50 protein-coding genes and 1 pseudogene (2 of these 51 running past the window's edge) are annotated in these 56780 nt (G+C 71.2%); 30 read left to right on the top strand and 21 right to left on the bottom strand.

All coding sequences use genetic code 11. From position 1 onward, the window contains the following. A protein-coding gene (gene tal, locus AAW13_RS16750; RefSeq protein ID WP_046733466.1) for a transaldolase crosses the window boundary here: on the bottom strand, positions 1 to 351 show its 5' portion. It extends 768 nt beyond the left edge of the window; the window shows 351 of its 1119 coding nt (coding positions 1–351); its start codon is at positions 349 to 351; the stop codon falls past the left edge of the window. Positions 352 to 384: 33 nt separating this feature from the next. Next, entirely contained in the window at positions 385 to 2472 is a 2088-nt protein-coding gene (gene tkt / locus AAW13_RS16755; protein ID WP_046733467.1) for a transketolase, read from the bottom strand. Positions 2473 to 2851: 379 nt separating this feature from the next. Between tkt and AAW13_RS16765 the strand changes: the two genes are divergently transcribed. The 3 genes from AAW13_RS16765 (at position 2852) to AAW13_RS16775 (ending at position 5471) form a co-directional block, all read left to right on the top strand. Beyond that, positions 2852 to 3805: a heme o synthase gene (locus AAW13_RS16765; RefSeq protein WP_071659576.1), complete on the top strand. Its 954-nt coding sequence runs from the start codon at positions 2852 to 2854 to the stop codon at positions 3803 to 3805. A 75-nt stretch (positions 3806 to 3880) separates the two neighbouring features. Beyond that, complete coding sequence (locus tag AAW13_RS16770; RefSeq protein WP_046733469.1) at positions 3881 to 4210, top strand: hypothetical protein; 330 nt, start codon at positions 3881 to 3883, stop codon at positions 4208 to 4210. Positions 4211 to 4364: 154 nt separating this feature from the next. Next, the gene (locus AAW13_RS16775) at positions 4365 to 5471 is read left to right on the top strand and encodes an amidohydrolase family protein (protein ID WP_046733470.1); all 1107 of its coding nucleotides are present in this window, start codon (positions 4365 to 4367) and stop codon (positions 5469 to 5471) included. Between the two features lie 47 nt (positions 5472 to 5518). Here AAW13_RS16775 and AAW13_RS16780 read toward each other — a convergent pair whose 3' ends face one another. Continuing rightward, positions 5519 to 6541, bottom strand: coding sequence for a COX15/CtaA family protein (locus tag AAW13_RS16780; protein ID WP_046733471.1), 1023 nt, complete (start codon positions 6539 to 6541; stop codon positions 5519 to 5521). 53 nt (positions 6542 to 6594) lie between these two features. Beyond that, complete coding sequence (locus tag AAW13_RS16785; RefSeq protein WP_046733472.1) at positions 6595 to 9348, bottom strand: NB-ARC domain-containing protein; 2754 nt, start codon at positions 9346 to 9348, stop codon at positions 6595 to 6597. 259 nt (positions 9349 to 9607) lie between these two features. Between AAW13_RS16785 and AAW13_RS16790 the strand changes: the two genes are divergently transcribed. Continuing rightward, positions 9608 to 10753: a glycosyltransferase family 4 protein gene (locus AAW13_RS16790; RefSeq protein WP_052768729.1), complete on the top strand. Its 1146-nt coding sequence runs from the start codon at positions 9608 to 9610 to the stop codon at positions 10751 to 10753. Positions 10754 to 10801: 48 nt separating this feature from the next. Here AAW13_RS16790 and AAW13_RS16795 read toward each other — a convergent pair whose 3' ends face one another. From AAW13_RS16795 to AAW13_RS16805, 3 genes are all read right to left on the bottom strand, one after another. Beyond that, positions 10802 to 12835, bottom strand: coding sequence for a glycogen debranching N-terminal domain-containing protein (locus AAW13_RS16795; RefSeq protein ID WP_167391715.1), 2034 nt, complete (start codon positions 12833 to 12835; stop codon positions 10802 to 10804). Between the two features lie 200 nt (positions 12836 to 13035). Beyond that, positions 13036 to 13806: an ABC transporter permease gene (locus tag AAW13_RS16800; RefSeq protein ID WP_046733475.1), complete on the bottom strand. Its 771-nt coding sequence runs from the start codon at positions 13804 to 13806 to the stop codon at positions 13036 to 13038. Further along, complete coding sequence (locus AAW13_RS16805; RefSeq protein WP_046733476.1) at positions 13803 to 14726, bottom strand: ABC transporter ATP-binding protein; 924 nt, start codon at positions 14724 to 14726, stop codon at positions 13803 to 13805. The genes AAW13_RS16800 and AAW13_RS16805 overlap by 4 nt, the downstream gene beginning before the upstream one ends. Positions 14727 to 15154: 428 nt before the next feature. Between AAW13_RS16805 and AAW13_RS16810 the strand changes: the two genes are divergently transcribed. Genes AAW13_RS16810 through AAW13_RS16845 form a run of 8 tightly spaced genes read left to right on the top strand, consistent with a single transcriptional unit; the run spans position 15155 to position 21721 of the window. After that, positions 15155 to 15889 (top strand): helix-turn-helix transcriptional regulator, encoded by a 735-nt coding sequence (locus AAW13_RS16810; protein ID WP_046733477.1) that lies wholly within the window; start codon positions 15155 to 15157, stop codon positions 15887 to 15889. Continuing rightward, positions 15886 to 17307, top strand: a complete 1422-nt coding sequence (gene sufB, locus AAW13_RS16815; protein ID WP_046733478.1) for a Fe-S cluster assembly protein SufB — start codon at positions 15886 to 15888, stop codon at positions 17305 to 17307. The genes AAW13_RS16810 and sufB overlap by 4 nt, the downstream gene beginning before the upstream one ends. A gap of 59 nt (positions 17308 to 17366) precedes the next feature. Continuing rightward, a complete protein-coding gene (sufD, locus tag AAW13_RS16820) occupies positions 17367 to 18551 on the top strand; it encodes a Fe-S cluster assembly protein SufD (protein WP_046733479.1) in 1185 nt (394 codons plus the stop codon). Then, positions 18548 to 18877 carry a non-heme iron oxygenase ferredoxin subunit gene (locus tag AAW13_RS16825; RefSeq protein WP_046733480.1) on the top strand — a complete coding sequence of 110 codons (330 nt, stop codon included), beginning with the start codon at positions 18548 to 18550 and terminating at the stop codon, positions 18875 to 18877. Before sufD ends, AAW13_RS16825 begins: the two co-directional genes overlap by 4 nt. Positions 18878 to 18885: 8 nt before the next feature. Then, positions 18886 to 19650 (top strand): Fe-S cluster assembly ATPase SufC, encoded by a 765-nt coding sequence (sufC, locus tag AAW13_RS16830; protein ID WP_046733481.1) that lies wholly within the window; start codon positions 18886 to 18888, stop codon positions 19648 to 19650. After that, positions 19647 to 20903: a cysteine desulfurase gene (locus AAW13_RS16835; RefSeq protein ID WP_046733482.1), complete on the top strand. Its 1257-nt coding sequence runs from the start codon at positions 19647 to 19649 to the stop codon at positions 20901 to 20903. The genes sufC and AAW13_RS16835 overlap by 4 nt, the downstream gene beginning before the upstream one ends. 18 nt (positions 20904 to 20921) lie before the next feature. Continuing rightward, entirely contained in the window at positions 20922 to 21392 is a 471-nt protein-coding gene (gene sufU, locus AAW13_RS16840; RefSeq protein ID WP_046733483.1) for a Fe-S cluster assembly sulfur transfer protein SufU, read from the top strand. Next, positions 21389 to 21721, top strand: coding sequence for a metal-sulfur cluster assembly factor (locus tag AAW13_RS16845; protein WP_046733484.1), 333 nt, complete (start codon positions 21389 to 21391; stop codon positions 21719 to 21721). Before sufU ends, AAW13_RS16845 begins: the two co-directional genes overlap by 4 nt. A 60-nt stretch (positions 21722 to 21781) precedes the next feature. On the opposite strand, the gene AAW13_RS16850 is transcribed toward AAW13_RS16845, so the two are convergent. Next, positions 21782 to 22669 carry an AbfB domain-containing protein gene (locus tag AAW13_RS16850; protein WP_046733485.1) on the bottom strand — a complete coding sequence of 296 codons (888 nt, stop codon included), beginning with the start codon at positions 22667 to 22669 and terminating at the stop codon, positions 21782 to 21784. Positions 22670 to 22978: 309 nt separating this feature from the next. Between AAW13_RS16850 and AAW13_RS16855 the strand changes: the two genes are divergently transcribed. The 3 genes from AAW13_RS16855 to dapD all read left to right on the top strand — a co-directional run bounded on the left by AAW13_RS16855 (position 22979) and on the right by dapD (position 25056). Then, positions 22979 to 23299: a DMT family transporter gene (locus AAW13_RS16855; RefSeq protein ID WP_046733486.1), complete on the top strand. Its 321-nt coding sequence runs from the start codon at positions 22979 to 22981 to the stop codon at positions 23297 to 23299. Next, entirely contained in the window at positions 23299 to 23841 is a 543-nt protein-coding gene (locus AAW13_RS16860; protein WP_046733487.1) for a TetR/AcrR family transcriptional regulator, read from the top strand. The genes AAW13_RS16855 and AAW13_RS16860 overlap by 1 nt, the downstream gene beginning before the upstream one ends. Positions 23842 to 24069: 228 nt before the next feature. Beyond that, on the top strand, positions 24070 to 25056 hold the full coding sequence (dapD, locus tag AAW13_RS16865) for a 2,3,4,5-tetrahydropyridine-2,6-dicarboxylate N-succinyltransferase (protein WP_046733015.1): 987 nt from the start codon (positions 24070 to 24072) through the stop codon (positions 25054 to 25056). Positions 25057 to 25248: 192 nt separating this feature from the next. Here dapD and AAW13_RS16870 read toward each other — a convergent pair whose 3' ends face one another. The 3 genes from AAW13_RS16870 to AAW13_RS16880 form a co-directional block, all read right to left on the bottom strand. Then, the gene (locus AAW13_RS16870) at positions 25249 to 25674 is read right to left on the bottom strand and encodes a hypothetical protein (protein ID WP_046733053.1); all 426 of its coding nucleotides are present in this window, start codon (positions 25672 to 25674) and stop codon (positions 25249 to 25251) included. 140 nt (positions 25675 to 25814) lie between these two features. Next, the gene (locus tag AAW13_RS16875) at positions 25815 to 26312 is read right to left on the bottom strand and encodes a hypothetical protein (RefSeq protein WP_052768708.1); all 498 of its coding nucleotides are present in this window, start codon (positions 26310 to 26312) and stop codon (positions 25815 to 25817) included. Between the two features lie 82 nt (positions 26313 to 26394). Next, a complete protein-coding gene (locus AAW13_RS16880) occupies positions 26395 to 26904 on the bottom strand; it encodes an HAD domain-containing protein (protein ID WP_046733016.1) in 510 nt (169 codons plus the stop codon). 140 nt (positions 26905 to 27044) lie between these two features. On the opposite strand from AAW13_RS16880, the gene AAW13_RS16885 reads away from it, so the two are divergent. Together AAW13_RS16885 and AAW13_RS16890 are read left to right on the top strand one after the other, a co-directional pair. Then, positions 27045 to 27605 carry a SigE family RNA polymerase sigma factor gene (locus tag AAW13_RS16885; protein WP_046733017.1) on the top strand — a complete coding sequence of 187 codons (561 nt, stop codon included), beginning with the start codon at positions 27045 to 27047 and terminating at the stop codon, positions 27603 to 27605. Next, positions 27602 to 28831: a hypothetical protein gene (locus AAW13_RS16890; protein WP_046733018.1), complete on the top strand. Its 1230-nt coding sequence runs from the start codon at positions 27602 to 27604 to the stop codon at positions 28829 to 28831. Before AAW13_RS16885 ends, AAW13_RS16890 begins: the two co-directional genes overlap by 4 nt. Here the strand turns inward: AAW13_RS16890 and dapA are convergent, their stop codons facing one another. Then, entirely contained in the window at positions 28832 to 29746 is a 915-nt protein-coding gene (dapA, locus tag AAW13_RS16895; protein WP_046733019.1) for a 4-hydroxy-tetrahydrodipicolinate synthase, read from the bottom strand. It lies immediately after the preceding gene. Between the two features lie 176 nt (positions 29747 to 29922). On the opposite strand from dapA, the gene AAW13_RS16900 reads away from it, so the two are divergent. From AAW13_RS16900 to AAW13_RS16910, 3 genes and pseudogenes are all read left to right on the top strand, one after another. Continuing rightward, on the top strand, positions 29923 to 30405 hold the full coding sequence (locus AAW13_RS16900) for a hypothetical protein (RefSeq protein ID WP_052768709.1): 483 nt from the start codon (positions 29923 to 29925) through the stop codon (positions 30403 to 30405). 89 nt (positions 30406 to 30494) lie between these two features. After that, positions 30495 to 31079: pseudogene (locus AAW13_RS16905) on the top strand (helix-turn-helix domain-containing protein); the annotation flags it as partial. A 281-nt stretch (positions 31080 to 31360) separates the two neighbouring features. Beyond that, positions 31361 to 32098, top strand: a complete 738-nt coding sequence (locus tag AAW13_RS16910) for an SRPBCC family protein (RefSeq protein WP_046733021.1) — start codon at positions 31361 to 31363, stop codon at positions 32096 to 32098. Positions 32099 to 32174: 76 nt separating this feature from the next. Here the strand turns inward: AAW13_RS16910 and AAW13_RS16915 are convergent, their stop codons facing one another. Then, positions 32175 to 34001, bottom strand: coding sequence for an endonuclease/exonuclease/phosphatase family protein (locus AAW13_RS16915; protein ID WP_046733022.1), 1827 nt, complete (start codon positions 33999 to 34001; stop codon positions 32175 to 32177). 338 nt (positions 34002 to 34339) lie between these two features. On the opposite strand from AAW13_RS16915, the gene AAW13_RS16920 reads away from it, so the two are divergent. The 5 genes from AAW13_RS16920 to AAW13_RS16940 all read left to right on the top strand — a co-directional run bounded on the left by AAW13_RS16920 (position 34340) and on the right by AAW13_RS16940 (position 41407). Continuing rightward, positions 34340 to 35770, top strand: coding sequence for a hypothetical protein (locus AAW13_RS16920; protein WP_046733023.1), 1431 nt, complete (start codon positions 34340 to 34342; stop codon positions 35768 to 35770). 288 nt (positions 35771 to 36058) lie between these two features. Beyond that, positions 36059 to 37501 (top strand): alkaline phosphatase PhoX, encoded by a 1443-nt coding sequence (locus AAW13_RS16925; RefSeq protein WP_046733024.1) that lies wholly within the window; start codon positions 36059 to 36061, stop codon positions 37499 to 37501. 490 nt (positions 37502 to 37991) lie between these two features. Beyond that, a complete protein-coding gene (locus AAW13_RS16930; protein ID WP_046733025.1) occupies positions 37992 to 39584 on the top strand; it encodes a TROVE domain-containing protein in 1593 nt (530 codons plus the stop codon). Positions 39585 to 39711: 127 nt separating this feature from the next. Continuing rightward, on the top strand, positions 39712 to 40368 hold the full coding sequence (locus tag AAW13_RS16935) for a GntR family transcriptional regulator (protein WP_046733026.1): 657 nt from the start codon (positions 39712 to 39714) through the stop codon (positions 40366 to 40368). A 22-nt stretch (positions 40369 to 40390) separates the two neighbouring features. Beyond that, complete coding sequence (locus AAW13_RS16940) at positions 40391 to 41407, top strand: 1-aminocyclopropane-1-carboxylate deaminase (RefSeq protein ID WP_046733027.1); 1017 nt, start codon at positions 40391 to 40393, stop codon at positions 41405 to 41407. 212 nt (positions 41408 to 41619) lie between these two features. Here the strand turns inward: AAW13_RS16940 and AAW13_RS16945 are convergent, their stop codons facing one another. Next, the gene (locus tag AAW13_RS16945; protein WP_046733028.1) at positions 41620 to 42453 is read right to left on the bottom strand and encodes an alpha/beta fold hydrolase; all 834 of its coding nucleotides are present in this window, start codon (positions 42451 to 42453) and stop codon (positions 41620 to 41622) included. A 141-nt stretch (positions 42454 to 42594) separates the two neighbouring features. Between AAW13_RS16945 and AAW13_RS16950 the strand changes: the two genes are divergently transcribed. From AAW13_RS16950 to AAW13_RS16970, 5 genes are all read left to right on the top strand, one after another. After that, a complete protein-coding gene (locus AAW13_RS16950) occupies positions 42595 to 44952 on the top strand; it encodes an XRE family transcriptional regulator (RefSeq protein WP_079178838.1) in 2358 nt (785 codons plus the stop codon). Between the two features lie 352 nt (positions 44953 to 45304). Beyond that, positions 45305 to 46357 carry a LacI family DNA-binding transcriptional regulator gene (locus AAW13_RS16955; protein ID WP_107483341.1) on the top strand — a complete coding sequence of 351 codons (1053 nt, stop codon included), beginning with the start codon at positions 45305 to 45307 and terminating at the stop codon, positions 46355 to 46357. Between the two features lie 170 nt (positions 46358 to 46527). Further along, positions 46528 to 47832: an ABC transporter substrate-binding protein gene (locus AAW13_RS16960; protein ID WP_046733029.1), complete on the top strand. Its 1305-nt coding sequence runs from the start codon at positions 46528 to 46530 to the stop codon at positions 47830 to 47832. 1 nt (position 47833) lies between these two features. Then, the gene (locus AAW13_RS16965; RefSeq protein ID WP_046733030.1) at positions 47834 to 48832 is read left to right on the top strand and encodes a carbohydrate ABC transporter permease; all 999 of its coding nucleotides are present in this window, start codon (positions 47834 to 47836) and stop codon (positions 48830 to 48832) included. Continuing rightward, positions 48822 to 49691: a carbohydrate ABC transporter permease gene (locus tag AAW13_RS16970; RefSeq protein WP_107483342.1), complete on the top strand. Its 870-nt coding sequence runs from the start codon at positions 48822 to 48824 to the stop codon at positions 49689 to 49691. Before AAW13_RS16965 ends, AAW13_RS16970 begins: the two co-directional genes overlap by 11 nt. An 18-nt stretch (positions 49692 to 49709) precedes the next feature. Here the strand turns inward: AAW13_RS16970 and AAW13_RS16975 are convergent, their stop codons facing one another. The 7 genes from AAW13_RS16975 to AAW13_RS17005 all read right to left on the bottom strand — a co-directional run. Then, entirely contained in the window at positions 49710 to 50879 is a 1170-nt protein-coding gene (locus AAW13_RS16975) for a TerD family protein (RefSeq protein WP_046733031.1), read from the bottom strand. A gap of 52 nt (positions 50880 to 50931) precedes the next feature. Further along, complete coding sequence (locus AAW13_RS16980; protein WP_046733032.1) at positions 50932 to 51921, bottom strand: zinc-dependent alcohol dehydrogenase family protein; 990 nt, start codon at positions 51919 to 51921, stop codon at positions 50932 to 50934. Beyond that, entirely contained in the window at positions 51918 to 52763 is an 846-nt protein-coding gene (locus AAW13_RS16985) for a carbohydrate ABC transporter permease (RefSeq protein ID WP_046733033.1), read from the bottom strand. Before AAW13_RS16985 ends, AAW13_RS16980 begins: the two co-directional genes overlap by 4 nt. After that, positions 52760 to 53695, bottom strand: a complete 936-nt coding sequence (locus AAW13_RS16990; protein ID WP_046733034.1) for a carbohydrate ABC transporter permease — start codon at positions 53693 to 53695, stop codon at positions 52760 to 52762. Before AAW13_RS16990 ends, AAW13_RS16985 begins: the two co-directional genes overlap by 4 nt. Further along, positions 53692 to 55059, bottom strand: coding sequence for an ABC transporter substrate-binding protein (locus AAW13_RS16995; protein ID WP_046733035.1), 1368 nt, complete (start codon positions 55057 to 55059; stop codon positions 53692 to 53694). The genes AAW13_RS16990 and AAW13_RS16995 overlap by 4 nt, the downstream gene beginning before the upstream one ends. Positions 55060 to 55171: 112 nt before the next feature. Further along, entirely contained in the window at positions 55172 to 55942 is a 771-nt protein-coding gene (locus AAW13_RS17000) for a DeoR/GlpR family DNA-binding transcription regulator (protein WP_046733036.1), read from the bottom strand. A gap of 373 nt (positions 55943 to 56315) precedes the next feature. Next, positions 56316 to 56780: the 3' portion of an NAD-dependent epimerase/dehydratase family protein gene (locus tag AAW13_RS17005; protein ID WP_046733037.1), read on the bottom strand. It continues 345 nt past the right edge of the window; 465 of the gene's 810 nt are visible here — the last part of the coding sequence; its start codon lies off the right edge, out of view — the gene reads right to left on this strand; it ends in the stop codon at positions 56316 to 56318.

Genomic DNA, 56780 nt, shown 5'->3' on the forward strand with positions numbered 1-56780 from the left:
GTTGTGGGCGAGGCGCGGGTCGACCTCGATCGACACCCGGCCGTCCTGGCCGTCGGTCGCCTCGAACACCGGGCGCAGGATGTCGGCGGCGTCACGGACGTCCGCCGTGGTGATCATGCGGATGGCCTCTTCGACGGTGACCTTGCGGGCGGCGAGGTCCGAGACCTGCTGGTCGTAGCCGTCGCCCTGCGAGATCGCCTTCTGGAAGATCGTCGGGTTGGTGGTGACGCCCACGACGTGCTGCTGGTCGATCAGCTCGGCGAGGTTGCCGGACGTGATCCGCTTGCGCGACAGGTCGTCCAGCCAGATCGCGACGCCTTCTTCGGAGAGGCGCTTGAGTGCGTCTGTCATGGAATTACATCTCCTACGTGTCGTATGTGAGCGTCAGCGCTGGGCGGCGGCGATGGATTCCCGGGCCTTGTCGGCCACGTTGTCGGCAGTGAAGCCGAACTCCTGGAAGAGCACCTTGCCGTCCGCGGAAGCACCGAAGTGCTCCAGGGAAACGATGCGGCCGGCGTCGCCCACGTACTTGTGCCACGTGAGACCGATGCCCGCCTCGACCGAGACGCGAGCCCTGACGGACGGCGGCAGAACGCTGTCCCGGTACCCCTGGTCCTGCTCCTCGAACCACTCCACGCACGGCATGGACACCACGCGGGTGGGGACGCCGTCGGCCTCCAGGCGCTCGCGCGCCTCGACGGCGACGTGCACCTCGGAACCGGTGGCGATGAGGATGACCTCCGGGGCCCCGTTCGAAGCCTCGAACAGGATGTAACCGCCCTTGACGGTGTCCTCGTTGGACTCGTACACCGGCACGCCCTGGCGGGTCAGCGCGAGCCCGTGCGGGGCGCCCTTGCCGAACACCTTGGTGTAGCGCCGGAGGATCTCGCGCCAGGCGATCGCGGTCTCGTTGGCGTCGGCGGGACGCACGACGTTGAGGCCGGGGATGGCGCGCAGCGAGGCGAGGTGCTCGACCGGCTGGTGGGTCGGGCCGTCCTCGCCGAGACCGATGGAGTCGTGGGTCCACACGTACGTCACCGGCAGGTGCATCAGCGCCGACAGGCGCACGGAGTTGCGCATGTAGTCGGAGAAGACGAGGAACGTACCGCCGTAGACACGGGTGTTGCCGTGCAGGGTGATGCCGTTCAGCTCCGCGGCCATGGAGTGCTCGCGGATACCGAAGTGGATGGTGCGCCCGTAGGGGTCCGCGCCCGGCAGCGGGTTGTCCGCCGGCAGGAACGAGCTGTCCTTGTCGATGGTCGTGTTGTTCGACCCGGCGAGGTCGGCGGAACCGCCCCACAGCTCGGGGATCACCGCGCCGAGGGCCTGGAGCACCTTGCCGGAGGCGGCACGGGTCGCGACGCCCTTGCCGGGCTCGAAGACCGGGATCTTCTCCTCCCAGCCCTTGGGCAGCTCGCCCGCGGCGATGCGGTCGAAGTCGGCGGCCCGCTCGGCGTTGTTGTCACGCCACAGCTGGAAGGACTTCTCCCACTCGGCCTTGGCGGCCGCGCCGCGCTCCTGGGCCTGCCGGGTGTGGGCGATGACCTCCTCGGCGACGTCGAAGCTCTTCTCCGGGTCGAAGCCGAGGACGCGCTTGGTGGCCGCGACCTCGTCGGCACCCAGCGCCGAGCCGTGCGCGGCCTCGGTGTTCTGCGCGTTCGGGGCGGGCCAGGCGATGATCGAGCGCATCGCGATGAAGGACGGCCGGTCCGTGACCGCCTTGGCCGCCTCGATCGCGTCGTAGATGGCGTGCGGGTCCAGGTCGCCGTCCGGCTTCGGGGCGATCCGCTGCACGTGCCAGCCGTACGCCTCGTACCGCTTGACGGTGTCCTCGGAGACGGCCGTCTCGGTGTCGCCCTCGATCGAGATGTGGTTGTCGTCCCACAGCAGGATCAGGTTGCCGAGCTTCTGGTGGCCCGCCATCGAGGACGCCTCGGCGGAGATGCCCTCCTGGAGGCAGCCGTCACCGGCGATGCAGTAGATGTAGTGGTCGAAGGGCGACTCGCCCTGCGCGGCCTCCGGGTCGAACAGACCGCGCTCGTAGCGGGAGGCCATGGCCATGCCCACGGCGTTGGCGACACCCTGGCCCAGCGGACCGGTGGTGGTCTCCACGCCCCTGGTGTGGCCGTACTCCGGGTGACCGGGGGTCTTCGAGCCCCAGGTGCGGAAGGCTTCGAGGTCCGACAGCTCCAGGCCGAAGCCGGCCAGGTACAGCTGCGTGTAGAGGGTCAGCGACGAGTGACCGGCGGACAGCACGAAGCGGTCGCGGCCCACCCAGTCGGGATCGGACGGGTCGTGCCGCATCACCTTCTGGAAGAGGGTGTACGCGGCCGGCGCCAGGCTCATCGCCGTACCCGGATGGCCGTTGCCGACCTTCTGTACGGCATCGGCGGCCAGGACGCGGGCGGTGTCGACGGCCCGCTGGTCCAACTCGGTCCAGTCGAGGTCTGTGGTGGTCGGCTTGGTGCTCACCCTGGGTCAGGGCTCCTCTCCACATGTTCGGTTACCGGTCCACGGGCACACGCCCACACCGGCTGCCGGTGTACCGGGTGCCCACCGGCCGTTGTCGAGCCTACCCCCGTAAGGACGTGCATTTTTTCGAGTGTTTCCAGACTGCCGGGACTCTCGGGGATCCGCCTCCCGACTGGCCGGGAGGGCGTTCGGCACATGAATACGGAGCCGCTCATCTGACTGCTCAATCGAGCCACCCCACCCCTCTCCCGAGACGCCCGCCAACACGACCCCACCCCCGCGAAGATCGGGGTATCGGCAACGTCTAAAGTGGCGTGGTACGCGCGAGCCTTTACCGTGAGTTCACACGGCGGGGCTCGCTGAAATGTCTCTGTCAGGGGTGTGCGTGACGGCCGTCGAATCCCGTCCAGCGGGGGTACTCGGTGCGAGCGAGAGCCCGAGTCACCGGCCGTTCGGGGCCCGTGTCAAGGCTTTCGTGGCGCTGACCAAGCCGCGGATCATCGAGCTGCTGCTCATCACCACCGTTCCGGTGATGTTCCTGGCGCAGCGAGGCGTGCCCGACCTGACGCTGGTGCTGCTCACGTGCGTCGGCGGCTACCTGTCCGCGGGCGGCGCGAACGCGCTGAACATGTACATCGACCGCGACATCGACGCGCTGATGGACCGGACCTCCCAGCGGCCGCTGGTGACCGGCATGGTCAGCCCGCGCGAGTGCCTCGCCTTCGGCATCACCCTCGCGGTCGTCTCCACGTTGCTGTTCGGGTTCACCGTCAACTGGCTGAGCGCCTGGCTGTCACTCGGAGCGCTCCTCTTCTACGTCGTCGTCTACACGATGATCCTCAAGCGCCGTACGGCGCAGAACATCGTGTGGGGCGGCATCGCGGGCTGCATGCCGGTGCTGATCGGCTGGTCCGCCGTCACCGACTCGCTCTCCTGGGCGCCGCTCATCCTCTTCCTGGTGATCTTCTTCTGGACGCCGCCGCACTACTGGCCGCTGTCCATGAAGGTGAAGGACGACTACGCGCGCGTGGGCGTGCCGATGCTGCCGGTCATCGCCTCCAACAAGGTGGTCGCCAGGCAGATCGTCATCTACAGCTGGGTGATGGTCGTCGTCTCCCTCCTCCTCACCCCCCTCGGCTACACCGGCTGGTTCTACACGCTGGTCGCCCTGGCGGCGGGTGGCTGGTGGCTGTGGGAGGCGCACGCCCTCCAGAACCGGGCCAAGGCCGAGGTGACGGGCGGCAAGCTCAAGGAGATGCGTCTGTTCCACTGGTCCATCACCTATGTCTCGCTGCTCTTCGTGGCCGTCGCGGTGGACCCCTTCCTGAGGTAGTGGACCCCTTCCTGAGGTAGGGGTCACTCGGCCCCTCCGTCGCCAATCGAGCTACCCGTCGGTAGCATCCTGTCCATGGCAGACACGCAGCAGGTGGACCAGGTGGACCAGAAGGCCGAGCGCAAGGTCGCGCGCCTCGCCAGGCAGATCGACGCCTTCGCCAAGGCCCACGGCGGCGCCGAGGGCCAGGTGGCCTACATCGGCGAACGCGGCGCCCGCATCGTCCTCGTCGGCGAGGACGGCGGCTGGGGCGACCTGGTGGCCCCGACGTACGAGATCGCCGAGCAGGCCGTGGCCAAGTCCGGCATCACGACCCACGAGTCCTTCGACGGCGAGTTCGCCGCGAAGGTGACGACGGGCCCGTACGAGTGGAAGCGCATGGCCGGCATCCAGATCGGCGGCTGATCCAGCGCCCTTTTCAGGGGTGCGGGGAACTGCGCGACGAGCCACATCCGGGCCCGCAGCCGCCGTACGACGCGTACTCCCGGGCTGAACCGCGACCTCAGTCCCGGTTCACCCGTTAAGACGGTCAAGCAACCGTCGTCCACGGGGAGCCCGGATGATCGAAACGCCGTCCCTGGTGGACCAGTACTGCCACGGCGTCCTCCGTACGGAGCTCGGCCTCGGTACCTTCGAGGCCCAGCTCGCCCGCACCGAAGGCCCCCCGGCCCCCGGCACCACCCTCTTCGACACCCAGACCGGTTTCGCGGTACGACGCTGGTGCCCCCCGCTCCTCGGCCTGGAACCCCACTGCCAGCCCGCCCACTACCTGGCCCGGCGCCGGGAACTCGGCGTCCTGGAGGCGGGCCGCCGGCTGCTGCGCGGCACCGGCATCACCACCTACCTCGTCGACACCGGCCTCCCCGGCGACCTCACCGGCCCCACCGAGATGGCGTCCACCGGCGACGCCGACGCCCGCGAGATCGTCCGCCTGGAACTCCTCGCCGAACAGGTAGCGGACACCTCGGGAACCGTCGAGTCCTTCCTCGCCAACCTCGCCGAGTCGGTACACGGCGCGGCGGCGAACGCGGTCGCCTTCACCTCGGTCGCGGGCCTGCGGCACGGCCTCGCCCTGGCTCCGGAGCCACCCGGCCCCGGCGAGGTGCGCGGCGCCGCCGGCCGCTGGCTGGCGGCCCGCCGGGTCGGCGGCGAGCTCTCGGACCCGGTCCTCCTGCGCCACCTGCTCTGGATCGCCGTGGCCTCCGGCCTGCCCCTCCAGCTGCACGCGGGCCTCGGCGAACCCGGCGCCCGGATCGACCGCACCGACCCGGTCCTGCTCACCGACTTCGTCCGGGCCACCGCGGGCCTGGGCACCGACCTGGTCCTGCTGCACGGCTACCCCTACCACCGCCACGCCGCGCACCTGGCCGGGGTCTTCCCGCACGTCTTCGCCGACTCGGGCGCGGCGCTGGTCCGCACCGGGGCCCGCGCGGCCACGATCCTCGCCGAGATCCTCGAACTCGCCCCGTTCGGCAAGATCCTCTTCTCCAGCGGCGCCCACGGTCTGCCCGAACTCCATGTCGTCGGCGCCCACCTCTTCCGCGAGTCCCTCGCCCGGGTGCTGGGCACCTGGGTCGCCGAGGGCGCCTGGTCCCTGGCCGACGCGCAACGCGTGGCCGGGCTGATCGCGGCGGGCAACGCGCGGCGGGTGTACGGGCTGGAGTGAGCCGGGCCCCGGGGACGCCTGGAGCCCGGGACTACCTGGGCCCGGGGCTACCTGGGCCCGGCGGCCGACGTGCTGACCGTGTCGTACGACTGGGCCGGCAGGCCGGCCGCCGTCACCTCGGCGCGCTCCCTCAGCGACAGCAGCACACGCAGCACACCGATCCACACCAGGCAGGAGCCGAACATGTGCAGGCCCACCAGGACCGTGGGCAGATGGGTGAAGTACTGGACGTAACCGATCACGCCCTGCCCGAGCAGGATCAGGAACAGGTCACGGACGCGGTCGCGCGGCCCCTGCGGCGCGTCGACGCCCTTCAGGAAGAACCACAGCGCGAAGGTCAGCGACACCACGATCCAGGCGAACACGGCGTGCAGCTCGGCGACGCCCGACCAGCTGACGTCGATCCGCTCGACCTCGCCGGAGTCGCCCGGGTGCGGTCCGGCGCCGGTCACCACCGTGCCCGCCGCGATGAGCACCAGGGACACGGCCACCAGCGCCCACACCAGCTGCTGCACGGCCCTGCCGACCAGCGGCTGCGGCTCCCCGTCGCCCTCGCGGGTGCGCTGCCACATCACGGCGGCGACCGTGATGAGGGCCGTCGCCAGCAGGAAGTGCGCGGCGACGGTGTACGGGTTGAGACCGACGAGCACCACGACGCCGCCGAGGACCGCGTTGCCCATCACGATCCAGAACTGCGCCCAGCCCAGCCTGGTCAGGCTGCGCCGGTACGGCTTCTCGGACCGGGCGGCGATGATCGCCCAGCCGACCGCCGCGCACAGCACGTACGTCAGCATGCGGTTCGTGAACTCGATGGCGCTGTGGTAGCTCAGCGCGGTCGTCGGGGTCAGCGATCCGTCGGTGCACTCGGGCCAGGTCGGGCAGCCGAGGCCGGAGCCGGTGAGGCGTACCGCGCCACCGGTGACCACGATGACCACCGACATGACGAGCGCGGCGAGGGCGGCCCGCCGGACGGTCCGGGGATCCGGGGTCCAGCGGTCGGCGATGAAGGCGAGCGGGTTGCGCAGGGCCGCTACGACGTCGGGGGGGGTCAGCTTTGGCACGCACACCATGGTAGGGGGCAGCTTGTGCACGCGTTCACTAGGGTCGGGGAACGGTTCCCGGGTCACCCCTCGGCGCTGCGTGTCGCCTCTCTGACCTGCGCGGCACGCCGACGCAGAGCGGCCGCGGCCGCCTCGTCGGCGGTGCACCGGGCCAGCCGCTCGTACACCGCGACCAGAACGGGGTGACACGGGCCGAGACGGGACACGAAAATGTGCTCCGCCATGTCCAGGACCTTCTTGGCGTCGCACTCGTCCCCGGTGGCCAGTGTGACCTTCCGGCCCGCCGGGCCCGCCGCCAGCAGGACCTCACCCAGGCGCGCGAGAGTCTTGGCCCGGTAGGGATGGTCCGCCTTGTAGGCGGTCACGTATATGGCCTCTGCCTCGAGGAGGTCCTGCTCCGCCTCCTTCGGCCGGCCCTGCGCCAGGCGGAGCGAGCCACGCTTGTTGAGACATGCCGCGTACTTGTGGTTCTCCGCCTCCCGGCGCTTCCTGTGCTGGTCCACGGCCTGTGACAGCAACCGGTCCGCCTCGTGCAGCTGCCGGGCCGCACTCCGGCTCAGCCGCAGCCGCGCCAGCGGCGAACGGGTGTTCCTGGCGAGGGCGCGGGTGGTCTCACCGCGCCGCCGCACCACGTCGGCCAGGAACTTCTCCACCTGCGCGGTCTCGAAGTTGTCGCTGTCCGGGTTGGGCGGGAAGCGTGAGAGCGCCGATCGGAGGTGTGCCTCGGCGGCCTCCAGGTTCCCTCGGTCCTGCTCCAGGATTCCCTTGCAGAAGACCAGTTCGGCCCGGAAGAGCGCGTGCTCGGCCGGTTCCTCGCCGTCCTCGGGCGGGATCAGGGCGCCGGCCGTGTCGTAGTGCCCGAGCGCCCGGGAAAGGTGGCCCGCGTTGCGGTGGATCTGACCCAGCCGCATCTCGGTGCGTGCCCGGTCGAGGCCCCGCCACTCCAGACCCCCCTCCTGGAACAGTCCCATCGCCTCCACGACGGACTGCTCGGCCTCGGCGAACTTGACCCGCTCACGCAGCACGTCCGCCCGCAACAGCAGGCACTCGGCGTGCAGCCGCAGCAACCCCGAGCGCTCAGCCCCGGGCGGGCAGGACGACAGCACGGCCTCGCATTCGGCCTTCAGTGAGCCGCACTCCTTCTCCGCCGCCTCCAGATCGGCCAGCCGGTACTTCTGACGGGCCACGTCCAGCAGGGACTCGATGCGTTCCCGGTCACCGCCGATCCCGTTCGCCCGGATCCAGGCTTCGTGCGCGTAGTACGACAGGACGTCCCTCTGATAGACGCCGCGGTGTTCCTGGTAGTCCCCCGCCTGGTGCATCAGGCGGGCCAGAGCCTCACGGGCCGCGGTGTCGCCCCGCGGATCGACGGCCCAGGCCCCGTCCTCCTCGATGTCCCTGCGGATCGCCTGGACATGCGGCATCAGACGCTCTCTGCCGATCTCGTCGGCGGCCTGCCCGGACGATGCGCCGGCCCCCTCGGCGAAGGCCGCCTCCACGATCCGGACGATGGTCTGCGACCACATCGCGCGCGCCCGGTCGTCCATGCCCTCCTTCACGGAACGCTGGATCTGCAAATGCATGCTGTAGTGGCCCGCGTCGCCCTGACGGCTCCTGCTGACACTGAGCAGCCAGCGGTCGCTCAGCAGCCGCGTCACCTTCGAGAAACCGTGTTCCTCCGCCAGGAGCATCCCCAGCGAGGGCGGTACCAGCGGCCGGAACCGCGGATCGCGCAGGAGCTGCCGGGGTATTCCTTCGGGAGCCAGGAACGCGCACAGCCGCAGCAGGTCCTCGGCCCTCGGTTCCTGGTCGACCACCCGCGCGATGGCGAGCCCGATGGTGGCGTCGGCGTCGGCGCCGATGCTCGGGCGCTCCCGCAGCTTGCGCAGGTAGTCCCTCGCCGGCACGCCCTCCGCGTCGATGTAGCTGCCGGCCTGGACCAGGGAGAGGGGCAGCCAGCCGAGGGCACTGCCCAACTCGTCCAGCACCCGGGTGTCCTCGGCGTCGTCGGCACCGTCGTCCCGGGCGCGGATCCGCGCCTGGAGGAGCGCCAGGCCGTCCTCGGGCCCGAGTTGGCGCAGCCCCACCCGCTCCGCCGCGATGTCGTACTTCTCCAGGACGTTGATCACCTGGGTCGTGATGACCACCGAGCCCGAGACGTCCGTGGGCAGGAGGAAGGGCCGCAGGTCCTCCCGCTCGCTGCGCAACGGTCCCAGGCTCCTGTCCTGGACGTCGTCGTAGACGAGCAGCCAGTCCGGTTCCTCCCGCAGCCGGCTCCACAGCCGGTTGAGGACCACGCTCTTCGACTCGTGCCCGGGGACGTCCAGGAAGGCCGCCAGTTCCAGGAGCTGGCTGGTGAGGAGTTCGTAGGTCGACGCCTTGAGCCACCAGACCAGGGCCGCGGTCTCGTCCCACCGCGACTTGGCGAAGTGTGCCGCCAGTTCGGTCTTGCCGACGCCGCCCATGCCGTGGATCACGCAGACCCGTAACGCGCCGGAGTTCTCCTCCTGAAGCCTCAACTTGGCGGCCACGCTCTGGAGTTCCTCGTCCCGGCCGACGAAGGGCTCGGAACGGCTCGGGATTTTGAGGTGGGATGTGCGCCGCTCGGTTCTGGGACGATGGACGCCGGAGTAGCCCGACAGCGCGGACACCCCGGCGAGTACGCCGGCGGACGTAGCGAGAGACAGGAGGGCCGTGCCATGCGTGTCCTGTGCGATCACGGACAGGAAGGCCGCCCCGGCACCGGTGACATAGCTCAGGGCGACCTTGATCCGCCGCCGCGTGACAAGTGACCGGTCGCTGTAGCCGAGTGCCATGGCGCCTCCCCCGAAACCGCCCGCAGTAACGTCCATTGTTCCCGTTGGCCGTCTCCGCGAACAGAGAGTGGCACGAGGCGGGCCGCGGCGTGCCCGGCTCCTCGCGGCGCGGCCTGTGTCCGCCGGTTTCCGCACAGTGGCCCCAACACCCGGAGGTGTGGTGGTTCGGCAGCAGACATTCCCAGGTCAGACAAGCGAAGCGAGCGAGGGACCGCACGTCGGGCTCGTGCACTGGGCGTTCCCGCCGTGCGTGGGAGGAGTGGAGACACATCTGTGGTCGTACGCGCGGGCTCTGACCGTCAGGGGGCTTCGGGTCACCGTCTTCACCGGGACGGTGGGGGCGCGGTCGCCCGGCGACGGGATCCGCATCCGGCAGCACCGTCTGCTGGATCTGTCCCGGCCGCACCGGCAGAGCGTGGGAGCCGTCCACGAGATGCGTGACTGGTTCCGTGCCGAACTCGCCGCGCCGGGCGTCGGCATCCGTCTGGTGCACGGGCACAACCTGCATCAGTTCTCCGCCGTTCCGGCCCGCGCACTGCGGCTGCTCAAGGACGAACTGGGGCTCGTGCTGCCGCACACCTACCACAATCTCAGGCGCCATCCGGCGGACGAACGGATGGCCAGGCAATGTGCGGTGTGGGACACCCACCACGCGGTGTCGGACTTCCTGGCCCGGGAGTGCGCCGACGTGCTGGCGCAGCCCGTCAGCCGCACCTACCTGGGGGTCGACACCAGCGCCTTCCTGGACATCCCCGAACTGGACGAGACCGGCGGGCGGCCCATCGTGCTGTTGCCGGCCAGGTTGGTGCCCAACAAGGGTGCCGAGCTCGCCATCCGCATGGTGCGCGACATCATCGCCCGTGGCCGCGGACTCCGGCCACCGGGCCCCACGGTCCGGCCCCGGCTGGTGCTGACCAATCCCTCCACCACCGTGGACTTCCGCCACGAGGCGGAGGGCTTCCGGGCACGGTTGCGCGGGCTGATCCACGACTGCGGGCTGGAGGAGGGACCGGGCCGGGACGTGGAGTTCCGGGAGGCCGGTGTCGACGACATGCGCAAGCTGTACGAGGAGGCGGCCGTCGTGGTGTACCCCTCACGGTTCGCGGAGCCCATGGGGCTGGCGCCGCTGGAGGCCATGTGCGCCGCTCGCCCGGTGGTCGCCATGCGCGTCGGTGGCCTGCGGGAGAGCGGTGGCATCCTGGTCGCACCCGGGGCCGGCGAGAGCGAGGAGGCGCTCGCCGCGAGGTTCGCGGACGAGGTGTGGCAGCTGCTCGTCGAGCCGTCACTGGCCCGGCGGATCGGCGCCGCGGGCCGCGCCCATGTGCGCGCGCACTTCGATCTCGGGCCCGTCCACGTGGATCCGATGCTCGACGAGTACCGACGGCTGCTTGCCATGCGGGCGTGACGGCCGGTCGTGGCAGTGCGCGGGCCGGTCCCGCGCACTGGGGCACGGTCAGCCGTTCTCCACGCGCCAGCCGGCCGGGAGTCCGGAGCACTTGCCCTCGCCCGCCGCGGTGACCTCCACGTGCAGGGTGTTCCCGGCGAGAGCCAGCCCCTCCACCAGAAGCGGCGCCGGATGGGCGGGGGCGACGGTGAGCACCCGCCGCGCGGCATCGGGCCGCAGTCCGAGAAGCGCCGTGAGCAGTGCCATTCCCGACGCCGCCGACCAGCCCTGCGGTCGGCAGCTGGCCGGGTAGGGCAGCGGCGGTGGGGAGGACGGCTCCCGGGCCTCACCGCCGTAGAGTTCGGGCATCCGGTGGTCGAAGTGCGTCGAAGCGTCGAGCAGCCCCTCCGCCAGCACCAGTGCCTCCCGGCGATGCCCGGCCGAGCACAGGCCGCTGACGGCGATCGCCGTGTCGTGCGTCCACACGGCACCGCCGTGGTAGCTGAAGGGATTGAAGCCGGGCACGTCCGCCGAACGGCTGCGCAGCCCCCAGCCCGAGCTCAGGCCCGGAGCCGCGAGCCAGGCCGCGACGTCCTTGCTGCCGGTGGCGTCGATGATGCCCGTGGCCAGGAGGTGCCCCATGTTCGACGCCGGACCGGTCACCGCCTGCCCGTCCTCGCCCACCGCCACCGCCGGATAGCGGGCGGCCGGCCCCGAAGCGGCCGGGACCCAGAACAGCTCGTCGAAGCGTTTGCGCAGGGAAGCGGCCCAGTCCCGCAGCTCCGCGGCCCGGTCGTCACGACCTCGGTGTTGCAGCAGCCCGGCCAGACCGACCGCGGCCTCGTACGCGTATCCCTGTACCTCGCAGACGGCCAGGGGCGGTCCCACGTGCCGCCCTTCGGCGTCCCGTACCGCGTCGGCGCTGTCCTTCCAGGACTGGTGGCGCAGACCTCCCGACCGGGAGTGGTAGCGCAGCAGCTGGTCCTCGTCCCGGGCGCAGCTCTGCCTGACCCATTCCATCGCACGCTCCGCGGCGGGCAGCAGGGCGTCGACATCGGCGTCCGGCATGCCCCAGTTCCAGGCGTCGACCAGGAGGGTGACGAACAGCGGTGTGGCGTCGACGGAGCCGTAGTAGCGCGAGGGCAGACTCAGTCCGTGACCGTGCTGGGCGTCGGCGGGACGCAGTTCGTGCAGGATGCGGCCCGGAGCCTCCTCGCGGAAGTCGTGGTGCTCGGTGCCCTGACGCCGTGCGAGGGCCCACAGGGTGCCGCGGGCCAGGCCGGTGCCCAGCGGGAGCATCATCCGGGCCGTCCAGATGGAGTCGCGGCCGAACAGCGTGAGATACCAGGGGCAGCCGGCCGCGACGAACTGGTCCTCGCCGTCGTCGGGGCCGGTACGCAGCGGGTCGGCGAGCCGCAGCGCGTCGAGGTCCTCGAGGCCGCGGCGGACGAGGGCGACCAGCCGGGCGTCGCCGCGCACCGTGGGCTTCGCCCAGGGCGCGGGGGTACGGGGGGCCACGGGGTGACCCGCCGGTGCCGTGTCCGTGCCCCCGGTGACGGTGAGCTGGACCGTCCAGCAGGAGTTCGCGGGCAGGACCACCGAGCGCCAGACGAGCGTGCCCCGCTCCGGCCCCGCGGACACCTCGGGCGCGGGCCCCGAGACCGCCTCGAGCCGGGCGTGTTCCCCGTCGCAGGTCCAGGACAGCGACAGCGGGCCCGCCGTGCAGGGCACCGCGGGGCCACGGTGTCCGCGTTTCACGTCGGCCACGGTCGCCAGGTCCGTGGCGGCTGTGAGTGACACGTTCAGGCGCCGTGTCCGGGTGCCGGTGTTGCGGACCGTCAGGGACTCCGTCCCACGGGCGGCCCGGGTCCGCTCGACGATCACCGAGGGATCGTCGGTGCCGTCCTGCGTGTACCGGTGCACCGCGGTGAACTTCACCCGGTCGGGTCCCAGCGGCTGCACACCGATGGGCTCGGGCTCCCGGCCGTCGACGAGGAGGCGCAGCGTGTGCAGCGACCGCCGGTCGTGGTCGTAGAAGCCGTCGACACGAGCGCCCGTCAGCTGCCCGTCTCTCGGGGACGCGGTGAAGGCCGGTGCGGTCACGCAGAGGACCACATCGTGCAGCAACGGTTGCAGATGTGCCCTCGCGGACGGGTCCAGGGGTTCTTGCACGGGGGTTCTTCCCCTTCTGTAGCCCTTACCGAAATGAGACACCAAGGGTGTCACCAGTGGGCGCGCCGCGGGGGTATTCGGTGACGAAAGTCCATTCGCTGGTGAGTTCCCGGCCTACCACCAGCGGACGGCTACTCCCAGCGGAAGAACCTCCCGGCCGCGCCCAGGGCCACCGCCGCCCACACCGCCAGGATCCCCAGGTCGGCCCAGGGCATGCCGGAGCCGTGCTGGAGGACGTCCCGCAGGCCGTCGGACAGGGCGGAGACGGGGAGCAGGGCGAGGGCGTGCTCGGCGCCGCCGAACCTGTCCAGCGGGACGATCACCCCGCCGCCCACGAGCAGCAGCAGGAACACCAGGTTGGCGGCCGCCAGGGTCGCCTCCGCCTTCAGGGTGCCCGCCATCAGCAGGCCGAGGCCCGAGAACGCGGCGGTGCCGACGACGAGGAGGAGCAGGACCGCGAAGGGGTTGCCGTGCGGCGACCAGCCGAGGGCGAAGGCGATCGCCGTCAGCAGGATCACCTGGAGGACCTCGGTGACCAGGACCGACGCCGTCTTCGCGGTCATCAGCCCCCAGCGCGGGAGCGGGGAGGCGGCGAGCCGCTTGAGCACGCCGTAGCGGCGTTCGAAGCCCGTCGCGATGGCCTGGCCGGTGAAGGCCGTGGACATCACCGCCAGCGCGAGGACGCCGGGGGCCAGGAAGTCGACCGACCGGCCCGAGCCCGTGTCGACGATGTCCACCGAGCTGAAGAGGACCAGCAGGAGGGTCGGGATGACGACGGTCAGCAGCAGCTGCTCACCGTTGCGCAGCAGCATCCTCGTCTCCAGGGCCGCCTGCGCCGCGATCATGCGGGGGAGCGGGGCGGCACCCGGCCGGGGGGAGTAGGTGCCCGTGGCGGTGGTCATGAGCGCAGCTCCTTGCCGGTCAGTTCGAGGAAGACGTCCTCCAGGGTGTGGCGTTCGACCGAGATGCGGTCCGGCATCACCCCGTGCTGGGCGCACCACGACGTCACCGTGGCCAGCAGTTGCGGATTGACCTTGCCCATGACCCGGTAGGAACCCGGGGTCAGCTCGGCCGCCGTCGAGTCCGCCGGGAGCGCCTTGAGCAGGGAGCCGACGTCCAGCCCGGGGCGCCCGGTGAACCGCAGCGTGTTCTCGGCGCCGCCCTTGCACAGCTCCTCGGGGGAGCCCTGGGCGATGACCCGGCCGGCGTCGACGATGGCGACGTCGTCGGCGAGCTGCTCGGCCTCCTCCATGTAGTGCGTGGTGAGGATGGCCGAGACCCCGTCGGCGCGCAGGTCCCGCACCAGGTCCCAGGTGGCGCGGCGGGCCTGCGGGTCGAGGCCGGCGGTCGGCTCGTCCAGGAAGACCAGTTCCGGGCGGCCGACCACGGCCATGGCGAGCGCCAGCCGCTGCTGCTGACCGCCGGAGAGCCTGCGGTACGACGTGCGGCCGCAGCCGCCCAGCCCCAGCCGTTCGATCAGCGCGTCCACGTCCAGCGGGTGCGCGTGCAGCTTCGCCACGTGCCGCAGCATCTCGTCGGCACGCGCGCCGGAGTAGACGCCACCGGACTGGAGCATCACGCCGACTCTGGGGCGCAGCTCGGCGGACTGCCGTACGGGATCGAGGCCCAGGACGCGCACCGAGCCGGAGTCCGGTCTGCGGTACCCCTCGCAGGTCTCGATCGTGGTGGTCTTGCCCGCTCCGTTGGGGCCGAGCACGGCGGTCACGCCCGGCCGGGCCACCAGGTCGAGGCCGTCCACGGCGGTTTTCGTGCCGTACCGCTTCACCAGGTCCCGCACCTGGACCACGGGCTCACTTCGCATGGTGACAGAGTCTAAGGACGTCGCCCGTCACCCGGACGGCCGGGTGGCCGGATCTCCTCCTCACGGGTCGGACTCACGGGTCGGACTCAGGGGTCGGACTCAGGGGTCGGCCTCACGGTCGGCCTCACGGTTCGGCCTCAGGGGTCGGGTGAGGCGGGCTCGACGGGATTGACACCGGGCGCGCTCAGGTGCTCCGTGAGGGCGTCCCGGGCGGCAAGAGGGCCGGTCGGAGGGGGTGTGGGCGGGGCTGCGGGAGTGGTCTGGAGGGGCCGCCGCACGTCACCCGTTCGGCTCAGGGGGGATCGATCACCGAGCGATCAGTGATCGTTTCCGCAGGTCAGATTAGGTATACCTAAGTGATGCAGGGCACCGTCCCGTCGCCCGGACGCGGCTTGCCTGCCTCTGAGGAATTACGCAACAATGGCGTTGTGAAAAACGTCGGCGAAGCTCGGGAGACCCCCATGGGGACCCCGCAGGAGGAGCTCGCGACCGGAGAGCGTTCGACGCGCAACCGGGTCGCGCGGTCGATCCTGGACCACGGGCCGTCGACCGTCACCGAGCTGGCCGGGCGCCTGGGGCTGACCCCGGCGGCCGTACGCCGGCACCTGGACGCGCTGGTCGCCGACGACGTCGTGGAGGCGCGCGAGCAGCGGGTGTACGGCGCGCGGACGCGCGGCCGGCCCGCCAAGGTCTTCGCCCTCACCGACTGCGGCCGCGACGCCTTCGACCAGTCGTACGACAAACTCGCCGCCGACGCGCTGCGCTGGATCGCCGAGCAGGGGGGCGGTCAGGAGGCGGTCGCCGCCTTCGCGCGGGCCCGGATCACCGCCCAGGCGAGCGTCTACCGCAGGGCGATCGAGGGCGTGAGCCCCGACAAGCGCGCCGAAGCGCTGGCCAAGGCCCTGAGCCAGGACGGGTACGCTGCAACGGCGCGCACCGCACCGGTCGGCGAACAGTTGTGCCAGCACCACTGCCCGGTCGCCCACGTCGCGGAGCAGTTCCCCCAGCTGTGCGAGGCGGAGACGGAGATCTTCGCCGAGCTGCTCGGAACCCACGTCCAGCGACTGGCGACCATCGCGCACGGCGACGGCGTCTGCACGACGTTCATCCCCAAGACATCCACTGACGCATCTGCAAGCACGGCCGGGAGGAACCCCGCATGACTCTCCCCACGGAGACTGCCCACCCTGAGCTCGAAGGCCTGGGCAAGTACGAATACGGCTGGGCCGACTCCGACGTGGCCGGTGCCTCTGCCAGGCGTGGCCTCAGCGAGGAGGTCGTCCTCGACATCTCCGGCAAGAAGTCCGAGCCGGAGTGGATGGCCAAGCTGCGTCTGAAGGGTCTGAAGCTCTTCGAGAAGAAGCCCATGCCGAACTGGGGCTCCGACCTCTCCGGCATCGACTTCGACAACATCAAGTACTTCGTGCGCTCCACGGAGAAGCAGGCGGAGTCCTGGGAGGACCTGCCCGAGGACATCAAGAACACCTACGACAAGCTGGGCATCCCGGAGGCGGAGAAGCAGCGCCTGGTCGCCGGTGTCGCCGCCCAGTACGAGTCGGAGGTCGTCTACCACCAGATCCGCGAGGACCTGGAGGAGCAGGGCGTCATCTTCCTCGACACCGACACCGCCCTGAAGGAGCACCCGGAGCTCTTCAAGGAGTACTTCGGCACCGTCATCCCCGCCGGTGACAACAAGTTCGCCGCGCTGAACACGGCCGTGTGGTCCGGCGGCTCCTTCATCTACGTGCCGAAGGGCGTGCACGTCGAGATCCCGCTCCAGGCCTACTTCCGTATCAACACGGAGAACATGGGCCAGTTCGAGCGGACCCTGATCATCGTCGACGAGGGCGCCTACGTGCACTACGTCGAGGGCTGCACCGCTCCGATCTACAAGTCCGACTCGCTGCACTCCGCGGTCGTCGAGATCATCGTCAAGAAGAACGCCCGCTGCCGCTACACGACCATCCAGAACTGGTCGAACAACGTCTACAACCTGGTCACCAAGCGCGCCGTCGCCTACGAGGGCGCGACCATGGAGTGGGTCGACGGCAACATCGGCTCCAAGGTGACGATGAAGTACCCGGCCGTCTACCTGATGGGCGAGCACGCCAAGGGCGAGACCCTGTCCATCGCCTTCGCGGGCGAGGGCCAGCACCAGGACGCCGGCGCCAAGATGGTCCACATGGCCCCGAACACCTCGTCCAACATCGTCTCCAAGTCGGTGGCGCGTGGCGGTGGCCGTACCTCCTACCGCGGTCTCATCGAGATCGGCGAGGGCGCCCCGGGCTCCAAGTCGAACGTGCTCTGCGACGCGCTGCTCGTCGACACCATCTCCCGCTCGGACACCTACCCCTACGTCGACGTCCGCGAGGACGACGTGTCCATGGGCCACGAGGCGACCGTCTCCAAGGTCTCCGAGGACCAGCTCTTCTACCTGATGAGCCGCGGCCTGAGCGAGGACGAGGCGATGGCGATGATCGTGCGCGGCTTCGTCGAGCCGATCGCCAAGGAGCTGCCCATGGAGTACGCCCTCGAACTCAACCGGCTGATCGAGCTCCAGATGGAAGGCGCGGTCGGTTAAGGACCACCGCCCGACCGCCAAGCCACACACGATTTCCGAAAGCGAGCACTACGACAGCCATGGCTGAGGCTCAGAACTCCCCGGTGGGCTCCACCACCGCCGGCGCCATCGCGGTGGCCGCCGAGTCGACCGTCGCCACGCGCATGAGCGCGCCCCCGTCCTTCGACGTCGCGGACTTCCCGGTCCCGCACGGCCGCGAGGAGGAGTGGCGGTTCACCCCGCTGGAGCGCCTGCGCGGGCTGCACGACGGCACCGCGGTCGCCACCGGCGAGGGCGTGAAGGTCGTCGTCGAGGCCCCCGAGGGCGTCACCGTCGAGACCGTCGACCGTGACGACCCGCGGCTCGGCAGGGCCGGCACCCCGGTGGACCGGGTCGCCGCCCAGGCGTACTCGGCGTTCGAGAAGGCCGGCGTGGTCACCGTCCCCAAGGAGACGGTGCTCACCGAGCCGATCCGGATCGCCGTGCACGGCGAGGGCGGGACCGCCTTCGGCCACCAGGTGATCGAGCTGGGCGCCTTCGCCGAGGCCGTCGTCGTCATCGACCACACCGGTGACGCGGTGCTCGCCGCCAACGTCGACTACGTGCTCGGCGACGGTGCCAGGCTGACCGTCGTCTCCGTCCAGGACTGGGACGACAAGGCCGTGCACGTCGCCCAGCACAACGCCCTGGTCGGCCGGGACGCCACGTTCAAGTCCGTGGTCGTCACCTTCGGCGGCGACGTCGTACGGCTGCACCCGCGCGTGTCCTACGCGGGCCCCGGCGGCGAGGCCGAGCTCTACGGCCTGTACTTCACCGACGCCGGCCAGCACCAGGAGCACCGGCTGCTCGTGGACCACAACACCCCGCACTGCAAGTCCAACGTCGCCTACAAGGGCGCGCTCCAGGGCGAGCAGGCCCACGCGGTCTGGATCGGTGACGTCCTCATCGAGGCCAAGGCCGAGGGCACCGACACCTACGAGATGAACCGCAACCTGGTCCTCACGGACGGCGCGCGCGTCGACTCGGTGCCGAACCTGGAGATCGAGACCGGTGAGATCGTCGGCGCCGGCCACGCCTCCGCCACCGGCCGCTTCGACGACGAGCAGCTCTTCTACCTGATGGCCCGCGGCATCCCGGAGCACGAGGCCCGCCGCCTCGTGGTCCGCGGTTTCTTCGCCGAACTGGTCCAGCAGATCGGTGTCACCGACATCGAGGAGCGCCTGCTCGCCAAGATCGAGGAGGAGCTGGAGGCCTCGGTCGCATGACAGCCTCGACCGCGTTCGTACGCGCCTGCGGGCTGAGCGAGCTGGAGGAGGACACCCCGAAGCGGGTGGAACTCGACGGCACGCCGGTCTCGGTCGTCAGGACCGGGGGAGAGGTGTTCGCGATCTACGACATCTGCTCCCACGCCAACGTCTCGCTCTCCGAGGGCGAGGTGGAGGACTGCCAGATCGAGTGCTGGCTGCACGGCTCCAGCTTCGACCTGCGCACCGGCAAGCCGTCCGGCCTCCCGGCCACGCGCCCCGTACCCGTTTACCCCGTAAAGATCGAAGGGGACGACGTGCTCGTCTCCCTCACCCAGGAGTCCTGAGGCAATCCATGGCAACGCTTGAAATCCGAGACCTGCACGTCACCGTCGAGGCCGACAACGCCACGAAGGAGATCCTCAAGGGCGTCGACCTCACCGTGAAGCAGGGCGAGACGCACGCCATCATGGGCCCCAACGGCTCCGGCAAGTCGACCCTCGCCTACTCGCTCGCGGGTCACCCGAAGTACACCATCACCGGCGGCACCGTGCTGCTCGACGGCGAGGACGTCCTGGAGATGTCCGTCGACGAGCGCGCCCGCGCGGGCCTGTTCCTGGCGATGCAGTACCCGGTCGAGGTCCCCGGCGTCTCGGTCTCCAACTTCCTGCGCACCTCCGCCACCGCCATCCGCGGCGAGGCCCCCAAGCTGCGCACCTGGGTGAAGGAGGTCAAGGAGGCCATGCAGCGCCTCAACATGGACCCGGCCTTCGCCGAGCGCAACGTGAACGAGGGCTTCTCCGGCGGTGAGAAGAAGCGTCACGAGATCCTCCAGCTCGAACTGCTCAAGCCGAAGATCGCGATCCTCGACGAGACCGACTCCGGCCTCGATGTCGACGCCCTTCGCATCGTCTCCGAGGGCGTCAACCGCGTCCGCGAGACCGGCGAGGTCGGCACCCTGCTGATCACGCACTACACGCGCATCCTGCGCTACATCAAGCCCGACCACGTGCACGTCTTCGCGGGCGGCCGCATCGTCGAGTCCGGCGGCCCCGAGCTCGCGGACAAGCTCGAGAACGAGGGCTACGAGGCATACACGAAGGGTGGCGCATCCGAGTGACACAGCTGCCGGGCCTCCTCGACACCGAGGCGATCCGCAAGGACTTCCCCATCCTGGACCGACAGGTCCACGACGGGCGGAAGCTCGTGTACCTGGACAACGCGGCGACCTCGCAGAAGCCGCGCCAGGTGCTGGACGCCCTGAGCGAGTACTACGAGCGCTACAACGCCAACGTCCACCGCGGTGTGCATGTGCTCGCCGAGGAGGCCACGGCTCTGTACGAGGGCGCGCGCGACAAGGTCGCCGAGTTCATCAACGCGCCCAGCCGCGACGAGGTGATCTTCACCAAGAACGCCTCCGAGTCGCTGAACCTCGTGGCGAACATGCTGGGCTGGGCCGACGAGCCCTACCGGGTGGACCACGAGACCGAGATCGTCATCACGGAGATGGAGCACCACTCCAACATCGTGCCGTGGCAGCTGCTCGCACAGCGCACGGGCGCGAAGCTGAAGTGGTTCGGCCTCACCGACGACGGCCGGCTCGACCTGTCCAACATCAACGAGGTCATCACGGAGAAGACGAAGATCGTCTCCTTCGTGCTGGTCTCGAACATCCTGGGCACGGTCAACCCGGTCGAGACGATAATCCGGCGCGCGCAGGAGGTCGGCGCGCTCGTCTGCATCGACGCCTCCCAGGCCGCCCCCCACATGCCGCTGGACGTACAGGCCCTCCAGGCCGACTTCGTGGCCTTCACCGGCCACAAGATGTGCGGTCCGACCGGCATCGGCGTCCTGTGGGGCCGCCAGGAGCTCCTGGAGGACCTGCCCCCGTTCCTCGGTGGCGGCGAGATGATCGAGACCGTGTCGATGCACTCGTCGACGTACGCCCCGGCGCCGCACAAGTTCGAGGCGGGCACCCCGCCGATCGCGCAGGCGGTCGGCCTCGGCGCGGCGATCGACTACCTCAACGCCATCGGCATGGACAAGGTCCTCGCCCATGAGCACGCGCTGACGGAGTACGCGGTCAAGCGGCTCGGCGAGGTACCCGACCTGAGGATCATCGGCCCCACCACGGCCGAGGACCGCGGCGCGGCGATCTCGTTCACGCTCGGGGACATCCACCCGCACGACGTGGGCCAGGTCCTCGACGAGCAGGGCATCGCGGTCCGGGTCGGCCACCACTGCGCCCGTCCCGTCTGCCTGCGCTACGGAATTCCTGCGACCACGCGAGCGTCGTTCTATCTGTACTCCACTCCGGCCGAGATCGACGCTCTGGTCGAGGGCCTGGAGCACGTACGGAACTTCTTCGGCTGAAGGGCGTGAGCTGAGACCGTGAAGCTGGATTCGATGTACCAGGAAGTCATCCTGGACCACTACAAGAACCCGCACGGGCGTGGTCTGAGGGATGGCGACGCCGAGGTGCACCACGTGAACCCGACGTGCGGCGACGAGATCACCCTCCGAGTGAAGTACGACGGCACGACGATCGAGGACGTCTCCTACGAGGGCCAGGGCTGCTCGATCAGCCAGGCGTCCGCCTCCGTCCTCAACGAGCTCCTCGTCGGCAAGGACCTCGCCGACGCGCGGAAGATCCAGGAGACCTTCCTGGAGCTGATGCAGTCCAAGGGCAGGCTGGAGCCCGACGACGCGATGGAGGACGTCCTGGAGGACGCGGTCGCGTTCGCCGGTGTCTCCAAATACCCCGCCCGGGTCAAGTGCGCCCTCCTGAGCTGGATGGCGTGGAAGGACGCGACGGCCCAGGCGCTGGGTGGCGCGGCCGACGCCGAAAGGAAGACGGCATGAGCGAGACCGCTGAGATGAAGCCGGCCTCGGAGGAAGAACTCCGCGAGGCGCTGTACGACGTCGTCGACCCCGAGCTGGGCATCGACGTCGTCAACCTCGGGCTGATCTACGGCATCCACATCGACGACGCGAACATCGCGACGATCGACATGACCCTGACCTCGGCGGCCTGTCCGCTGACCGATGTCATCGAGGACCAGGCCAAGTCCGCCACGGACGGCATCGTCAACGAACTGCGCATCAACTGGGTCTGGATGCCCCCGTGGGGCCCCGACAAGATCACCGACGACGGCCGTGAGCAGCTGCGGGCGCTCGGGTTCAACGTCTGAGACCGGACACGCGGAAGCGGCGGCACCTTTCCCGGTGCCGCCGCTTCCGCGTGCGGGGGTTCAGGCCAGCGGGTCCACCAGGCGGAACGCGGAGTCCGCGCGGTAGAGGTCGCTGTTCTGGTACGGGTCCAGTTTCAGCTGGAAGTTCTGGTGGCGCAGATAGCGGCCCGGGTAGTTCACCGACTCCAGCATGACCGCGCCGGAGTAGGACGAGGTGCGGGCGCAGAAGGTGGCGTCCTGCTCGAAGAGGGCCGAGCCGTCGTCGCTCATGGCGCGCAGGACGAAGTTGCGGTGCCGCAGGTACCTGCCGTCGGCCGTTTCGAACGAGTAGCAGTAGCTGTTCGCCAGGCCCTTGACCACGGTGAACGAGGAGTCCGCGAGGGACTCGGAGCCGCGCGGCGCGTCCAGCTTCACGAAGCCGTCGCTGACGTGCCAGTAGCGGTCCGGGTAGTTGACCGAGCGGACCGACCTGCGGTCGGTACCGGACTGCGGTGCCGAACCCCCGGAACCGCTCGAACCTCCGGAGCCGCCCGAGCTGCCGGAACCTCCCCCGGTCGCCGCGGACTTGGAGGGTTTCGCGGCGGACGGCGAGGACGTGGGGCCGTCGGTGGCGTGCTGCGCGCCGGTGGCGGTGGCGGACGGGTCCGCGGCCGCGGCGGCCGACGACATGCCCGAGGTGCCCTTGGGCTGGCCGGCCGAGGCCGTCGGCGAGGCGAAGGAGAGCAGGCCGGGGCCGTTGTCGGTGGCCGCGTCGGTGGCCGGGGGAGTCGACGCCCGGTCAGGAGCGTTGTGGCTGACGGCTACCGCCGTGGCACAGGCGACGATCGTGGCGATCGCCAGCGTGCCGGCCAGCCAGAGTCTTCGGGTCCCGGGAGCCCGGGAGGTGTCGGGGACCCAGCCGTTCTCCCACTGGGGGTGCGGCGGGGGCTGGGGGGTGGTTTCTGGCATGCGCGTTTCCTCCAGCGGCGCCATTGCAGCGGCAGCCGGGGGTGTGAGAGTGAGGTGAGTGAAGTGTGAAGCGGTCGATCACAGAGGTGCACACACTAGTGGAGCGACGGGACTGCGGGGAGTCGTTTCAGCTAGCGGTTTCTGTGAGCATTAAACATCTTCGGGCGGCGTGAGGGGAGTCCGTGGCGTGCTCGTCCTTGGCCCCAACTACGTGCCACCTGAACCTACTTGGGCGCCGGACGGGTTTGCCGGCGGCTTCGCGCCAGCCGTTGTGTACGACCGTACACAACGTTGCGTACACTCGTACACATGGGATATCTGACGCTCGCCGGCGCCATAGCCGCCGAGGTCGCCGCCACGACGGCGATGAAGTACAGCGACGGCTTCAGCAGGCTCTGGCCGACGCTGCTGACGGCGCTGGGATACGTCCTCTCCTTCCTGCTGCTGGCCCAGACGCTGAAGACCGTGTCGATCGGCACGGCGTACGCGATCTGGGCCGGGGTCGGGACCGCGACCATCGCCGTGCTCGGCCTGATGCTGTTCGGTGAGGGCCTGTCCCTGCTCAAGGTGGCGGGGATCGTGCTGATCGTCGGGGGAGTGGTGGTCCTGAACCTGGGAGGCGCGCACTGATGCCCCGCCGTTACGACCCCGAACGCCGGCAGCGGATCATCGAGGCGGCGATCCGCGTGGTCGGGGAGAAAGGGCTTGCTGGTCTGAGCCACCGTTCCGTCGCCGCCGCGGCGGACGTACCGCTCGGCTCCACGACGTACCACTTCAAGACCCTCGACGAGCTGATGGTCGCCGCGCTGCGCCAGGCCAGCGAGGGATTCGCCAAGGTGATCGCCTCGCGAGGCGGACTGGAGGACGCCCGGACCGACCTGGCGACGGAACTGGCCGCCTGGATGGGCGAATGGCTGGCAGGCGACCGCACGGGGGTGGAGCTGGAGTACGAGCTCTACCTGGCCGCGCTCCGCCGTCCCGCCCTGCGCCCGGTCGCCGCCGAATGGGCCGACGACGTGGCCCGCCGGCTCGCCCACCGCACCGACCCGGTCACGGCACGCGCGCTGGTCGCCCTGATGGACGGCATCTGCCTGCAAGTGCTGCTGACGGGGGCGGAGTACGACGAGGCCTACGCGCGGGAGATGCTGAGGCGGGTCGCCGGGGGAGGATGACGACGCCGATCCGGGAGGCCGACGGGGGCCGGGGTCGCCGCTGGGGGTGGCCGGGACAGCCGAGGGGGCGGCCGGGGCCGCCGCTGGTGTGGCCGGGGTGCCGGGCTCGCCGAGAGGGTGGCCGGGGAGAGGGGGGAGGCCGGTCGGGGGATGGGGAGGGCGGTGTCCGATACCGGCTCGTGAGACGCGGTTCGCCCTGGACGCCCTGCTCACGTTAGGTTTCTGTGCATGACCGACACGAACGTTCGCACCACCGGCGCCGTGGCCGCCGGCCTCGCCACCATCGCCGCCGACGGCACCGTTCTCGACACCTGGTTCCCGGCCCCCGAACTGGTCGCCGAGCCCGGTCCGGCCGGTACCGAGACGCTCTCCGTCGAGCGGGCCGTGGAACTCCTCGGCGAGGGCGCGGCCAAGGCGATCGGCCCGGACGTCCGCCGCAACGTCGAGGTCGTCGCGGTCCGCACGGTCATCGCATCGATCGACGAGAAGCCGCTCGACGCGCACGACGTCTACCTGCGCCTGCACCTACTCTCGCACCGCTTGGTCAAGCCGCACGGCCTGAGCCTGGAGGGCCAGTTCGGCTTCCTCGCCAACGTCGCCTGGACCTCGCTCGGCCCGGTCGCCGTCGACGAGGTCGAGCAGGTCCGGCTGAACGCCCGCGCCGAGGGCCTGCACCTCCAGGTGACCTCGGTCGACAAGTTCCCGCGGATGACCGACTACGTCGTCCCCAAGGGCGTGCGCATCGCCGACGCCGACCGGGTCCGCCTCGGCGCGCACCTCTCCGAGGGCACGACCGTCATGCACGAGGGCTTCGTCAACTTCAACGCCGGCACGCTCGGCACCTCGATGGTCGAGGGCCGTATCTCGGCCGGTGTCGTGGTCGGGAACGGCTCGGACATCGGCGGCGGCGCCTCCACCATGGGCACGCTGTCCGGCGGCGGCAACGTCATCATCTCCATCGGCGAGCGCTGCCTGATCGGCGCCGAGGCGGGTGTCGGCATCGCGCTCGGCGACGAGTGCGTGGTCGAGGCGGGCCTGTACGTCACCGCGGGCACCCGCGTCACCATGCCCGACGGCCAGATCGTCAAGGCCCGCGAGCTCAACGGCGCCTCCAACATCCTCTTCCGCCGCAACTCGGTCTCCGGCGCGGTCGAGGCCCGCCCGAACAACGCGGTCTGGGGCGGCCTGAACGAGATCCTGCACAGCCACAACTGATCACCGGCGGCCGTGACCCGCGGCCGCCGCACCGATCAACGCCCTGACCCGCTGCCGAACTGTCGGCACCGGTCGGCACCTGTCGACGCTGGTGACCATTGAGCGCCCTTCCACGGCCCGAGGACGGCCCGGGAGGGCGCTCGCGCGTGAGCACCGCAGCCACGCCCACCTGGACGGCGGACCGGTTGGAGATCAACGAGGGCCAGTCAGGACCCTGATCGCGAAGGGCCGGTGCGAGGAATCGTTCTGCTCGGCCTCATAGCCGAGGACTTTGAGCATGCATACGATCGCTTCCGCTGTCCGTTCGTGTACGTCGACCGAAGCTTGGATCACCGGGTCGCGGGTCCGGCCCTGCCGCAGGGCGGCCTCGCGCACGGACTGCCGCACGGCAGGGTGGAGCTCCCAGGTGAGCCAGAGACCGCCCAGTTCGTCGTCGACCTGGTCCAGGTCGATCTCCAGCCCGCCGGGCGCCGTTTGCCGGTCTGGTTCCTCCCCGACGTCACGAACGACGAGTCCGGACCGGGACAGGTCTGCTTTCACTGCCGTGGCGAGCCGTCGGAGGCGATCGATCTCGTCGGCGCCTGGCGACCTCTGTCCGGACTCGTTCTCTCCGTTCACGACGTGCACGGTACAGCGCGGGCGGCGGAACGACTGTGCGCGGCAGGTGCCGTGGGGCGAGTGAGAGGATCGGCGGCCGTGCAGCTCCGCACCTGACGGGTTCGGTGCGGCAGGCGGTGGGTGGTTCTGTGTGGGCTGTGTCAGACACTGCACCGGCAGTAGAGGTGTGCCCCCGTGGTTCGGGCTCGGGAGGCCAGGGCGGTGAAGACGGTGATGGTGTTCTCGGCGGTGAGGCGGTCCGGGAAGTCGACCTCCTCGATCTCGTACCATCGGGCCGCCACCACGGGGACGGCGTCCTCGGGGAGGCCGGCGAGGATGTCCCGCCAGCGGTCGGGGAGTTGCTGGAGGAGCAGGCCCGTGTCCCAGGGGGAGTCGGGATCGGCGGTCCCCTCCCGGGGGTACGGGGGTTCGGGCCAGATCAGGTCCGGTGTGTCCTGCTGGGCGGAGAACGGTATGCCCTCGGCGCAGGCGACCAGTTGTCCCACGACGACGTTCGGGTCCAGGCCCTTCGCGTCGATCCAGTCCGCGCCCGCCTCCTCCAGCGTCGTCCCGCTGAGCCAGTCGCCGCCGGGGCCGATGGCCTGCTCCACCGCCGTGGCGTGGTCGGTCGCGTGGAAGTAGTCGTACAGCACACCCATGTCGGCCTCCGTCGGTCACCGGTTCCTCGTCCCGAGTAGAGCACCCGGCACTGACAACGGCCCCGCCGGCCGCCTCACGCGTTCAGGCGTCGTGCGGCAGCGACGCCCTGAACTCCGCGAGCGCGGTGAAGTCGGGCTCGCGCAGGCCGATCCGGGGGTCCACGTGGTGCAGCAGGGCCGCCCCGGGATGGTGGGCGCGGACGTACAGCGTGTCCGCGGGCCTCTGCTCGTCGTCCACCCAGGCGAAGGGCCGGCCCCGGGCGTACCCCACGATCGCCTCCGTCTTCCAGTGCACCCCGTCCGGCCGCTCCGCCGGCAGCCCCCGGCCGAAGTCGACGTACGGGAGTTCGGGCAGGCCGAGGACCGGGGCGATCCAGCGGTTGGCCTCGGCCATCCAGGTGGTCGCCCAGCACAGCTCGTAGCCGAGGGCGAGCAGCGCCGGACCGTGGTCCGGGTTCAGCCAGACCCGCAGGGGACGGCCGGGGCGTACGGTCGCCCGGATCGTCGTACAGCCGGGCGGGCGCCGTTCCGGCTTGGCCGCGTACGGGTTGAGGGGGCCGTCGACGTCCAGGAACAGCAGCGGGCGGCTCATGCGGACAACGTACGGCAGCGGGCGGGCGGGACACCGGTGGATATTCCCGCGCCGGACAGGCATAGTGGCGCCGCTCCGCACGCGTCACCAGGGATACGGGGCCCGGACACGAGGTGGGCCCGGGGGAAGAGAAGGTGACGATGGATGCGGAATCGCAGAAGAGCTTCCGGGAGTTCGTGGACAGTCGGTCCACGGCCCTGCTGAGGACGGCCGTGCTGCTGACCGGCGGTGACCAGCACGCCGCCGAGGACCTCCTTCAGAACGCCCTGATCAAGGCGGCCGGCCGCTGGCAGCGCATCGAGGAGCCCGAGGCCTACGTACGGCAGGTGCTCTACCGGCAGCAGATCAGCCGGTGGCGGCTGAAGTGGCGCCGGCGCGAACTCAGCGTCGCCGAACCGCCGGAGAGCTCACCGGCCCCCGACGCCACGTCCGCCGCCGAACTGCGGCTCGTGCTGCGTGCCGCCCTGTCCCGGCTCACCGCCCGGCAGCGCACCGTCCTGGTCCTGCGCTACTTCGAGGACCTCCCCGAGGCCGACGTGGCCCGGCTGCTCGGCTGCTCCGTCGGCACCGTGCGGTCCACCGCCCACCGCTCGCTGGCCCGGCTGCGCGCCCTCGCGCCCGAACTGGCCGCCCTCGATCCGGACCCCGGCCGCGAACAGCCGCCGTCCCGTGACTACTCGCCCGTGGAGGTGCGGCCGTGAACATCGAGGAACTCGTGCGTGACTCCCTGCGGGAGCTGGCCGCGGAGCAGCCGCCCGCGGTACCGGGCTTCGCCGACCGGGTGCTGGCCGTGCGCCGGCGCCGCCGCGGCCGCAGGCTCGCCGCGGTGGCCGCCGCGACGGCCGCCGTGGTCGCCGTCGCCGTGGCGGTGCCGGTGCTGGACTCGGGGCGGAACGACGTCCGTCCGTCCGGGGTCGTGGGGCGGAACGGGATCGCCGGCCACCCGGACCAGTCGCCGCCCCGCGAACTGATCGCGGCCGGGCAGACCGCGCTCGCCGCCTACTACACCTGGCGCACCGTGCCGCGGACGGAGAAGCAGACGGAGAAGAAGGGCAGCAGCGAACGCACCTACTGGCTGCTCGACCCGGGGACCGGTACCTACGTGAAGGACTCCCGGTGGTCCGTCGTCGCCGTCGCACCGGGCCTGCGGACGGCGGCCGTGCTGGAGCGGAACCTGCCCGTGAGCCGGATCGGTCTGCTCGACCTCGCGACCCGCAAGGTCGAGCGCTGGATCCCCGTCGAGCACCCGGTCGCCGGGCTCGCGTTCTCGTACGACGGGGCCCGGCTGCTGGCGACGACCTACGACGGCGACCCCGACGCACGGCACAAGTACCAGGACCTCAAGGGCGGCTGGGGCTGGGGGCCCACCTCGGGCACGTCCACCCGGACCGGCTTCTACGACGTGGACGTGGTCTCCGGAAAGGGCTCCTGGACGGGGGTCGCCTCCGACCGTGACACCCTCGCCCGCGCGGACTTCTCGTTCAGCCGCACCGGCGACCAGGTGTACGCGCAGGTCCTGGGCAAGCACGACGGCACCCAGCAGTTCTACGACCTCGACGGCGAGAAGGCGGCCGGTCCGGCGAACGAGCGGTACCTGCGCGCGGACGTCGACGCCCGGCTCTCCCCGGACGGCCGGCTCGCCGCGCTCGGCCTGGCGAAGGAGATCGCCCCCGGGAAGTCGTACTCCTCGATCCGCGATCCCCGCACCGGAAAGGAGATCACCAAGGTCCGCGGCGCCGGACTGCTCGCCTGGGCCGACGACCGGCGGCTCGTCGCCTGGGAACGGGTGACCGGCCTGGACGAGCCGTACCAGCCCCGGCTCGTGCTGGTGACGATCGGCAGCGACCGGGTCGTGCCACTGAGCGGGGTCCAGAAGGAGATGTTCGAGGAGACCAAGGGGTGGCAGCCGGTCTTCGTCCGCCGCTGATCAGGCGGCCGTGAACTCCTCGTACACCGCCATCAGCCCGTCGGCCGCCTCCCGGCCGGCGGGCCGCAGCGGCGCCCGTACCGGCCCGGCCGGCAGGCCCAGCGCGGTGAGCAGGGCCTTCGCCGTGACCGTGCCGGGCAGGCCCGCCGCCGTCATCGCCTCGATCAACGGCGTGGCCCGCAGCTGGAGTCGGGCCGCGCCCGCGGTGTCGCCCGCGTCGAAAGCGTCGAGGATCGCGGCGACCCGGCCCGGCACGACGTTCGCCACCGTGCTCACACAGCCCGCCGCGCCCACCGCGTACAGGGCGAGGATGTGCTCGTCGCAGCCCGCGTAGTACGCCAGCCCGGTTTCCGTCGGCCCGGTGCGCGCCAGCACCTTCTGGGTGCCGAGGAAGTCGTACGAGCAGTCCTTCACGGCGACGATCCGGGGGTGCGCGGCGAGCCGGATCATCGTCTCCGGTTCGATCCTGGTGCCGGTGCGGCCCGGGATGTCGTACAGCATCACCGGCAGCCCGCTCGCCTCCGCCACGTCGAGGAAGTGTGCCTCCAGGGCGTCCTGCGGCGGCCGGCTGTAGTACGGCGACACCACCAGGACGCCGTCCGCGCCCGCCTTCTCCGCCGCCAGCGCCAGTTCGACGGTGTGCCGGGTGTCGGCGGTGCCCACGCCCGCCACGACCGGCACCCCCTCGCCCACCGTCTCCCGGACGGCCGTGATCAGCTGCGCCTTCTCCGTGTCCGTGGTGGTAGGCGACTCCCCGGTGGTGCCGTTCACCACCAGGCCGTCACAGCCGTCTGCCACGAGACGGGCGGCCAGCCGCCGGGCCCCGTCGAGGTCGAGCGCCCCCGTCGCGGTGAACGGCGTGACCATCGCACAGAGGGTGCGGCCGAAGGGGGATGCGCTGTGTGAGTTCGTCATGGGGGTAGTCTCGGCACCATGACGACTTAGCTCTACTTAATTCTTCTACGGTTCATGTCTTAGGGATGCTACGACGTGTAAGTGCCGACGGTGGGACGGGCAGGGCTGATCGCCGCTGATCCGGGTAGCCGGAGTGTCAAGCAGAGTGGATGCCGACGACACTCAGGAGGGGCACGATGACGAAGCGGACCGTACGTGAAACGGGGGCTCGACTGACCGAGGGCGCGGGCGAGTTGGCGGCGAAGGCCGACCTCAAGGGGCGCACCCAGGCCCGTGCCGCCGATCTGAAGGACAAGGCCGGTGCCCTGACCGTGCAGTTGCGCGAGGGTGCGACCAAGGCCGGTCACCAGGCGCAGAGTCGGGCCGCCAAGGGCGGTCACGCGGCGCAGGAGCAGATGCTGAAGGCCCGTCACGCGCTCCAGGAGCGGGCACTCGGGGCCGGGCACGCCGTCCAGGAGCAGGCCGGCCGGGCGGGACACCTCGCGTCCGAGAAGGCCGCCGGCGCCGGGCACGCCGCCCGGGGGCCTCTCGCGCAGCCCGCGCGGATGGCGGTCAGGGCCGCCCTGCGCCGCCCGCGCCAGATCCTGATCGCCGGTGCCGCCTTCGCCGCCGCGGGCATGGCGGCCGCGGGCGTGCTGCGCCGGTACCGGCGCCACTGAGATCCGCCCATGGGGTCCGTCGGCCCCACCGTCTCACCGAAAACCAGAACCGTCTGGACAAAAAAACTTTTCGGTGAGACGGTGGGGCCATGCTGGATGTCACCGTGATCGAGGACCCCGAGGCGGCGGCCGTGTCGCTGGACCCTGTACGGGCCCGGCTGCTCGCCGAACTCGCCGCGGCCCCCGCGTCGGCCACGATGCTGGCCGGGAAGGTCGGGCTGCCCCGGCAGAAGGTGAACTACCACCTCAGGGCGCTGGAACGGCACGGCCTGGTCGAACTGGCCGGGGAACGGCGCAAGGGCAACGTCACCGAACGGCTGATGCGGGCGACCGCCGCGTCGTACGTCATCTCACCGGCCGCGCTGCCCGCCGTACAGCCGGACCCGGACCGCTTCCGGGACCAGCTCTCCGCACGCTGGCTGCTCGCGCTCGGCGCCCGGCTGGTACGTGACGTCGGCACGCTGATCACCGGGGCCGCCAAGGCCCGCAAGCGGCTGGCGACCTACGCGCTGGACGGCGAGGTCCGTTTCGCCTCCGCCGCCGACCGGGCGGCCTTCGTGCAGGAGCTGACGGCGGGCGTGAGCGCGCTCATCCGCAAGTACGACGCGCCCGACGCGGGCGGCGGCCGTGACCACCGGATCGTCGTCGCCGTCCATCCCACGGTCAAGGAACCACCGGTGTCCACGGCGGAGGAACCGTCCGCCGTGGACACGGCCGAGCCGTCCGCCGTCCCGGGCGCCGAGCCGTCGGCCGTCCCGGCTGGCGAGCCGTCCGCCGTACCGGCTGGCGAGCCGTCCGGCCTCGCGGCCGCGGAACCTGCGTCGGCCCCGGCCGCGGAACCGCCGTTGTCCCCCGCCGCGGAACCGCCGTCGTCCCCGGCCGGGGGGCCGCCGGCGCCCGCGGCCGGTGAACGGCACACCCCCGAACTGGACCAGTAGGCAGCAGGAGCCCCGTCATGTCGAAGGAATTCGAGATCGTCCGTGAGTTCGAGGTCGACGCCACGCCCGCGGAGGTGTGGGAGGCGATCACCAACGGCACCGGTGCGTACCTGTGGCCGATGGAGCCGCCCGAGCCCCGGGTGGGCGGCGCGGCGGCCTTCGGGTCCACCGTCGCCGCCTATGATCCGCCGCACCACCTGATCACCCGCAGCGAGGACGTAGGGTTCCCGACCCAGAGCGCCAACCAGCTGGAGCATCTGGTCGAGCCCCGGGACGGCGGCCGCCGTGCCTGGGTGCGCTACGTGCACAGCGGGATCTTCACCGACGACTGGGACAACCAGTACGACGGCGCGAACCGGCACACCGACTTCTACCTGCACACCCTGCGCGAGTACCTCACCCACTTCGCGCCCCGCCCGGTCACCTTCGCCCAGCTGAACGGGCCGGAGGCGTCCCGGGCGCCGGACGCCTTCGACGCCGTGACCCGGGCCCTCGGCCTGCCGGACGACACGGCCGAGGGCACCAAGGCGGGCGTCCGCGGGCCCGGCGGGCGGACCCTGGACGCGGTGGTCGACCACCGCGACCCGTACTTCGTCGGGTTGCGCACCGACGACGCCCTCGTCCGGTTCTTCGGACGCAACCACTGGGGTGCCCCCGTCGGCATCAGCGTGCACGACTTCGCGCCGGACGCCGACGCCCGGGCGAACGAGGCCGCCTGGCAGGACTGGCTGAACGGGGTGTTCGGCCAGTCCTGAACCGCCGCCGTCGCTCCGACCGCTCCGGCCGCTGCTACTGCTCCGGCCGCTGCGACTGCTGTGGCCGCCATGGCCGCTACGGGCGGAAGCGCAGCACCTGCGGGTCGTGGTCGCTGATCTGGTCGTGGAACTCCGAGTTGATGTGCACGCTGTCGTACGCGAAGTCGCCGTCGCCGCGGATCTTCTTGCTGATCAGGATCTGGTCCAGGACCTGCTCGTTGCCCTGGTAGTCGTAGGTGTAGCGCTCCTTCGTGGGCAGCGACTGGATCGCCGACCAGAGCGCGCCGCCCTGCTCCAGGATCTTGGTGGTGCCGGAGAAGTCGAAGTCGTTCATGTCGCCGAGCGCGATGACCTCGGCGTCCTTCTGGACGTCCAGGATGTTCTTGACGAACGCGTTGACCAGCGTCGCCTGAGCGTGGCGCTGGGTCTCCGAGCTGCGCACCACCGGCTGGTACTGCGAGGTCAGACCCTGGTCGCCGCCCTTGGAGTTGAGGTGGTTGGCGATCACGAAGACCGTCCTGCCGTGGAAGACGAACTCGCCGGCCAGCGGCTTGCGGCTGGCCGTCCAGGCGGAGTCCGCCGGGGCGATACGGCCGGGGGAGGCCGTCAGCTGCGCCTCGCCGTGCACCTTGGTGACGCCCACCGCGCTGGTGGAGTCGCCGCCGGCGCGGTCGACGAAGGAGACCCGCTCCGGGTTGAAGAGGAAGACCTGGCGGATGTTGCCGCCGGGCTCGCCGCCGTCCTGGTCGTTGACCGGGTCGATGGAGCGCCAGGCGTACTTCGGGCCGCCGGCCGCGACGATCGCGTCGATCAGCTTGTTCACCGTGACGTCGGCGGCGACCGTGCCGTCGTCCGTCGCGCCGTTGTTGTCCTGGATCTCCTCCAGGGACACGATGTCGGGCGACTGGAGGTTGTGCACGATCGCGGACGCGTGCGCGGCGAAGGTGCCGTCGGAGGGGTCGAGGTTCTCGACGTTGTAGGTCGCCACCGCCAGCTCGCCGTGCGACTGCTTCTTCGTCGTCTCGCGCTCCAGGCCGCCGCTCCTCAGGGTGCCCAGCGAGCTCGCGACGAGGGTGTAGCCGCCGTACTGGTTGTAGTCCAGGGGGCCGGTCGTGGCGCCGGCCAGCGTGTCACCGACGTTCGCCACCGGGAAGTCGGCGGTCGAGCCGAGGGACTGGATCTGTAGCCGGCCGGTGTTCTGGTCGCGGTAGGAGCGGTACAGCGAGCCGCCGCGGACGGTGCGGTTCTCGTGCGGCTTCACCGTGACCCACAGCTCGGCGTACGGGTCGGTGGCGGTGACCACCCGGGCGTCCTCGACCCGGACGTTCATGCCCTCCAGCGACTCGTAGTAGTCCAGGGCGTACTTCTCCGGCCGCAGGGTCAGGCCGTTGATCGAGTTGCCCGCGGCCGCGTCACCCGCCGGGGCGTACGCGCTCGGCACCGACTTCTTGTCGATCACGACCGGTGCCGGCACCGCGTTGCCGGTGGAGACGGTGGTGACCGTCGGCTTGGTGATCTCGGTGAGCGACTGGTTGCCGGTCGAGGCACCGCCCGGGACGTACTCGGAGACCGTGCCGGTCACCGTGACCGAGTCGCCGACGGCGACCTTCGGGGTGGAGCTGGTGAAGACGAAGACGCCCTCGCTGGTGGCCGGGTCGTCGTCCGGCGTCGGGTCCTGGAGCCAGAAGCCCTTGGAGGAGCCGTAGGTGCGCGTGGCCGTGACGATGCCCGGGACGTCCGTCACCTTCTGGCCGGCGTACGGGGATATGCGCGTGGTGCCCTGGACGTCGTGGATGCGCAGGCCGTCGGCCTGGGCGGGCGAGGTGAGGGCGACGGTGGACGCGGCGCTGCACACGGCTGCGACGGTGAGCGCGGCGAGACGCGCGGAAGACCTGCTCGGCAAGGGAATCCCTCCGGGGACATACGGACGTGCCGGGACGAGGGTGAACCATGGAACGTTCATGACACGTGCGTGCAGAACACGCGACGTGGATGTGACGCGCGTAGACACAGAGTGAACACTTGTCCCCCCTTTTCTACGCGCGTCAATCTCCTGTGTGGCGAGGGGAGTTGTCAAGGTTTCAGCCATGTACGGGACCGGACGGGGAGATGAACCGGGCGGCATGGGTGGAAATCCGTCTAGGCTGAGCGGCTGAGCCGTACGGCGTCCAGGTGGTCGTACGGACGTCGCCACGGCGTGGCAGCCGTACGACCGCCCAGGCATCCGAGGAGAACCAGCCGATGTCAGACAGCTCGCCCCTGCCGCCGGTGCGGTTGCGTCCCGAAGCGGAGCTGGCGCGTGCCGCGCTGGCCGCGCCGCTGCTCTCCCGGGCCGCCCGGCTCGCCCGCTGGGCCGGCCCGGACACCCGCGTCGACGCAGGTGGCGAACTGGCCGAGGAACAGCTGCCGGCCGCCGTCGAACTGCTCGGTCTCACCGGGGAGGACGCCGTCGCGTACGCCGCCGAGGCCTGGCGGGTCGCCGTGGACGCGGGGCTCGTCGAGATCGCCGACGAGGAGGCCGGCACCGTGACGGCGGGGGCGGAGCTCGGGCAGCTCACCGGCGGCTCGCCGCACGACGTCCTCGCGGTGTGGCAGGCGGCGCTCGAGACCGTGATCGCCGACGCGAGCGTGCCCGACCTGGACGGAATTGTCGACGCGCTCGACGAGGGCGGCGAGGTCGATTTCACGTCACTCGGGTGGGACCCCGAGGCGGAGGCCGAGTTCCTCGACGGCGTCCTCGGCAACCTCTATCTGCTGACGGTGAGCGAGGGCGGTCCCGGCGCGTCGCCGGTGCCGCTGCCCGCGCTCGCCGCGTCGATGATCGTGCCCAGTGACATGGGCGAGCCCACCAACGACGTCCTCGAACAGGTCTCCGACGCGATGATGCGGCTCGACGACCAGTTCCGGCTGCTGGAGCCGGTCGGGCTGGTGGAGTACCAGCCGGTCGACGAGGCGCTGATGGCCGACGCGGAGGAGGAACCGGCGGCGGGGCCGGTCGACGAGACCGACGTCTCCCGGTACGGCATGGTGCGGCTCACCCCGCTCGGCGCGTACGGGCTGCGGGCGCGGCTGCTGGAGGCGGGCTTCGAGGCCCCGGCGGTCGGCGAACTCGCGGACAAGGGCGCGGACGCGCTGCTCGACGGAACGGCCGCGTTCCCGCAGGGGGCCGCGCAGGCCGAGACCGAGCAGTGGCTGGCCCGCCGGGAGTCCCTCGCCGCCGCGCGGGAGCTGCTGGCCGCCGCGCGGGGCGGGGACGCGGGGGCGCCGCTGCGCCGGCTCCGCTGCCAGCAGGCGCTGTCGCTGCTCGGCGGCGAGGCCGAGCCGGCCCTCCGTGAGGTCCTGGACGACCCCGAACTGGGCGGGCTGGCCCGGGTCTGGCTGGCCGAACGCGGCGCCGCGGGCGTGCCGCAGCCCTCCCAGGACATGATCTTCTGGCTGACCATCGACACGGTGGCCGCCCAGCTCGCGGCCGAGGGCAACTCGGAGGAACTCCAGGCCCTGGTCGAGGGGTTGGCCCGGCAGCACGCCGGGTTCTTCGGCGAGGCGTGGCGGGTGGAGCACCCGGACACGGCGGACGTCCTGGAGGCGATGGGACGCCTGCACCCGGACAAGAAGGTGGCCAAGGAAGCCAGGAAGGCGGCCTTCAAGGCCCGCTCCCAGCACGGGGGATAGGGCCGGGGTCCGGCGGGGTCCGACTGCGTGGCGGGACTGGGCCAGGGCCGGCCGCGCGGAGGGACTGGGCCCGGGGTCCGGCCGGGTCCGGCCGCACGGCGGGACTGGGCCGGGGTCCGGCCGGGCGGCGGGACTTTTGGCTTCCGTGGGCCGGGGCTTACGGATTCGTGGAACAGCCGAAGCCGAAGTCGCCCGGTGTTCAACCGGCGTTCAGGAGCGGCCGGGAGCGTGTGCGCCGTCTTGAGGTCCGCCACCCTCCACGGCACTCCGACCGTCACAGGAGACACCATGTCGCTCACCCGCAGGGACTTCGCCGCGAAATCCGCGCTCACCGGTGCCGGTGTCGCGCTGGCCGGCAGCGTCGGCGCGCTCGCCACCGCCCCGAACGCACTCGCCGCCACCGACACCGCCGAGGGCGAGTCGGCGCACGGGCACGGCGGGGTCGGCTACGGGCCGCTGGTCGCCGACCCCGACGGCATCCTCGCGCTCCCCGCCGGCTTCCGGTACGAGATCATCACGTACAGCGGCCGGACCAGGCTGGAATCCGGCGAGTTCACCCCGTCCAACCACGACGGCACGTCCACCTTCGACGGCCCCCGCGGCGCCACCCTGCTCGTCAACAACCACGAGCTGAAGGGCCCGCGAGCCGACTGGGAACACCCCGTCCCGCTCACCGAGGGCCTGGTGTACGACCCCGCCGCCGCCGGTGGCTGCACGGTCGTCGAGGTCCGCCCCGGCGGCCATGTCGCCGAGTGGGTCGGCATCGCCGGCACCTCCACCAACTGCGCGGGCGGCAACACCCCTTGGGACACCTGGCTCACCTGTGAGGAGACCGAGGACAAGGCCGGCGCGAACGGCATGACCAAGGACCACGGCTACGTCTTCGAGGTGGACCCCGAGGACCGCCGGGCCAACCGCGACCCCAAGCCCGTCAAGGCACTGGGCCGGTACGCCCACGAGGCCGTCGTCGTGGACCCCGGGCGCGGCCACCTCTACCTCACCGAGGACGCCTCCGGTCCCAACGGCCTGCTCTACCGCTGGACCCCGCCGCAGGGCTTCCACCACGGCCGCGGCAGGCTGCGCACCCTCGCCGACGACGCGGGTACCCTCCAGGCCTTCAAGTGCTTCGACTCCGGCGGCCAGTTCGTCGACGACCTCTCCCGAGCCACGCGGATCGGCACGGTCTACGGCGTCGACTGGGTGGACGTCCCCGACCGCGACGCGCGCACCACCTCCGTCCGCAAGCAGTTCACCACCGGCCAGGTCACCCGCGCCCGCAAGCTGGAGGGCATGTGGTGGGGCGACGGCGGTGCCTACATCGTCTCCTCCTACGCCCGTGCGGAGAGCCCCGTCCAGCACGACGGCGCCGTCTGGTTCTACGACCCCAAGCGCCGCACCCTCACCCTGAAGGTGCTCATCGGCGTCAACCCGGACCCGTCCGCGGAAGGCGCCTTCGACGGACCCGACAACATCACCGTCTCCCCGTACGGCGGTCTCGTCATCGCCGAGGACGGCGAGGGCCTCCAGCACCTGTTCGGCGCCACCGACAGCGGCCGCACCTATCCCATCGCCCGCAACGAACTCAACATCGGCACCGAAGAGGAGCCGGAGTACAGCGAGTTCACCGGCGTCACCTTCTCGCCCGACGGCCGGACCCTGTACGCCAACATCCAGACCCCGGGCATCATGCTCGCGATCACGGGGCCCTGGAAGCGCCAGAAGCGCTGCTGATTTTAATTCGCTCGCTCGATTCGCGGCCGCCCTCCTAAGGTTGTGCACGTCCAGGTGCGAAGGCAGGACCTACTTCCACTGATAATGGGGCGGCCGCGGGTTCGAGTCCCGCCACCGGTACGACGCGCCGGTGTAGCTCAGGGGTCAGAGCACCTACGTCGGTCCCGCCGGCCTCGAACTCTGGACACCAAAACTTCATGCACCTCCCGGTGCGCAGGCTGCGGCTCCTTCTTTCTCAGAGAATCCAGCGCCGCCGCCGACCAGACCTCGGGAGGCTCAGTTCATGGTGGGTGTCCGGTGCGAAGGCGACGGATACTTCGGGAGCTGGTGGGAAACCGTGCGGGTTCGAATCCCGTCATCGGCCCAGGGCCGGTGTGGCGGAATGGAAGACGCGCCAGTGGTGAGCGACCGTCGCCGACCCCTTTCTTTCTCGGACACCCCCATTTCTGTGCCTCCTCCCAGACTCCATCGAATTCGGGGGGAATTCATCATGGCGCGATTCAACACCAAGGCCGCCCGGGCACGGCCCACTTCACGGGTCACCTCCACGGGTCGCGTGCTCCGTACCTACCAGGGCGGCCGCGGCCAGGAGCGGGACAGGCGCTCCGAGCTCTTCCTGCTCGCCGTGTCCAACTTCGTCTCGCAGCAGACCTTCTACGAGACCGGCGCCGAGCGCGACGACCGGTTCGCGAAGCTCGTGCGCGAGCTCGCCGTCACCGACGCCGCCTGGACCGCCGGTCTGCTCGGCTGGCTGCGCGGCGAGGGCAACCTGCGCACCGCCTCGCTGGTGGGCGCCGCCGAGTACGTGCACGCCCGGCTGGCCGTGGACGCCACCGACGGCCCGGCCAACCGCCAGGTCGTCGCCTCCGTGCTGCGGCGCCCGGACGAGCCCGGCGAACTGCTCGCCTACTGGACCGCCACCTACGGACGCGCCGTCCCCAAGCCCGTCAAGCGCGGGATCGCCGACGCCGTACGGCGGCTCTACCACGGCAGGTCGCTGCTCAAGTACGACACCGCGGCCAAGGGCTACCGCTTCGGCGACGTCCTCAACCTGGTGCACGCGGCGCCGGACCCGGACCAGCCGGGGCAGGGCGACCTGTTCCGGTACGCCCTGGACCGGCGGCACCACCCGGACACCGCCGTACCGCCCGGGTCGAGCCCGGTGCTCGTCGCGCACCGCGAACTGATGGCCCTGCCCGTCGAGCGGCGGCGGCCGGCCGTCACCGGACCGGGCGGCGCCGAGCGGATCGCGGCGGCGGGCCTGACCTGGGAGGCGCTGGCGGGCTGGCTCCAGGGACCGATGGACCAGGCGGCCTGGGAGGCCGTGATCCCCTCGATGGGGACCATGGCGCTCGTGCGCAACCTGCGGAACTTCGACGAGGCGGGGGTCTCGGACGAGGTCGCCGCCGAGGTGGCGGCCCGGATCAGCGATCCGGCGGAGGTGGCGCGGTCGCGGCAGTTCCCGTTCCGGTACCTCGCGGCGTACCGGCACGCGCCGTCCCTGCGCTGGGCCTACGCGCTGGAGCGGGCGCTCGGCCACTCGCTGGCCGCCGTGCCCGCGCTGCCGGGCCGGACGCTGGTGCTCGTCGACCGCTCGGGCTCGATGTTCTACTCCCGGCTGTCCGACCGTTCGGACCTGACCCGGGCCGACGCGGCGGCGATCTTCGGTACGGCGCTCGCGCTGCGGGCGGCGGACGCGGACCTCGTCGAGTTCGGCACCACGAGCCGGCGGCTGACGTTCGGTGAGGGCGAGTCGGTGCTGCGGGTCCTGGACCGCTTCGGCGACCTGGGCGGCACCGACACCACCTCGGCGATCCGCTCGCACTACCGGGGGCAGGACCGGGTGCTGATCGTCACCGACGAGCAGTACGCGTACCACCGGCACGGCGACCCGACCCAGCAGGTCCCGGCACACGTCCCGGTCTACACCTGGAACCTGGCCGGCCACCGGGCGGGCCACGGTCCCTCCGGAAAGGGCAACCGGCACACCTTCGGCGGCCTCTCCGACGCGGCCTTCCGGATGGTGCCGCTGCTGGAGGCCGCCCGGGACGCCGACTGGCCGTGGGAGACGGCGGCGGCCTGACCGCGGCCCCGGCCCCGGCCCCGGCCCCGGCCCACGAACGTGGCCCGCACCTTCACGGGGGGTGCGGGCCACACCCGTATCCCGCACACCCTTGCCCTGCCCCAGACTGATATCTAACATTTCAGTTATGGAGGCTCTACGACCGCTGCCCCGCACCCTGCTCAGGGACCGCGCCTACACCGCCATCCGGGACGCCATCGTGGCCGGTGACATCGAACCCGGCGCGGTGGTGCGCGACAGCGACCTGGCGGAGCGGCTGGGGCTGTCCCGGGCCCCGGTGCGGGAGGCGTTCTCCCGGCTCGTCGACGAGGGGCTCCTGGAGAGCAAGCCGCAGAGCTACACCCGGGTCACCCCGGTCGTGGCCGCCGAGGTGCGGGACGCGGCCGCCGTGGTCGGCGCCATGCACGAACTGGTCACCCGGGCCGCCGTACCCCGGCTGCGGGACGCCGACCTGGACGAGATGCGCGTGTCCAACGTCCGCTTCGCCGCCGCCGTGCAGGCCGGTGACGTGGACGAGGCGCTGCGTGCCGACGACGAACTGCACGACGTGCTGGTCCGGGTGGCCGGCAACCGGGCCGCCGCCGCCACCGTCGCCCGCTACACCCCGCTCATCCGCCGTCTGGAGCGCCGCCGCTTCGGTGAGGGCGGCTCCTGCCGCTCGGCCGGACTCCACGAGCGTCTGATCGAAGCCTGCGCGGCGGGTGACGCGGACGCGGCCGCGCGGGTCACCGCGGACATCTGGCACACCCTCGGGGACGTGGCAGACGACGACACCACCGACTGACCGCTCCTCCAGGAGGCACCCCATGTCCCTTTCCTCGTACGACCGTTACCCGCTGCTCTTCGGCCCCTCGCCCGTCCACCCGCTGGAGCGCCTCACCGCCCACCTCGGCGGTGCCGCGCTGTGGGCCAAGCGGGAGGACTGCAACTCCGGGATCGCCTACGGCGGGAACAAGACGCGCAAACTGGAGTACCTGGTCGCGGACGCGCTCGCCAAGGGCTGCGACACCCTCGTCTCCATCGGCGGGGTGCAGTCCAACCACACCCGCCAGGTGGCGGCTGTCGCCGCCCGCGCGGGTCTCAAGTGCGTGCTGGTGCAGGAGAGCTGGGTGGAGTGGCCGGACGCGGTCTACGACAAGGTCGGCAACATCCTGATCAGCAGGCTGGCCGGAGCCGACGTACGTCTCGTCCGGGCCGGGTTCGGGATCGGCTTCAAGGAGAGCTGGGAGCTGGCGCTGCGCGAGGTGGAGGAGTCCGGCGGCAAGCCGTACGCCATCCCGGCCGGTGCCTCCGACCACCCGCTCGGCGGGCTCGGCTTCGCGGGCTGGGCCTACGAGGTGGCCGAGCAGGAGCGGCAGCTGGGCGTCTTCTTCGACACGGTGATCGTGTGCTCGGTGACCGGCTCGACGCAGGCCGGCATGGTCGCCGGGTTCGCGGCGCTGGAGGAGGCGGGCGGGCGCCCGCGCCGGGTCGTCGGCATCGACGCCTCGGCCAAGCCCGTCGAGACCCGGGAGCAGGTCGCCCGTATCGCCGACCGCACCGGCCGGCTCCTGGGCCTCGGGCGCGAACTGACCGTCGACGACGTCGAACTGGACGAGCGCTACCACGCGGGCGTCTACGGTGTCCCGGACGACACCACCCTGGCCGCGATGCGCCTCGCCGCCCGCACGGAGGGCATGGTCACGGACCCGGTGTACGAGGGGAAGTCGATGGCGGGCATGATCGACCTGGTCGAACGGGGCGAGATCGCCGCCGGCTCCACGGTCCTCTACGCCCACCTCGGCGGCCAGCCGGCCCTGAACGCGTACAGCGCCCTCTTCTAGCCGCCCGCGTCCGGGGCACGCCCGGGCGGCGCGGTGCGGCCCGACGTCCGCACGCCGGCGCCGTCCGGCGTGGAGCGGCGGCCGCCGTGTGCACGGCTGGTACACGGCTTTCGACACCGGCCGTCGCGGACACTCCCGCCCCGCGGTCCGGCCGGATCCCCGGCGTCCGGCCGGACCGCGGGGCGGGTGTCCGGCCGGACGGGTGGGGGACGCTACTTGGCGAGGAACGACAGCAGTGCGGCGTTCACTTCCTCGGCGTGCGTCCACAGCAGGCCGTGCGGGGCACCCTCGACCTCCACGTACTCGGCCGACGGCAGCAGCGCGTGGAACGGACGCCCGGTCGCGTCGATGGGCAGGATGCGGTCCCCGGTGCCGTGCAGGATCAGCGTGGGGACGTCGACCTTCGCCACGTCCGCGCGGAAGTCGGTGATCCAGGTCGGTACGCAGGCCGCGGAGGCGTGGGCGGAGGCACCGGCCGCCACGTTCCAGCTGTTGCGGACGGCCTCCTCGCTGATCCGGCTGCCCAGCGTCTCGTCGAGGTTGTAGAAGTCCTGGTAGAACGCGGTGAAGTAGGCGTACCGGTCCTTGGTGACCGCGTCCAGGATGCCGTCGAAGACCGCCTGGTCGACACCGGCCGGGTTGTCGTCGGTCTTCAGCAGGAAGGGCTCCAGGGAGGCCAGGAAGACCGCCTTGGCGACCCGGCCGGAGCCGTACGCGCCCAGGTAGCGGCCCACTTCGCCGGTACCCATCGAGAAGCCGACCAGGACCGCGTCCGTCAGGTCGAGCGCGGTGAGCACCTTGTCGAGGTCGGCGGCGAAGGTGTCGTAGTCGTAGCCCGTGGTCGGCTGCGAGGACCGGCCGAAGCCGCGGCGGTCGTAGGTGATGACGCGGTGTCCGGCCGCCAGCAGGGCCGGCAGCTGCTTCTCCCAGGAGTGCCCGTCGAGCGGGTACCCGTGGATCAGCACGACGGGCTGTCCGGTGCCGTGGTCCTCGTAGTAGAGCTCGATCGGAGCGCTGTTCTCTTCGCCAACGGTGATGTACGGCATGACGGTTCGTCCTCCTGGGTTCGGAGAGTCCAGCTCACCACCGCCGCCGGACCGCCGCCAGGCAGAAGTGCAGGCAGAAGTGCAGGCAGAAGTGCAGGCGGAAGCAGCGAGCGCTTGTTCGCGCTTGGTCTAATTGTCGTGATGACCAGACGTTCCTCTTCTCCTGAACCTCCCCCTGACACGACCCACGGCCTTCCCCCTGACACGACCCTCGGCGGCACCGCGTTCGGTGTGCTGCTGCGTTCCCTGCGCCGTACGGCCCGGCTGACCCTGGAGCAGCTGTCGCACGCGTCCGGCGTCAGCGTCCGCGCCCTGGGCGACATGGAACGCGGACGCAGCCGCGGACCGCAGCGCCGCACCGTCGACGCGCTCGCCGCCGCCCTGGGACTGGACGGCGAACAGCGGCAGCGACTACAGCGGCTGGCCGACGCCGGCCGGGAACGCGGTGCGCCGGCCGCGCCGCCGTACCTCCTGCGCACCATCCCGGACTTCACCGGACGCGGGCGGGAACTGGCCGATCTGGAAGCGCTCGCCAGGGGTGCCGGCACCCGCGCGGTGGTCCTCTTCGGACCGGGCGGGCAGGGCAAGACGACGCTCGCCGCGCAGGCCGCGCGGCAACTGGCGCGGGAGCACTTCCCGGACGGCTGCGTCGGCGTGCAACTGCACGGCATGAGCGACACACCCGTGCCCGCGGCCGAGGCACTGGTCCTGCTGCTGACGGCACTCGGGCACCCGCCCGACCGGATCCCGGTGGACCCGGTGGCACGCGAGGCCGTCTACCGGGCCACGCTCAGCACCCGGCGGGTACTGGTCGTCCTCGACGACGCGGCCGACGAGACACAGGCCAGGCCGCTGCTGCCGGACGCGGAGGGCAGCTTCGTACTCGTCACCAGCCGACGGCCGCTGACGGGGCTGGAGGGCGTCCGGCGGATCAGGCTCGGCGCCCTCAGCGGCAGGGAGTCGGTGACGCTGCTGGAACGCATCCTCGGTACACCGCGTGCCGAAGACCAGGCGGAGGGGATCGGCCGGCTGGCGGAACTGTGCGGGCATCTCCCGCTGGCCCTGCGGATCGCCGGCAACCGCCTCTCCAGTCGCCCCGCCTGGACCCCCGCCCGGCTGGCGGACCAACTCGCCGACGAGGAGGAGCGGCTGGGCACCCTGGTCGCGGGCGACCTGGCGGTACGCGGCGCGCTCGCCCTCTCCTACCGCCAGCTCACCGCTCCCCGCAGGCTGCTGTTCCGCCGGCTCGGCCTGCTCCCCGGCCATGAGACCGGACCCCACCTCGCGGCCGTACTCACCGGCGACGACGACCCGGTCGCGGTCCGGGACGCCCTCGATCTGCTGGTCGAGCGGGGGCTGCTGGAGGAGCCCACGCCGGGCCGCTACGCGTTCCACGATCTCGTACGGCTCTTCGCGCGCGAGCAGCTCCGCGCCGAGGAGCCCTCGCCGCCCGTCGAGGCCGCCGCCCTGCGCATGGCGGACTGGCTGCTCAGGTCGGCCTCGGCGGCCGGCCGCTGGTTCGAGGCACCCGGCGCGCCCGAGCCGTGGCCGGGAGCCACCCCGGCCTTCGCCCCCGCGTCCGCCGAGGAGGCGGAGCACTGGCTCAGCACCGAACGCGCCCACTGGGCGGGCGCGTTGCGGCTCATGTTCGAGGCCGGGCGGCACGAGGAGATCGTCCACACGGCGCGCACGCTGTACTGGTTCTCCGACCGCTGGGACACCTGGCCCGAGTGGCGCACCCTGTTCACCTACGGACTCCGCTCCGCCGCCGCGCTCGGCGACCGGGCGGCCCAGGCCCACCAGCTCAACTGCCTCGCCTGGACGTACTCGGTGGGCGGCGCCCAGTACCAACAGGCCGAAGAGCACGCCCGTCAGGCACTGGAGCTGGCGACGGAGGCCGGGGACACCGGCCAACAGGGCTGGGCCTGGACCTACATCGCCGGGGCCTGTACGAGACTGGACCGGCCGGCGGAGGCGGCCCGGGCCGCGGAGGAGGCCGTACGGCTCTTCGAGGCGACCGGTGACCGGGCCGGGCAGGCGGTCTCCCGCCGGGTCCTGGGCAGCGCCCTGCGCGAATCGGGGCACCCGGAGGAGGCGTTGGCCGTGCACCGGGGCCTGCTCGGGACGGACGCGGGCGACGCACCCGGCTTCCAGGAGTTCGCGCAGGCGATCCTGCGCCACCAGATAGCCCGTGACCTGCTGGCCCTTCGGCGTTGGTCCGACGCGGTCGAGGCCTACCGGGCCGTCATCACCCCGGCCACCCACGGCGGCACCGACCGCTTCAAGGCCCAGGCGCTCACCGGCCTCGCCACCGCCCTGGAGCACTGCGGGAAGACCGCCGAGGCACGGACCCGACTCGCCGAGGCGCACCAGCTGTTCACGGCGGCCGGTGACACGGCCGCCGCGGAACGCACGGCGGCCTCGCTCGGGCGCCTCGCGGCACGTACGCCCGACGATCACGAGGCCGTCCGGAGCGGCACCGGCCGGCCTGCCGGGTAGGGCGCGCGGACCACCGCACAGGAACGGCACCGGGTCCCCGAAGCCGAAGCACCGGCCGCACCACCCTCCCGGTCGGCCCCCTCGGAGCGCCCGGCCATGAGCCCGCCCGCCCATGCGCCGCCTGCCTGTCCGTGCGCCCGTCCGTCCGCGCGGCCGCTTCCGCCTCCGGCACCGGCGAAGAGGCCCCGGCCGCGCGGCACCCGGGGCTACGCCCTCGGCACCCGGGGCTTCACCCTCGGCACCCGGGGCTACGCCCTCGGCACCCGGGGCTTCACCCTCGGCACGCCGGGCTCGCCCCGACCGAGCCGGTGGGCGCACCGTCCTGGCGTCCGTACCGTCGTGGCCGGATACAGTGCACAGCGTGTGGGCGGACAGCGAACAGCACGAGCTTCGCGACGGGCAGGCCGACAGGCCCCGGCGTCGCGCGACGATCCACGACGTCGCCCGCCTCGCCGGCGTCTCCCGGCAGACCGTCTCCCGCGCCGTCAACGACAAGGGTGAGATCGACCCGGTCACCAAGGAGCGTGTCCTGGAGGCGGTCCGGCTCCTCGACTACCGGCCCAGCAGGTTCGCCCGGGGCATGGTCCGCAAGGGCACGGTGACCACCGGCCTGGTGATCCCGGACCTGATGAACCCGTTCTTCCCCGAGGTGGCGGCCGGGGTGCTGGAGGCGGCCGAGCAGCGCGGCTGGCAGGTCGTGGTGTGGGACTCGCGCACCGACGCGGACCGGGAGCGCGAGGCCCTCGACGTCTTCTCCCACCAGGCCGACGCGGTGATCGGCTACTTCAAGAACGACGACGCGGAACTGGGCCGCCTGCTCGGCGGCGTACCGCTCGTCCTGCTCGAACGCGGCCCGCAGCAGACCCGGTTCGGCGCCGTCGGCATCGATGTCGCGGCCGGCATGGAGCAGGGAATCGCCCATCTGGTCGCGGCCGGGCACCGCCGGATCGGCCTGCTGGACGGCGACGGCCTCTCCGGCCCGGGGCCCCGCCGGACCGCCTTCCTCGACGAGGTCCGGCGGCACGGACTGCCGGTCGACCAGGGATGGATCGTGCTCTGCTCCGAGCACAGCGTGGCGGGCGGCGCGGCCGGCATGTCCCGGCTGCTGGAAGCGCACCCCGAGGTGACCGCCGTCGTCGGCTTCAACGACCTCATCGCCATCGGCGCCACCCGGACCGCCCGGCGGCACGGGCTGCGGGTACCGGAGGACCTGGCCGTACTGGGCTTCGACGGGCTCTCACTGGGGGAACTGGTGGAGCCGGCGCTCACCACCCTGCACATCGACAAGCGCCGCCTCGGCATGCTGGCCGTCGAGCAGGTCGCCCGGCTCCGGGCCGGTGAGGCGCCCCTGACCGGCGCGGACGCCTGGGTGATCCCCCAACTGGTGGTGCGGGCCTCGGCCTGATTCGCCGCACCGTCCTGACATCACGTCAACAGATGGCGCTTGCACATCTCTTGACTGTCCTTTTCGGCCACCTCAATACTCGTCGGCAACGTTCACGTGAACGTTCACGGGGACTCGGACAGAGCTGGACATCGTTGTCTCCCCTTGTTCCGGAAAGCGAGTGCACGCGCATGGCACCACACCGAACGATCTCCCGCAGACGGCTGCTGGGGGCCTCCCTGGGCGGCGCGGGGTCCGCCCTGCTCGGCCTGTCCGGATGCGGGACGGGCAGCGGCTCGATCTCCGCGGGCACCGACCACCTCACCATCTGGTACTGGAACGGGTCCCTGAGCGACAAGCTGCTCGCCACCTCCGCCCGCGGGGTCCCCGGCGTCCCCGGACTGAAGGTGAAGGGCGCGCCGATCGCCGGCGACTACCGGGGCAGACTGCGCACGGTCATGGCGGCCCGCGCCTACGTCCCGGACCTGGCCTGCCTCAACTCCCCGATCGGGGACTACTTCCCGGACGAGAACGAGTTCCTGGACCTGAGGGACCTCGGTGCGGACGCGGTCGAGAACGAGTACCTGGCCTGGAAGTGGAAGAGCTGCGTCAGTCCGTCGGGCCGGATGATCGGCTTCCCGCTCGACGCCGGCCCCACCGCGCTCTACTACCGCCGTGACCTCTTCGAGGCGGCCGGTCTGCCCACCGAGCCGGCCGACGTCGCCGAGGCCACCTCGACCTGGGAGAAGTACCTCGACGTCGGAAAGACCCTGAAGGCGAAGGCGCCCGGCCACCCCTACCTGATCTCGCAGATCGCCTACGTCTTCCGGATGGCGCTGTACCAGAGCCCCAAGCAGTTCGTCGACGCCGACAACCACTTCATCGGCGACCAGGAACACGTCAAGCGAGCCTGGGACCTGGCCGTGGAGACCTACCGGCAGGGGCTGAGCGCCCGCGTCCTGGACGGCACGCCCGACTTCAACTCCGCGCTCGGGGGCGGCCGTATCGCTTCGATGAACACCGCCGTCTGGTACATCAACGGCCTCAAGGACACCGCCCCGAAGACCGCGGGGAAGTGGCGGCTGACCTCGATGCCCGGCGGCCCGGGCAACTACGGCGGCTCGTACGTCGGCATCACCCGCTACTGCCGTGACCCGGAAGGGGCGTTCGCCTTCCTGAAGTGGCTGCTCGGCCCCGCGAACCAGCTGAAGAGCTACCAGGAGATGGCGCTCTTCCCCACCACTCCGGCCGCCTACGACCAGCCGGCGATGCGCAGGCCCGATCCCTTCTTCGGCGGTCAGATCCCCGTCGACGTCTTCGGACCGGCCGCCGAGAAGGCCCCGGTCATCTTCTTCAGCGCCTACGAGAACACCGCGAACACCCCGGTCTACCAGGAGCTCACGAACGTGGAGACGCTCGGCAAGAACCCCGACAAGGCGTGGCGGGACGCCATGGACGCGTCCAGGACCGCGCTCGCCCAGCGGGGGGTGAGCTGACATGGCCGCAGTGGCACAGACCTCGTCGGCGGCGGACGTCACGGAGCCGGTCCGGGCCCGGGCCCCGCGCGGCCGTCTGCGGCGCCACCTCCCGTCGTACGCCGCCATCTCGCCGTACTACCTGCTCTTCGCCGTCTTCGGGGCGTTCCCGGTGGGGTTCTCGCTGTACCTGTCCTTCCAGGACTGGGACGGCATCGGGGACATGAAGTTCGTGGGCTTCCGCCAGTACTACTGGCTGCTGCACGACTCGGTGTTCTGGCACGCCCTGCTCAACACCTTCGAGATCTGGTTCCTGTCCACGGTGCCGATGCTGCTCCTGGCGCTGGTCCTCGCCTTCCTGCTGCACTCGCAGACCCGGTTCTCCGCCGCCTGGCGGGTGGCGTACTTCATCCCGAACGTCACCTCGATGGTCGCGATGACGATCGTCTTCGGCTCGGTCTTCGCCCAGGCGGGCCTGGCCAACTCGCTGTTCAAGGCGGTCGGGGCGGACGGCGTGGGCTGGCTCACCTCGGCGCTGGGCATCAAGTCGGCGATCGCCATCATGATCATCTGGCGGTGGGTGGGGTACAACGCCCTGATCTTCCTGGCCGGTCTCCAGGCCATCCCCACCGAGCTGTTCGAGGCCGCCCGGGTGGACGGGGCGAACAGCAGGCAGTTGCTCTTCCGGGTGGTGGTGCCGCAGCTGCGGCCGGTGATCCTGTTCGCCGTCATCACGTCCACCATCAACGGCCTCCAGATCTTCACCGAGCCGCAGGTGCTCTTCTACTCGGACGACCCGGGCACCGCGGGCGGTCCCGGACAGGAAGGCATGACGATCGTGCTCTATCTGTGGCAGAAGTCCTTCAACGACCTCCAGTTCGGCTACGGGGCGGCGATGGGCTGGCTGCTCTTCGCGGTCATCGCGCTGTTCGCGATCATCAACTGGCGGCTGGTGTCCGGCTCCGGCCGCGACGACCGCCCCGGCATCCCGCTCGGGAAGGAGACCGGCCGTGGCCGCTGAACGCACCGCCTCGAACGCGGGGCTCGCCATCGGAGCCGGGAGCAGGACGACCCGGATCGCCGTCCGCGTGGCCCTGCTCCTCGGGGTGCTGGTCTCGCTGTTCCCGTTCTACTGGCTGGTGGTGATGGCCTCCGTCACCACCCAGGACATCCTGGCCTACCCGCCCCGGCTGCTGCCCGGCGGCCAGCTCCTGCACAACATGCGGGAGGTGATCCACCGGATCGACTTCTTCACCTCGCTCTTCAACACGGTCGTGGTGGCCACCGTCGGCACCCTGCTCGTGCTGTTCTTCGACTCCCTGGCCGCCTTCGCCTTCGCCAAGTACGCGTTCCCGGGGCGGAAGCTCCTGTTCGGGATCCTGCTGGCCACCTATATGATCCCGGCCCAGCTCTCACTGGTCCCGCAGTTCGTCACCATGGCCCACTTCGGCTGGGCCGGCACCCTGAAGGCGCTGATCGTCCCGGGGGCGGCCAACGCCTTCGGCATCTTCTGGATGCGCCAGTACGCGCAGAACTCCCTGCCCGACGAACTCCTCGACGCCGGGCGCATCGACGGGGCCGGCTTCTTCCGCCTGTACTGGCAGGTGGCCCTGCCGCTGTTCCGCCCCGCGCTCGCGTTCCTCGGCATCTTCACCTTCATCAGCCTCTGGAACGACTACATCTGGCCGCTGGTCGTCATGGTCAACCCCGACAAGGTCACCCTCCAGGTCGCCCTCGCCAACCTCAACGTCGCCTACAACACGGACTACGCGGTGGTGATGGCGGGGGCGCTGATGAGCGTGCTCCCGCTGATCGTGGTGTTCCTGATCGGGGCCCGGCAGTTCCTGCGGGACCTGGCGGCGGGAGCGACGAAGATGTGACGGCGCGGCGCGCGGCCGCTACAGCGCCTGGGCCCCCGGCTTCACCATGTTGCGGACCGTCCGTGCCTTCACGAAGTCACCGATCGCGGTCATGTCCCACTCGCCGGAGAACTGCCGGACCAGCTTCGCCATCATCACGCCCGTCTGCGCCTCGGCGTTGGTGAGGTCGAAGCGGACCAGCTCCTCGCCGGTCGCGGCGTCCAGGAGACGGCAGTAGGCCTTGGCGACCTCCGTGAACTTCTGGCCGGAGAAGGAGTTGACGGTGAAGACCAGGCCGGTGACCTCCGGGGGGATCCGGCCGAGGTCGACCACGATCACCTCGTCGTCGCCGCCCCCCTCGCCGGTCAGGTTGTCGCCGGAGTGCTTGATCGCGCCGTTGAGGATGGACAGCTTGCCGAAGTAGCAGCTGTCGACGTGGTCGCGCTGCGGGCCGTACGCGATGACCGAGGCGTCCAGGTCGATGTCCTTGCCGCGGAACGCGGGCTCCCAGCCCAGACCCATCTTGACCTGGGAGAGCAGCGGGCTGCCGCCCTTGACCAGGGACACGGTCTGGTTCTTCTGGAGGCTGACCCGGCCCTTGTCGAGGTTGATCTTCCCGGCGCCGGGGGCGGGGGCGGCGGGCGGCGCGGACGGCATCGGGGGAGCGGCGGCCGGCACCGGCTGGACCGCGGGGGCGGGGGGCGCCGCCGCGGCCGGTTCCTCCACCGTCACCCCGAAGTCCGTGGCGATGCCGGCCAGCCCGTCCGCGTACCCCTGGCCGACCGCGCGGGCCTTCCACGCACCGCCCCGCAGGTAGATCTCCACGACCACCAGGGCCGTCTCCGCGCCCAGCTGCGGGGGCGTGAACGTGGCCAGCACCGAGCCGTCGTCCGCGTTGCGGATCGTCGCCGTCGGCTCGATGCCCTGGAAGGTCTGGCCCGCGGCGTCGGGGCTCGCGGTGACCACGATCTTCTCGATGCCCGGAGGGACCGAGGCGGTGTCGACGATGATCGCGTCGGGTGCGGCACCGCCGCCCGAGCGGTAGGTCACGCCCGCGCCCGTCGGCTGGTTGTAGAAGATGAAGTCGTCGTCGGAGCGCACCTTGCCGTCGCCCGTGAGCAGCAGGCCCGACACGTCGAGCCGCACCGGAGCGGCGACGTCCACCGCCACCCGGGAGGCGGAGAGCGGGATGTTCGAGCCAGGGGTCATAGCTGTCATGCCGGGTGAACGAACGGCACCGCTTTACCGTTCCCTTAAACTTCTACGGCACCACCACGATCTTCCGTCCCACCCCCGCCGCGAACTGCTCCAGCGCCTGCGGATAGCTGTCCAGCGGCAGCCGGTCGCTGATGAAGACCTCCGGGTCCAGCACCCCGTTCGCGAACAGCTCCGCCGCGCGCTCGTAGCTGTGCAGCACGGCCATGGAGCCGGTGATGGTGATCTCCTGGTTGTAGACGCGGTACGGGTCGATCGTCACCCGGGTCGCGTAGTCGGCGACCCCGAACTGGAGGAAGGTGCCGGCCTTCGACACCCGCTCCAGGCCGTCCTGGATCGCCGCGGCGTTGCCGGTCGCGTCGATCACCACGTCCCAGCCCCGCGGGCGGTCCAGCTCGTCCGCGTTCGCGGCGGCCGCCGAGACGCCCAGCCGGCGGGCGGTCTCCAGCCGGGCCGGGTTCAGGTCGACGACGTCGACGCTCGCCGCGCCGGTCCGCTTGGCCAGCTCCAGCATCATCAGGCCCATCGTGCCCGAGCCGTAGATCAGGACGTGCGCGCCGAGGCGGGAGTTGAGGACGTCGTAGCCGCGTACCGCGCAGGACAGCGGCTCGATCAGGGCCGCGTCCTGGGTGCGGACGTGCTCGGGGAGTTTCACGCAGTTGGCGACCGGGGCGACGGCGTACTGCGCGGCGCCGCCGGGCACCGTCACGCCGATCGCGGCCCACCGCTCGCAGAGGTTGTTGTGGCCGTCCCGGCAGTAGCGGCACTCGTGGCAGTACAGCGACGGGTCGACCGCCACCTGGTCACCGACCGCCACCTCGGTCACCTGGGAGCCGACGCCCACCACCTCGCCGGCGAACTCGTGTCCCGGCACGATCGGCAGCTTGGGCGCGAACTCGCCCTGGAGGATGTGGAGGTCGGTTCCGCACAGACCGCAGGCGGCGACCTCCACGACCACCTCGCGGGGCCCCGGCGCGGGGTCGGGCACCTCGGTGACGACGGCGCGGCCCACGGACTCGATGACGGCGGCCTTCATTTCACGGCTCCAAGCGACAGGCCCTGGACCAGCTTGTCCTGGGCGGCGAACCCCGCGGCGAGCACCGGCAGGGAGACGACGAGCGACGCGGCGCACACCTTGGCCAGGAACAGGCCCTGGCTGGTGATGAAGCCGGTCAGGAAGACGGGGGCGGTCTCGGCGACCACGCCCGTCAGCACCCGGGCGAAGAGAAGTTCGTTCCAGCTGAAGATGAAGCAGATCAGGGAGGTCGCGGCGATGCCGGGCAGGGCGATCGGGGCCACCACGCGCGCCAGGATCGTCGGCAGGCGCGCGCCGTCGATCTGCGCGGCCTCGATGACGGCGACCGGGACCTCGGCGAGGAACGACTGCATCATCCACACCGCGATCGGCAGGTTCATGGAGGTGTACAGGATGACCAGGAACCAGATGTTGTCCAGCATGCCGGTGTTCTTCGCGAACAGGTAGACCGGCAGCAGTCCGGCGACCACCGGCAGCATCTTGGTGGACAGGAAGAAGAACAGGACGTCCGTCCACTTTTTCACCCGCCGGATCGACAGCGCGTAAGCCGCCGGGAAGGCCAGGACGAGGACGAACAGGGTCGAGACGATCGACGCCACCGCCGAGTTGACCAGTGCCGGCCACGGGCTCGCGCCGCCGCCCGCGCCGAAGAACTCGCGGTAGCCGTCCAGGGTGAGGGCGGCGCCGAAGGAGGGCGGGTTGGTCGCCGCGTCCGCCTCCGAGTGGAAGGACGTCAGCGCCATCCAGGCGACCGGGAAGAAGAAGACGATGCCGACCAGCCAGGCCACCAGGCCGATGCCGCGGCCCCGGTGCTTCTTGACGTGCAGGGCGATGCTGCTCATGCGCGGGACGCCTCCTCTCGGAACAGGGACGACACCACGCGCAGGGCGAAGGTCGCGATGACGATCGAGCCGATGACCACCAGGACGCCGGCTGCCGAGGCGAGGCCGTTCTCGTGGGCCTGGTAGAAGCTCTGGTAGACGGTGTACGGAAGGTTGGCGGTGCCCAGGCCGCCGGACGTGATCGTGAAGACCGCGTCGAAGTTCTGGACGATGTAGATGCTGCCCAGCAGGGCGCCGAGTTCGAGGTAGCGGCGCAGGTGCGGGAGGGTCAGATGGCGGAAGATCTGCCATTCGCCGGCGCCGTCCACCCGGGCGGCCTCGATCTGCTCCGGGTCCCGGCTCTGTAGCCCGGCGAGCAGGATCAGCATCATGAACGGCGTCCACTGCCACACCAGGGCGGCCTCGACCGCCGGCAGCGGGGTGTTGGAGATCCAGTCGGGCTGGGGTCCGCCGACGTAGTGCAGCAGACCGTTGAGCAGGCCGTACTCGGGGTTGTAGAGGACGTGCTTCCAGAGCAGGGCGGCGGCCACCGGGACGACGAGGAACGGGGCGATCAGCAGGGTGCGGACCACGCCCCGGCCGCGGAACCGGTTGTTCAGCAGCAGCGCGAGCGCGAGGCCCAGCACCAGGCTGACCAGCACCACGGTCGCCGTGAGGAGCACGGTCGTCCAGACCGAGTGGCGCAGGTCGGCGTCGGTGAGGACCTGGCGGTAGTTGTCGACGCCGGCGAAGTGCCGGGCCTTCGGGTAGAGCGCGTTCCAGTCGAAGAAGGAGATGACCACCGTGGCCACGAACGGCAGCTGGGTCACGACGATCATGAAGACCAGGGCGGGCAGGAGCGGGGCCCGGGTGGCCCAGGCGCGCAGGCGGGCGGAGGGCGGCCGCGTGGCGCGTACGGGTGTCGCTGCGTAGGGGGCTGTCGTCGCGGTCATCGTCCCTCGTACTCCTTGGAGATCTTCTCGGCGAGCTGCTGGGACTTCTTCAGGGCCGAGTCGACGGACTGCCGTCCGGCGATGGCCGAGCTGATCTCCTGGGAGACCTTGGTGCCGAGATCGGTGAACTCGGGGATGTCGACGAACTGGATGCCGGGCGCGGGCCGCGGCTGCACGCCGGGGTCGTTCGGGCGGGCGCTCTCGATGGCCTCCTTGGTCATCTCCTGGAACGCGGCGGCCGACTTCACGTAGTCGGGGTCGGTGTACGTCGACGCCCGCTTGCCCGCCGGGACGTTGGACCAGCCGCTGGTCTCGCCGACCAGTTGCTCGTACTCCTTGCTGGAGGCCCAGGACACGAACTTCCAGGCCTTGTCGGGGTTGCGGGAGGCCTTCTGGATGCCCCAGGCCCAGGTGTAGAGCCAGCCGGCGGACTCCGTCCGCTCCACGGGCGCGGGGACGTAGCCGAGCTTGCCCTTGACCGGGGAGCCGTTCGCCTCCAGGAGGCCGGCCGCGGAGGTGGCGTCGTACCACATCGCGACCTTGCCCTGGGTCATGTTGTTCAGGCACTCGGCGAAGCCGGACTGCGGGGCGCCGGACTCGCCGTGCGCGCGGACCAGGTCGACATAGAACTTCGTCGCCTTCTCGAAGCCGGGCGCGTCCAGCCGCGCCTTCCAGTCCTTGTCGAACCAGGTGCCGCCGAAGGTGTTCACGACCGTGGTCAGCGGCGCCATCAGCTCGCCCCAGCCGGGCAGGCCGCGCAGGCAGATGCCACGCATCCCGGACCGCGCGCCGTCCACCTTCGCGGCGAGGTCGGCGACCTGCTGCCAGGTGGGGTGGGCGGGCATCGTCAGGCCCTTCTCGGCGAGGACGTCCTTGCGGTACATCAGGAAGGACGACTCGCCGTAGAAGGGCTGGCCGTAGAGCTTGCCGTCGGAGGCGGTCAGCGCCTGCCGCATCGGCTTGAGGACGTCCTCCTCGTCGTAGCCGGGGTCCTTCGCGACGTACGAGTCCATCTCGTGCAGCCAGCCGTTGCGGGCGTAGATCGGTATCTCGTAGTTGGACAGGGTGGCCACGTCGTACTGGCCGGCCTGGTTGGCGAAGTCCTGGCTGATCTTGTCGCGGACGTCGTTCTCGGGCAGCACGGTGAAGTTGACCTTGATGCCGGTCTCCTTGGTGAAGCGCGGGGCGAGCTTCTGGAGTTCCGTCATCTGGGGGTTGTTGACCATCAGCACGTTGATCGAGTCGCCGCCGGAACCGGACCCGCCCGCACCGACCCAGCAGCCGGAGAGCAGCGGGGCGAGCAGCGTCCCTGCGGCGGCCATGGCGAGTGTGACGCGCGGCCTCCGTCGGCTCGGGGTTCGCATGGATCGCTCCTGGAGGAATCGTGATATATGGGGCATTGAAGGGTGTGGCAGGGTCTTCGGTGTAGCGGGGGCTTCGGTGTGGCAGGGGCTTCGGGGAGTGCGTGGGGCGGTGTCAGACCCGGATGACCTGGGGGCCCAGCAGGGAGTAGCGGTGGGCCTCGGAGGAGGGCAGCAGGGTGCTCGTCACGATCGCCTCCAACGCGCCGACGCCGGCGAAGCGGCAGAAGCTGACGGCCCCGAACTTGGTGTGCACGCCCGCGAAGACCGTCCGGCGCGCGGCCAGTATCGCCTGCGCCTTGACCTCGCCGACGGCCGGGTCCGGGGTGGTCAGCCCGTGCTCCCGGGAGATGCCGTTGGCCCCGATGTAGGCGAGGTCCAGCACGAAGCCGGCGAGCATCTTCGTCGTCCAGTGGTCGACGGTGGCGAGGGTGCCCGCCCGGACCCGGCCGCCGAGCAGCAGGACCGACGTGTTCTCGGCCTCGGCGAGCGCGCCCGCGACCGGCAGGGACGCGGTGACCACGGTCAGCGGCCGGCCCGTCGGCAGCGCCTCGGCGATGAGCCGGGGGGTGAAGCCCTCGTCGACGAAGACGGTCTCGGCGTCGCCCAGCAGTTCGGCGGCGGCCGACGCGATCCGCCGCTTCTCCGGCACATGGCTGGTGGAGCGGAAGGCGAGGGTGGTCTCGAAACCGGCGCTCTCGACGGGGTACGCGCCCCCGTGGGTGCGGCGCACCAGGCCGTGGTCCTCCAGGGCGCGCAGGTCGCGCCGGATGGTCTCCCTGGCCACGCCCAGCGCGTCGGCGAGTGCGGTGACGTCGACCGAGCCGGTGGCGCGGGCGGCCCGCACGATCTCGCGCTGGCGTTCTTCCGCCGTCCTCGTGCTCATCCCGTCACCCACTTCCTTGTGGAAACGCCTGGAACTGCCTGTGCGTCCGCCTGTGGAACTGCCCGTTCGGGCCTTGCAGCAAGTTCTACAGCGGGTGCGGGGGGCTGACCAGGTCTGTTGCGGGCCCGATACTGCCCGTGTGTGCCCGTTTGCGGCACGGAGTGCCCGCCTCGGACCTGGGCCGCTGTCCGGGAAGGGGTGGAAGCGGGCGGCCCGGATGCCCGAACGCGACGGCGGGCGGGCCCGTTCGGTGCCCGCCCGCCGTCGCGTGCGATCGTTTCGTGCCGTGCCGTGCCGTGCCGTGCCGCGCCGTGCCGCGCCGTGCCGCGCCGCGCTGGCCGTGCTGGCCGTGCCGTGCCGCGCCGTACGTGCCTCAGTACGGCCAGACCGGCGGGTCGACGACGAACCGGCCGCCCAGGTGGGTGTGGGCCGGGTTCCCGGGATCCAGCTCGCCGAGTCCGGCGATCAGCTTCTCGGCGTACGGCTCGGAGTCGTCCCGCGGCTCGTAGCCGAGCGCCCGCGCGGAGGTCAGGTCCCACCACAGGCGGGTGTTGGCGGAGGAGCCGTAGACGACGGTGTGGCCGACCTCCTCGGCGGTCAGGGCCGCGTGGAAGAGGCGGGCGCCGTCGGCCGGGCTCATCCACACCGAGAGCATCCGCACGTCGGTGGGCTCCGCGAAGCAGGAGCCGATGCGGACCGAGACGGTCTCCAGGCCGTGCCGGTCCCAGTACAGCTGGGCGAGGTCCTCGCCGAACGACTTGGACAGTCCGTAGAAGGTGTCCGGGCGGCGCGGGGTGTCGACCGGGACCGGCGGCTCGCCCGCGCGCGGGGCCGGGGT

The organism is Streptomyces humi (assembly GCF_001005085.2).
Taxonomy (GTDB): Bacteria; Actinomycetota; Actinomycetes; order Streptomycetales; family Streptomycetaceae; genus Streptomyces; species Streptomyces humi.

Coding starts and splice junctions, on each gene's coding strand:
- AAW13_RS16770 (WP_046733469.1), top strand. CDS start 3,881: ATGGCAGACACGCAGCAGGTGGACCAGGTGGACCAGAAGGCCGAGCGC.
- AAW13_RS16775 (WP_046733470.1), top strand. CDS start 4,365: ATGATCGAAACGCCGTCCCTGGTGGACCAGTACTGCCACGGCGTCCTC.
- AAW13_RS16780 (WP_046733471.1), bottom strand. CDS start 6,541: ATGGTGTGCGTGCCAAAGCTGACCCCCCCCGACGTCGTAGCGGCCCTG.
- AAW13_RS16785 (WP_046733472.1), bottom strand. CDS start 9,348: ATGGCACTCGGCTACAGCGACCGGTCACTTGTCACGCGGCGGCGGATC.
- AAW13_RS16800 (WP_046733475.1), bottom strand. CDS start 13,806: ATGACCACCGCCACGGGCACCTACTCCCCCCGGCCGGGTGCCGCCCCG.
- AAW13_RS16805 (WP_046733476.1), bottom strand. CDS start 14,726: ATGCGAAGTGAGCCCGTGGTCCAGGTGCGGGACCTGGTGAAGCGGTAC.
- sufB (WP_046733478.1), top strand. CDS start 15,886: ATGACTCTCCCCACGGAGACTGCCCACCCTGAGCTCGAAGGCCTGGGC.
- sufD (WP_046733479.1), top strand. CDS start 17,367: ATGGCTGAGGCTCAGAACTCCCCGGTGGGCTCCACCACCGCCGGCGCC.
- AAW13_RS16825 (WP_046733480.1), top strand. CDS start 18,548: ATGACAGCCTCGACCGCGTTCGTACGCGCCTGCGGGCTGAGCGAGCTG.
- sufC (WP_046733481.1), top strand. CDS start 18,886: ATGGCAACGCTTGAAATCCGAGACCTGCACGTCACCGTCGAGGCCGAC.
- AAW13_RS16845 (WP_046733484.1), top strand. CDS start 21,389: ATGAGCGAGACCGCTGAGATGAAGCCGGCCTCGGAGGAAGAACTCCGC.
- AAW13_RS16850 (WP_046733485.1), bottom strand. CDS start 22,669: ATGCCAGAAACCACCCCCCAGCCCCCGCCGCACCCCCAGTGGGAGAAC.
- AAW13_RS16855 (WP_046733486.1), top strand. CDS start 22,979: ATGGGATATCTGACGCTCGCCGGCGCCATAGCCGCCGAGGTCGCCGCC.
- AAW13_RS16860 (WP_046733487.1), top strand. CDS start 23,299: ATGCCCCGCCGTTACGACCCCGAACGCCGGCAGCGGATCATCGAGGCG.
- dapD (WP_046733015.1), top strand. CDS start 24,070: ATGACCGACACGAACGTTCGCACCACCGGCGCCGTGGCCGCCGGCCTC.
- AAW13_RS16875 (WP_052768708.1), bottom strand. CDS start 26,312: ATGGGTGTGCTGTACGACTACTTCCACGCGACCGACCACGCCACGGCG.
- AAW13_RS16880 (WP_046733016.1), bottom strand. CDS start 26,904: ATGAGCCGCCCGCTGCTGTTCCTGGACGTCGACGGCCCCCTCAACCCG.
- AAW13_RS16885 (WP_046733017.1), top strand. CDS start 27,045: ATGGATGCGGAATCGCAGAAGAGCTTCCGGGAGTTCGTGGACAGTCGG.
- dapA (WP_046733019.1), bottom strand. CDS start 29,746: ATGACGAACTCACACAGCGCATCCCCCTTCGGCCGCACCCTCTGTGCG.
- AAW13_RS16900 (WP_052768709.1), top strand. CDS start 29,923: ATGACGAAGCGGACCGTACGTGAAACGGGGGCTCGACTGACCGAGGGC.
- AAW13_RS16910 (WP_046733021.1), top strand. CDS start 31,361: ATGTCGAAGGAATTCGAGATCGTCCGTGAGTTCGAGGTCGACGCCACG.
- AAW13_RS16920 (WP_046733023.1), top strand. CDS start 34,340: ATGTCAGACAGCTCGCCCCTGCCGCCGGTGCGGTTGCGTCCCGAAGCG.
- AAW13_RS16925 (WP_046733024.1), top strand. CDS start 36,059: ATGTCGCTCACCCGCAGGGACTTCGCCGCGAAATCCGCGCTCACCGGT.
- AAW13_RS16930 (WP_046733025.1), top strand. CDS start 37,992: ATGGCGCGATTCAACACCAAGGCCGCCCGGGCACGGCCCACTTCACGG.
- AAW13_RS16935 (WP_046733026.1), top strand. CDS start 39,712: ATGGAGGCTCTACGACCGCTGCCCCGCACCCTGCTCAGGGACCGCGCC.
- AAW13_RS16940 (WP_046733027.1), top strand. CDS start 40,391: ATGTCCCTTTCCTCGTACGACCGTTACCCGCTGCTCTTCGGCCCCTCG.
- AAW13_RS16945 (WP_046733028.1), bottom strand. CDS start 42,453: ATGCCGTACATCACCGTTGGCGAAGAGAACAGCGCTCCGATCGAGCTC.
- AAW13_RS16950 (WP_079178838.1), top strand. CDS start 42,595: ATGACCAGACGTTCCTCTTCTCCTGAACCTCCCCCTGACACGACCCAC.
- AAW13_RS16960 (WP_046733029.1), top strand. CDS start 46,528: ATGGCACCACACCGAACGATCTCCCGCAGACGGCTGCTGGGGGCCTCC.
- AAW13_RS16965 (WP_046733030.1), top strand. CDS start 47,834: ATGGCCGCAGTGGCACAGACCTCGTCGGCGGCGGACGTCACGGAGCCG.
- AAW13_RS16975 (WP_046733031.1), bottom strand. CDS start 50,879: ATGACCCCTGGCTCGAACATCCCGCTCTCCGCCTCCCGGGTGGCGGTG.
- AAW13_RS16980 (WP_046733032.1), bottom strand. CDS start 51,921: ATGAAGGCCGCCGTCATCGAGTCCGTGGGCCGCGCCGTCGTCACCGAG.
- AAW13_RS16985 (WP_046733033.1), bottom strand. CDS start 52,763: ATGAGCAGCATCGCCCTGCACGTCAAGAAGCACCGGGGCCGCGGCATC.
- AAW13_RS16990 (WP_046733034.1), bottom strand. CDS start 53,695: ATGACCGCGACGACAGCCCCCTACGCAGCGACACCCGTACGCGCCACG.
- AAW13_RS16995 (WP_046733035.1), bottom strand. CDS start 55,059: ATGCGAACCCCGAGCCGACGGAGGCCGCGCGTCACACTCGCCATGGCC.
- AAW13_RS17000 (WP_046733036.1), bottom strand. CDS start 55,942: ATGAGCACGAGGACGGCGGAAGAACGCCAGCGCGAGATCGTGCGGGCC.